50 protein-coding genes and 1 pseudogene (1 of these 51 cut by a window edge) are annotated in these 56971 nt (G+C 67.6%); 24 read left to right on the forward strand and 27 right to left on the reverse strand.

Annotation, left to right across the window (positions count from 1 at the left end; all coding sequences use genetic code 11):
* The coding region (locus MMF96_RS12360) for a sugar phosphate nucleotidyltransferase (protein WP_256883703.1) at positions 1-478 on the reverse strand (478 nt) is incomplete at its 3' end.
* A gap of 298 nt (positions 479-776) precedes the next feature.
* Between MMF96_RS12360 and sdhC the strand changes: the two genes are divergently transcribed.
* From sdhC to MMF96_RS12380, 4 genes are all read left to right on the forward strand, one after another.
* Positions 777-1157 carry a succinate dehydrogenase, cytochrome b556 subunit gene (gene sdhC / locus MMF96_RS12365; protein ID WP_176618274.1) on the forward strand — a complete coding sequence of 127 codons (381 nt, stop codon included), beginning with the start codon at positions 777-779 and terminating at the stop codon, positions 1155-1157.
* On the forward strand, positions 1158-1625 hold the full coding sequence (locus tag MMF96_RS12370; protein ID WP_256883704.1) for a succinate dehydrogenase hydrophobic membrane anchor subunit: 468 nt from the start codon (positions 1158-1160) through the stop codon (positions 1623-1625).
* A gap of 86 nt (positions 1626-1711) precedes the next feature.
* Complete coding sequence (gene sdhA / locus MMF96_RS12375) at positions 1712-3511, forward strand: succinate dehydrogenase flavoprotein subunit (RefSeq protein ID WP_256883705.1); 1800 nt, start codon at positions 1712-1714, stop codon at positions 3509-3511.
* The gene (locus MMF96_RS12380; RefSeq protein ID WP_176618272.1) at positions 3511-4308 is read left to right on the forward strand and encodes a succinate dehydrogenase iron-sulfur subunit; all 798 of its coding nucleotides are present in this window, start codon (positions 3511-3513) and stop codon (positions 4306-4308) included. Before sdhA ends, MMF96_RS12380 begins: the two co-directional genes overlap by 1 nt.
* A 175-nt stretch (positions 4309-4483) precedes the next feature.
* Here MMF96_RS12380 and MMF96_RS12385 read toward each other — a convergent pair whose 3' ends face one another.
* The 10 genes from MMF96_RS12385 to glyA form a co-directional block, all read right to left on the reverse strand.
* Positions 4484-5995, reverse strand: coding sequence for a S53 family peptidase (locus MMF96_RS12385; protein ID WP_256883706.1), 1512 nt, complete (start codon positions 5993-5995; stop codon positions 4484-4486).
* Between the two features lie 181 nt (positions 5996-6176).
* Positions 6177-6734: a 2'-5' RNA ligase family protein gene (locus MMF96_RS12390; protein WP_176618270.1), complete on the reverse strand. Its 558-nt coding sequence runs from the start codon at positions 6732-6734 to the stop codon at positions 6177-6179.
* Between the two features lie 2 nt (positions 6735-6736).
* Positions 6737-7765 carry a tryptophan--tRNA ligase gene (gene trpS / locus MMF96_RS12395; RefSeq protein WP_176618269.1) on the reverse strand — a complete coding sequence of 343 codons (1029 nt, stop codon included), beginning with the start codon at positions 7763-7765 and terminating at the stop codon, positions 6737-6739.
* 15 nt (positions 7766-7780) lie between these two features.
* Complete coding sequence (locus MMF96_RS12400; RefSeq protein WP_371131054.1) at positions 7781-8623, reverse strand: exodeoxyribonuclease III; 843 nt, start codon at positions 8621-8623, stop codon at positions 7781-7783.
* 45 nt (positions 8624-8668) lie between these two features.
* Positions 8669-9280, reverse strand: coding sequence for a hypothetical protein (locus MMF96_RS12405; RefSeq protein WP_176618267.1), 612 nt, complete (start codon positions 9278-9280; stop codon positions 8669-8671).
* A gap of 85 nt (positions 9281-9365) precedes the next feature.
* Positions 9366-9644, reverse strand: a complete 279-nt coding sequence (locus MMF96_RS12410) for an SHOCT domain-containing protein (protein WP_176618266.1) — start codon at positions 9642-9644, stop codon at positions 9366-9368.
* A gap of 168 nt (positions 9645-9812) precedes the next feature.
* Positions 9813-10478, reverse strand: a complete 666-nt coding sequence (locus tag MMF96_RS12415) for a response regulator transcription factor (protein ID WP_176618265.1) — start codon at positions 10476-10478, stop codon at positions 9813-9815.
* The gene (locus MMF96_RS12420; protein ID WP_256883707.1) at positions 10475-11647 is read right to left on the reverse strand and encodes a sensor histidine kinase; all 1173 of its coding nucleotides are present in this window, start codon (positions 11645-11647) and stop codon (positions 10475-10477) included. Before MMF96_RS12420 ends, MMF96_RS12415 begins: the two co-directional genes overlap by 4 nt.
* Before the next feature lie 141 nt (positions 11648-11788).
* Positions 11789-12685, reverse strand: a complete 897-nt coding sequence (locus tag MMF96_RS12425; protein WP_256883708.1) for a bifunctional methylenetetrahydrofolate dehydrogenase/methenyltetrahydrofolate cyclohydrolase — start codon at positions 12683-12685, stop codon at positions 11789-11791.
* Positions 12679-13965: a serine hydroxymethyltransferase gene (glyA, locus tag MMF96_RS12430; RefSeq protein ID WP_256883709.1), complete on the reverse strand. Its 1287-nt coding sequence runs from the start codon at positions 13963-13965 to the stop codon at positions 12679-12681. Before glyA ends, MMF96_RS12425 begins: the two co-directional genes overlap by 7 nt.
* Positions 13966-14236: 271 nt before the next feature.
* Here glyA and purU point away from each other — a divergent pair, with 271 nt between their 5' ends.
* From purU to MMF96_RS19895, 14 genes and pseudogenes are all read left to right on the forward strand, one after another.
* Entirely contained in the window at positions 14237-15112 is an 876-nt protein-coding gene (purU, locus tag MMF96_RS12435) for a formyltetrahydrofolate deformylase (RefSeq protein ID WP_256883710.1), read from the forward strand.
* Positions 15113-15237: 125 nt separating this feature from the next.
* Positions 15238-16008, forward strand: a complete 771-nt coding sequence (locus MMF96_RS12440; protein ID WP_176618260.1) for a LamB/YcsF family protein — start codon at positions 15238-15240, stop codon at positions 16006-16008.
* Positions 16005-17660: a carboxyltransferase domain-containing protein gene (locus tag MMF96_RS12445; RefSeq protein ID WP_306295873.1), complete on the forward strand. Its 1656-nt coding sequence runs from the start codon at positions 16005-16007 to the stop codon at positions 17658-17660. Before MMF96_RS12440 ends, MMF96_RS12445 begins: the two co-directional genes overlap by 4 nt.
* Positions 17657-19426: a biotin carboxylase N-terminal domain-containing protein gene (locus tag MMF96_RS12450; RefSeq protein ID WP_256883712.1), complete on the forward strand. Its 1770-nt coding sequence runs from the start codon at positions 17657-17659 to the stop codon at positions 19424-19426. Before MMF96_RS12445 ends, MMF96_RS12450 begins: the two co-directional genes overlap by 4 nt.
* 43 nt (positions 19427-19469) lie before the next feature.
* Positions 19470-20144: a GntR family transcriptional regulator gene (locus MMF96_RS12455; RefSeq protein ID WP_176618257.1), complete on the forward strand. Its 675-nt coding sequence runs from the start codon at positions 19470-19472 to the stop codon at positions 20142-20144.
* Positions 20145-20331: 187 nt separating this feature from the next.
* Positions 20332-21048 (forward strand): DUF969 domain-containing protein, encoded by a 717-nt coding sequence (locus tag MMF96_RS12460; protein ID WP_256883713.1) that lies wholly within the window; start codon positions 20332-20334, stop codon positions 21046-21048.
* Positions 21045-22022, forward strand: coding sequence for a DUF979 domain-containing protein (locus MMF96_RS12465; protein WP_256883714.1), 978 nt, complete (start codon positions 21045-21047; stop codon positions 22020-22022). The genes MMF96_RS12460 and MMF96_RS12465 overlap by 4 nt, the downstream gene beginning before the upstream one ends.
* Before the next feature lie 35 nt (positions 22023-22057).
* Positions 22058-23098, forward strand: a complete 1041-nt coding sequence (locus MMF96_RS12470; RefSeq protein WP_176618254.1) for a DUF2891 family protein — start codon at positions 22058-22060, stop codon at positions 23096-23098.
* A gap of 192 nt (positions 23099-23290) precedes the next feature.
* On the forward strand, positions 23291-23809 hold the full coding sequence (locus tag MMF96_RS12475; protein ID WP_176618253.1) for a gamma carbonic anhydrase family protein: 519 nt from the start codon (positions 23291-23293) through the stop codon (positions 23807-23809).
* 90 nt (positions 23810-23899) lie between these two features.
* Positions 23900-25105 carry an ROK family transcriptional regulator gene (locus MMF96_RS12480; RefSeq protein WP_256883715.1) on the forward strand — a complete coding sequence of 402 codons (1206 nt, stop codon included), beginning with the start codon at positions 23900-23902 and terminating at the stop codon, positions 25103-25105.
* 154 nt (positions 25106-25259) lie between these two features.
* The gene (gene mmsA, locus MMF96_RS12485; RefSeq protein WP_176618251.1) at positions 25260-26804 is read left to right on the forward strand and encodes a multiple monosaccharide ABC transporter ATP-binding protein; all 1545 of its coding nucleotides are present in this window, start codon (positions 25260-25262) and stop codon (positions 26802-26804) included.
* Positions 26805-26821: 17 nt separating this feature from the next.
* On the forward strand, positions 26822-28090 hold the full coding sequence (mmsB, locus tag MMF96_RS12490; RefSeq protein WP_256883716.1) for a multiple monosaccharide ABC transporter permease: 1269 nt from the start codon (positions 26822-26824) through the stop codon (positions 28088-28090).
* Positions 28091-28140: 50 nt separating this feature from the next.
* Positions 28141-29241 (forward strand): sugar-binding protein, encoded by a 1101-nt coding sequence (locus MMF96_RS12495; RefSeq protein WP_176618249.1) that lies wholly within the window; start codon positions 28141-28143, stop codon positions 29239-29241.
* 117 nt (positions 29242-29358) lie between these two features.
* Positions 29359-30186, forward strand: a pseudogene (locus MMF96_RS19895) (Gfo/Idh/MocA family protein); the annotation flags it as partial.
* A gap of 276 nt (positions 30187-30462) precedes the next feature.
* Here MMF96_RS19895 and MMF96_RS12505 read toward each other — a convergent pair.
* The 6 genes from MMF96_RS12505 to MMF96_RS12530 form a co-directional block, all read right to left on the reverse strand.
* On the reverse strand, positions 30463-31170 hold the full coding sequence (locus tag MMF96_RS12505) for an ABC transporter ATP-binding protein (RefSeq protein ID WP_371130882.1): 708 nt from the start codon (positions 31168-31170) through the stop codon (positions 30463-30465).
* Positions 31163-32050 (reverse strand): ABC transporter ATP-binding protein, encoded by an 888-nt coding sequence (locus MMF96_RS12510; RefSeq protein WP_176616130.1) that lies wholly within the window; start codon positions 32048-32050, stop codon positions 31163-31165. The genes MMF96_RS12505 and MMF96_RS12510 overlap by 8 nt, the downstream gene beginning before the upstream one ends.
* Positions 32047-33264, reverse strand: a complete 1218-nt coding sequence (locus MMF96_RS12515) for a branched-chain amino acid ABC transporter permease (protein ID WP_176616131.1) — start codon at positions 33262-33264, stop codon at positions 32047-32049. The genes MMF96_RS12510 and MMF96_RS12515 overlap by 4 nt, the downstream gene beginning before the upstream one ends.
* The gene (locus tag MMF96_RS12520; protein WP_176616132.1) at positions 33261-34277 is read right to left on the reverse strand and encodes a branched-chain amino acid ABC transporter permease; all 1017 of its coding nucleotides are present in this window, start codon (positions 34275-34277) and stop codon (positions 33261-33263) included. The genes MMF96_RS12515 and MMF96_RS12520 overlap by 4 nt, the downstream gene beginning before the upstream one ends.
* Positions 34278-34409: 132 nt before the next feature.
* A complete protein-coding gene (locus MMF96_RS12525; RefSeq protein ID WP_256883735.1) occupies positions 34410-35624 on the reverse strand; it encodes a branched-chain amino acid ABC transporter substrate-binding protein in 1215 nt (404 codons plus the stop codon).
* 339 nt (positions 35625-35963) lie between these two features.
* Positions 35964-38183: an NADP-dependent isocitrate dehydrogenase gene (locus tag MMF96_RS12530; RefSeq protein WP_256883717.1), complete on the reverse strand. Its 2220-nt coding sequence runs from the start codon at positions 38181-38183 to the stop codon at positions 35964-35966.
* Between the two features lie 169 nt (positions 38184-38352).
* Between MMF96_RS12530 and MMF96_RS12535 the strand changes: the two genes are divergently transcribed.
* Positions 38353-38859: a ferritin gene (locus MMF96_RS12535; RefSeq protein WP_176616135.1), complete on the forward strand. Its 507-nt coding sequence runs from the start codon at positions 38353-38355 to the stop codon at positions 38857-38859.
* Positions 38860-39310: 451 nt separating this feature from the next.
* Here the strand turns inward: MMF96_RS12535 and purH are convergent, their stop codons facing one another.
* Complete coding sequence (gene purH / locus MMF96_RS12540; protein WP_256883718.1) at positions 39311-40975, reverse strand: bifunctional phosphoribosylaminoimidazolecarboxamide formyltransferase/IMP cyclohydrolase; 1665 nt, start codon at positions 40973-40975, stop codon at positions 39311-39313.
* A gap of 76 nt (positions 40976-41051) precedes the next feature.
* On the opposite strand from purH, the gene MMF96_RS12545 reads away from it, so the two are divergent.
* A complete protein-coding gene (locus MMF96_RS12545; RefSeq protein ID WP_256883719.1) occupies positions 41052-42599 on the forward strand; it encodes a glycoside hydrolase family 3 N-terminal domain-containing protein in 1548 nt (515 codons plus the stop codon).
* 62 nt (positions 42600-42661) lie between these two features.
* On the opposite strand, the gene MMF96_RS12550 is transcribed toward MMF96_RS12545, so the two are convergent.
* Both MMF96_RS12550 and MMF96_RS12555 read right to left on the reverse strand, forming a co-directional pair.
* Positions 42662-43609 carry a DUF559 domain-containing protein gene (locus tag MMF96_RS12550; RefSeq protein WP_176616138.1) on the reverse strand — a complete coding sequence of 316 codons (948 nt, stop codon included), beginning with the start codon at positions 43607-43609 and terminating at the stop codon, positions 42662-42664.
* Between the two features lie 154 nt (positions 43610-43763).
* On the reverse strand, positions 43764-44642 hold the full coding sequence (locus tag MMF96_RS12555) for a MurR/RpiR family transcriptional regulator (protein ID WP_176616139.1): 879 nt from the start codon (positions 44640-44642) through the stop codon (positions 43764-43766).
* A gap of 130 nt (positions 44643-44772) precedes the next feature.
* Here MMF96_RS12555 and murQ point away from each other — a divergent pair, with 130 nt between their 5' ends.
* From murQ to MMF96_RS12575, 4 genes are all read left to right on the forward strand, one after another.
* Positions 44773-45762, forward strand: coding sequence for an N-acetylmuramic acid 6-phosphate etherase (gene murQ, locus MMF96_RS12560; RefSeq protein WP_256883720.1), 990 nt, complete (start codon positions 44773-44775; stop codon positions 45760-45762).
* Between the two features lie 22 nt (positions 45763-45784).
* Positions 45785-46861 (forward strand): serine hydrolase, encoded by a 1077-nt coding sequence (locus MMF96_RS12565; protein WP_176616140.1) that lies wholly within the window; start codon positions 45785-45787, stop codon positions 46859-46861.
* Positions 46862-46876: 15 nt separating this feature from the next.
* Positions 46877-48229 carry an MFS transporter gene (locus MMF96_RS12570; protein ID WP_256883721.1) on the forward strand — a complete coding sequence of 451 codons (1353 nt, stop codon included), beginning with the start codon at positions 46877-46879 and terminating at the stop codon, positions 48227-48229.
* Positions 48230-48379: 150 nt separating this feature from the next.
* A complete protein-coding gene (locus MMF96_RS12575; RefSeq protein WP_256883722.1) occupies positions 48380-48682 on the forward strand; it encodes a hypothetical protein in 303 nt (100 codons plus the stop codon).
* Between the two features lie 110 nt (positions 48683-48792).
* Here the strand turns inward: MMF96_RS12575 and purN are convergent, their stop codons facing one another.
* The 7 genes from purN to MMF96_RS12610 form a co-directional block, all read right to left on the reverse strand.
* Positions 48793-49356: a phosphoribosylglycinamide formyltransferase gene (gene purN / locus MMF96_RS12580; RefSeq protein WP_176616143.1), complete on the reverse strand. Its 564-nt coding sequence runs from the start codon at positions 49354-49356 to the stop codon at positions 48793-48795.
* Positions 49357-49400: 44 nt separating this feature from the next.
* The gene (locus MMF96_RS12585) at positions 49401-50711 is read right to left on the reverse strand and encodes a DUF6350 family protein (RefSeq protein ID WP_176616144.1); all 1311 of its coding nucleotides are present in this window, start codon (positions 50709-50711) and stop codon (positions 49401-49403) included.
* Positions 50712-50928: 217 nt separating this feature from the next.
* Positions 50929-51132, reverse strand: a complete 204-nt coding sequence (locus MMF96_RS12590) for a cold-shock protein (protein ID WP_113717014.1) — start codon at positions 51130-51132, stop codon at positions 50929-50931.
* Positions 51133-51571: 439 nt separating this feature from the next.
* Positions 51572-53236 (reverse strand): acyl-CoA dehydrogenase family protein, encoded by a 1665-nt coding sequence (locus tag MMF96_RS12595; RefSeq protein WP_256883723.1) that lies wholly within the window; start codon positions 53234-53236, stop codon positions 51572-51574.
* Positions 53237-53299: 63 nt separating this feature from the next.
* Positions 53300-54016: an alpha/beta fold hydrolase gene (locus MMF96_RS12600; RefSeq protein WP_256883724.1), complete on the reverse strand. Its 717-nt coding sequence runs from the start codon at positions 54014-54016 to the stop codon at positions 53300-53302.
* An 87-nt stretch (positions 54017-54103) separates the two neighbouring features.
* Positions 54104-54688, reverse strand: coding sequence for a hypothetical protein (locus MMF96_RS12605; protein ID WP_176616147.1), 585 nt, complete (start codon positions 54686-54688; stop codon positions 54104-54106).
* An 86-nt stretch (positions 54689-54774) separates the two neighbouring features.
* Positions 54775-56971: the 3' portion of an FdhF/YdeP family oxidoreductase gene (locus MMF96_RS12610; RefSeq protein WP_256883725.1), read on the reverse strand. It continues 119 nt past the right edge of the window; only the last 2197 of its 2316 coding nucleotides appear in the window; its start codon lies beyond the right edge, outside the window — the gene reads right to left on this strand; the stop codon is at positions 54775-54777.

Raw genomic sequence — 56971 nt, forward strand, 5'->3', positions numbered from 1 at the left:
TCCCGATCGTGACAATCTTCCCCGTCGCCGCCGTAAAAATCGCCTCCCGCACCGCATCCCGGAACGCCCCCTCCGGACTGATCACCTGATCCGCGGCAAAGGAACCCATGATGGTCTGCGGGTCCCGCAAAAACAAAATCGCCGCCGCCAACCCGATCGCCGCCCCGGAATCCTTCGGCTCCGTCTCCAACACCAGGTCATCATCGGCCAGCTCCGGCAACTGCCGGCACACCGCCTCCCGATGCGCCTCCCCGGTCACCAACAAAATCCGGTTCCCACTCAACGGCTGCAACCGGTCATACGTCGCCCGGATCAACGTACTCCCGCTCCCCGTCAAGTCATGCAAAAACTTCGGCGCCGCCGCCCGCGACAAAGGCCACAGCCTGGTCCCGACACCCCCGGCCGGAATAACGGCAAAAAATTTGTCGAGCGGGCTGGTCCCAGGCTGGACGGAGTCGTCCCGTGTTGGCGTATTCATCACTGCCCAGCCTAGGCGATGCACGCGCGAACGCCGTGATTTGGCGGAAAATCCCACCCTTTGCGTGCCGACGGGGCGCCCCGGCGTCGCCGCAGGGATGGGTCGAGGGCTGCACAAACGGGCATTACACCATCAATTTGTCCGCCCCCTGTGATCTTTGCCATGGGGCAAGGAGCGCCTAAGTTGAATATGCTGTAAGCGAAGCCTAAATTTAGGCAAAGTTATGAGTGCTCACGCCGTGTGCGTTTCCCCGCGTGGAACCACGCCAGCGCCACGGTGATGCAGGAAGGTTTATTCAGTGCCGACAAAACCAGCTGGCACTCTGTACCGCGGCCGTGAAGGCATGTGGTCATGGGTGGGACACCGGATTACCGGTGTAGTGATTTTCGTTTTCCTGTTGGTGCACGTCCTGGACACCTCTCTCGTGCGAGTGTCCCCGGAAGCGTACACAGCAGTCATCGGGGCGTACAAGAACCCCATTATGGGCCTGGGCGAAGCCGCCCTGGTCGCGGCGATCGTGTTCCACGCCTTCAACGGCCTGCGCATCATTGCGATCGACTTTTGGAAGAAGGGCCCCAAGTACCAGCGGCAGATGCTCTGGACCGTCTTGATCGTCTGGGTTGTGGTCATGATTCCGTTCCTGATCCGCCACCTCTCCATCGTCTTCGGGGGGCACTAAGTGAGTTCCAACGTTATTGCGTCACCGCGTTCCAACAGCGCACAGTCGCCCAAGTACAAGCGCAACAAGGGCTCGCACTCCAGCTTTGAGATGGTCGCATGGCTGTTCATGCGCATGTCCGGCGTGGTGCTGGTGGTGCTGATTTTCGGCCACCTGTTCGTGAACCTCATGCTCGGCGGCGGCATCCACCAGATCGACTTCGGCTTTGTGGCCGGCAAGTGGGCCAGCCCGTTCTGGCAGTGGTGGGACCTGGCCATGTTGTGGCTGGCCATGCTGCACGGGACCAACGGCGTGCGCACCATCATCAACGACTACGCCGACCGCAATGGCACGCGCATGACGCTCAAGGGCGTCCTCTACGCGGCCGCCGTCGTCATCGTTGTGCTGGGGACCCTGGTGATCTTCACCTTTGATCCCTGCCCGGCCGGTGCAGTCGTCGACCTTCCGTCCTTCTGCCCTGTCCCCTAGTTTTTGGGCACCCGGGCCGTGAGCGGCCCGGGGCAGAAGTGAACAGCAGCAATTTGAATGCAGTAAAGAGAGAAAGAGCATCCAGTATGCAGGTCCACAAATACGACGTCATCATCGTCGGGGCCGGTGGCGCAGGAATGCGTGCCGCCATTGAAGCCGGACAGAATGCCCGCACAGCCGTACTGACCAAGCTCTACCCCACCCGCTCGCACACCGGTGCGGCCCAGGGCGGCATGTGTGCCGCACTGGCCAACGTGGAGGAAGACAACTGGGAATGGCACACCTTTGACACCGTCAAGGGCGGCGACTACCTGGTCGACCAGGACGCGGCCGAGGTCATGGCGAAGGAAGCCATCGACGCGGTGATCGACCTGGAAAAGATGGGCCTGCCGTTCAACCGCACGCCCGAGGGGCGGATTGACCAGCGCCGCTTCGGCGGGCACACCCGCGACCACGGCAAGGCCCCGGTGCGCCGGTCCTGCTACGCCGCGGACCGCACGGGACACATGATCCTGCAGACGCTGTACCAAAACTGCGTCAAGCACAACGTTGAGTTCTACAACGAGTACTACGTCCTGGACCTGCTGACCGTCGAAGTGGACGCAACCCGCGCGGACGGTACGCCGTACAAGCAGAAGCGCATTGCCGGCGTCGTCTCCTACGACCTGGCCACGGGCGAGCTGCACGTCTTCCAGGCCAAGTCCGTCATCCTCGCCACCGGCGGCGCGGGCAAGGTCTTCAAGACCACCTCCAACGCCCACACCCTGACCGGCGACGGCATGGGCATCGCGTTCCGCCGGGGCATCCCCCTGGAGGACATGGAATTCTTCCAGTTCCACCCGACAGGCCTGGCCGGGCTGGGCATCCTGCTCTCCGAGGCCGCCCGCGGCGAGGGCGCCATCCTGCGCAACTCCGACGGCGAGCGGTTCATGGAACGCTACGCCCCGACCATCAAGGACCTGGCGCCGCGTGACATCGTGGCCCGCTCCATGGCCAACGAAGTCCGTGAAGGCCGCGGCTGCGGACCGAACAAGGACTACGTCCTGTTGGACCTGACGCACCTGGAGCCGGCGCACATCGACGCCAAGCTCCCGGACATCACCGAGTTCGCCCGCACCTACCTGGGCGTGGAACCGTACACCGAGCCCGTCCCGGTGTTCCCCACCGCCCACTACGCGATGGGCGGCGTGCCCACGAACATCGGTGCGGAGGTCCTCCAGGACAACGACACCATCATTCCCGGCCTGTACGCCGCCGGTGAGGTGGCCTGCGTGTCCGTGCACGGCTCCAACCGCCTGGGCACCAACTCGCTGCTGGACATCAACGTGTTTGGCAAGCGTGCCGGTGTGGCCGCTGCCCAGTATGCCAAGACGGCCGAGTTCGTGGACCTGCCGGAAAACCCGGAAGCTGCCACTGCCGCGCTGCTGGACCACGTCCGCACGTCCGACGGCGGCGAAAAGGTGGCCGCGATCCGCAAGGACCTGCAGGACACCATGGACGCCAACATGCAGGTGTTCCGCACGGCCGAGTCCATTGACCGGGTGCTGGCGGACATTGCCACGTTCGAGGAGCGCTACTCGCGCATCACCGTCCAGGACAAGGGCAAGCGCTTCAACCTTGACCTGCTCGAGGCCGTGGAACTGGGCTTCCTGCTGGAACTGGCCAAGGTCATGACGGTTGCGGCCCTGCACCGCCAGGAGTCCCGCGGCGGCCACTTCCGTGAGGATTTCCCGGACCGTGACGACGTGAACTTCATGAAGCACTCCATGGCGTACAAGGATTCCGGCGTGACGGCTGAAAGCTCCCAGGAGCACATTGCCGGCATCCGCCTGGAAACCAAGCCTGTTGTTGTCACGCGCTACGAGCCGATGGTGAGGAAGTACTAATGAGCCCCATTGAAACCGCCGAGACCGCTCCCGAGCCGGCGTCCAAAATTGAACTGCCCGCCCACATGGGCGGCGGTGGCGAAATCCCCACCTTTGACGTGACGCTGCGCGTGCGCCGGTACGACCCGGAGTTCTCCGAGGACTCGACCTGGGAAGACTTCACCATGACCATGTACGGCACGGACCGCGTGCTGGACGCCCTCCACAAGGTCAAGTGGGAGCAGGACGGTTCGCTGTCCTTCCGCCGCTCCTGTGCGCACGGCGTGTGTGGTTCCGATGCCATGCGCATCAACGGCCGCAACCGCCTGGCCTGCAAGACCCTCCTGAAGGACCTGGACACGTCCAAGCCCATCACGGTGGAGCCCATCAAGGGCCTGCCGGTGGAGAAGGACCTGATCGTGGACATGGAACCGTTCTTCCAGTCCTACCGCGAGATCATGCCCTTCCTGATCAACCGGGGCCACGAGCCGTCCAAGGAGCGCCTGCAGTCCGCCGAGGAGCGCGAGCGTTTTGACGACACCACCAAGTGCATCCTGTGTGCCGCGTGCACGTCGTCCTGCCCGGTGTTCTGGACCGACGGGCAGTACTTTGGCCCGGCCGCCATCGTCAACGCACACCGTTTCATCTTCGATTCCCGCGACGATGCCGGCGACATGCGCCTGGAGATCCTCAACGACAAGGAAGGCGTGTGGCGCTGCCGCACCACCTTCAACTGCACCGAGGCATGCCCCCGCGGCATCCAGGTCACGCAGGCCATCGCCGAGGTCAAGCAGGCCATCCTGGCCCGCCAGGTCTAGTTCCGGCCTGGTTTCGCCGATTGCAAAGGCGCCGCCCCCTTTCGAGGGGGCGGCGCCTTTGCGTTCCCGCCGCTGGTCGAGCCCGCGTCGCCGGTCGGGCTTGGGCCCAAGGGACCGGATTTCGACCAGCCCAATCAGCGACACGATTGACCGGCGGCCAGAATCTCCCTGGCGCTCAGCCCGCGCGCACCGCAGCGACCAGGTCGGGAAGCAGCGCCGCGGCATTCGGCGTGCCCAGCCCGGTGACAGGGTCCCATCCCGTCGACGCCGGGTAGCCCGGAACCGAGGGATCGAGGGTGTTGTTGCCGGTTGTCACGTCGTAGAAGTCGCTGGCGTACGCCGCCCCGGCTCCGAGCCTGTACAGCGCCGGGTTGATCGGGCCCAGGCCGCCCCCGTTCATCTGCGCGGCGATGGCCACCAGCCCGGCCCACTGCGGGCAGGCCAGCGACGTTCCGCCGATGTCATACCAGCCCGTGCTGCAGGGAGTGGTGCCGCAAGTGAGCCCGCCCAGCCCGTCCGGCGGCAGCGAGAGGTACACCAGGGCGCCCGTCGTGGCACTGGCCTGCAGCGCGATGTCGGGCACGCCGCGCATGGCCCCGATGGGCGTGCTGCCGGCCGGCAGCGCCGACTGGTAACTGGGGCGGGCAAAGACGTGGCTGAATCCGCCGCCCGAGGCGATCCAGCCCACCTCTGCGGCCCCGGGATGGGACTTGCAGGCCGTGGGCGGGATGGTGCTGTCCACGGTCCGCAGGGTGGTCGCCGTCGGATCGGTGCACAGGTAGGTCCCGCCGACGCCGGTGACCAGCGGGTCTGACGCGGGCCACTCAACGGTCGGGAACGGGAAGGGCGCGCCCGCGTTGGGGCCGGCCACGGGTGCCTTCGGCGGATTGGCCGAGCCGCCGTCGCCGGAGGAGCCCAGGACGGTGACGCCGTTCCGGGCCGCGGAGATGTAGGCGTGGCGCAGGTTCAGCAGCGACTGGGTGCCCGGGAAGGCATCCTCCGCGGTGGCGAAGCTCTGTGAGATGACCTGGGCCAGGTGGTGGTCCACCACGTACTGTTCAGCCGCCATCATCTGGGGCAGGCCCTGGACGCCGAGGGTTTCAGCGGTCGGCGTGGTGACCAGCAGGATGTTGGCTCCCGGGGCCATGGAATGGGCCGTTTCGACGTCAAGGGCCACTTCCAGCGCCCAGGCTGCCTTGTCCTCCTGTCCCGTGCCCTTGCTCGTGGACGGCGGGGCCTTGGTGGCCGGGGAGCCCTGCAGGTGCAGTTCGCTGAAGGTGGGCATGCCGGGTGTGCAGGTGACGGATTCTTCCCCGCACATGGCCGGCAGGTTGAAGGCCTGGTTGTACACGTGCAGGTCGTGGGCCATGGTGTCGCTGCCATAGGAATCGACGATCGCGATGGTCATGCCGGTCCCGTCGTTGCCGGCAGCGTAGAGCGGGCCCACGTTGTACGCTGCGCGCGTGGACTGCGGGGTGAAGCAGCGCCGTCCGACGGAAGCGCACTGGGCCTGCGTGGGTGGCGTGGCGGAACTGTTGATCTGGACGTAGTCACTCACCACGGGGTGGACGGCGGGCAGGGCCGCACCTGGCGGCGATGCGGTGGGGACGCCGGCCAAGCAGGCGGCCGCCACGAGTGCGGCGCCCCCTGCCAGTGAAAGGAAAGTGGTTCCGGTACGAGATCGCATGGTGGGCCTCCGTACAGCATTCGAAGCGGCCCTCACGGGCGGCGTCGTTGCCACCCTGGCCGTCCTCCGGACAGGCCGAAGGCCACATCCGGTTTACCGCTGCACGGACCCCGTGGTCAAGGGCTTTCGTCCTTTTGGACTGGGTCCAGCCACGGGCCAAGGCCGGCGGCCGCGGGCCGTCCTAGGCCGTGGTGTCTCCCCCGAGGGCGAGTTCCTCGTACAGTTCCCAGCGGCCCTGGGCATAGTCGTACAGGCCAATGCTGTTGACTTCCAGCTCCGCGGCAAAGTCGGCCATTTCCGCCTCGGCCCGGGCCATGGTGCCGGCGTCAAGGTCGTGCGCCACCGTCAGGTGCGGTTCAAACCCAAAGTCCAGCAGGTGCTCCACCGGGCCGGCCAGCAGCTCGTCGTGCAGTTTCCGGCACTCCCCCGCCCCGCGGTCCACGTTCAGGAAAACGACCGGGGAGACCGGCGCAAAGGTTCCGGTGCCGCGCAGCGAGACGGTGAAGGGGGAACCTTCCCGCGCCACCTTGCGCACGTGCTCGGCGGCCTCGTCCCAGGAATGGCGGGCGCGGCCGGACACCAGTGTGATGTGGGCGGGCACCGCGCCGTTGCCCGGTCCTGCGTAGGATTCCCGCCAGGCGTGGAGCTCGGCGGCCAGGGCGGGCGGCATCGAGATGACCACGCCCAGGCTTTCAGGGTGCGGGGCCGGGGACGCCCCGCTCTGGCCAATGCCCGGCATGGTTATGCAACCGTCCCGAGGGGTGGCAGGAAGCCCACCTTGTTGTAGACGTCCGCCAGCGTCACGGCGGCAATTTCGCGGGCCTTCGCGGCACCGTGGGCCAGCAGCCGGTCCAGTTCGGCGGGGTCGTCGAGCAGTTCCAGGGTGCGCGTGCGGATCGGCTCGATCCGGGCCACGACGGCGTCTGCAACATCCACCTTCAGGTGGCCGTACATCTTGCCTTCGTAGCCGGCCACCAGGGCCGCCACGGGCGTGTCCGTCAGCGTGGAGAGGATCTCCAGGAGGTTGGTCACGCCGGGTTTGTTCTCCCGGTCGTGGGCAATGACGGTGTCGGTATCGGTCACGGCGGACTTGATCCGCTTGGCCGTCACCTTGGGGTCGTCCAGCAGGTTGATCAGGCCGTTCGGCCCGGACGCGGACTTGGACATCTTCGCCGTCGGATTTTGCAGGTCGTAGATGCGTGCGCCCTCCTTCTGGATGAAGGCCTCCGGGACGGTGAACGTGTCGCCAAAGCGGTGGTTGAACCGTTTGGCGAGGTCCCGGGCCAGTTCCACGTGCTGGCGCTGGTCATCGCCAACGGGCACGCCCTGGGGCCGGTAGAGCAGGATGTCCGCGGCCATGAGCACGGGGTAGGTGAACAGGCCAACGCTGGCCATTTCCTGCCCGCCCTTGGCCGTCTTGTCCTTGAACTGCGTCATGCGAGAGGCCTCGCCGAAGCCGGTGATGCAGTTGAGCACCCAGGCGAGCTGGGCGTGTTCGGGCACATGCGACTGCACAAACAAGGTGGACTTTTCCACGTCGATGCCGCCTGCGATGTACTGCGCCGCCGTCTTGCGGGTCCGTTCGCGCAGCTCCGCCGGGTCCTGCGTGACGGTGATGGCGTGCATGTCCGGGATGAAGAACAGCGTCTGGTAGTCGTGCTGCGTCTTGACCCAGTTGACCAGGGCGCCCAGGTAGTTGCCCAGGTGCAGGGAATCCCCGGAGGGCTGCATGCCGGACAGGACGCGGGGACGGATTGCGGTTTCACTCATGGAAGGGAAAATCCTTTAGAACTTGTAGTCGACGACCAGTGCTGCATGGTCGGAAAAGCGGGTTTCATACGATTCGGCACGGTCCACCACGGCCTGCTGGGCCAGGGCCGCGAGCCCCGGCGTGGCCATGTGGTAGTCGATCCGCCAGCCGGTGTCGTTGGTGAAGGCCTGTCCGCGGTTGGACCACCACGTGTACGGGCCTTCCACGGGGCCGGCCAGTTCCCGGGCCACGTCCTTGAAGCCGATTTCCGCGCCGAAGAAGCGGTCAAAGTAGGCGCGTTCCTCGGGCAGGAAGCCGGCGCGCTTGACGTTGCCCTTCCAGTTCTTGATGTCCAGCTCGGTGTGGCCCACGTTCAGGTCGCCCACCACCAGGGCGTGGTCGCTCGCGGCGGCCAGCTGCGGCAGCCGGGCGATCATGGTGTCCAGGAAGCGGTACTTGTCAACCTGCTTGGGCGTGCCTGCCTCGCCGGAGTGCACGTAGGCGCTGACCACCGTCAGTGTGGTGTCCCGGCCGGCCGAATCCTGCAGGGTGTAGTCCGCCTCGACCCAGCGGCCCGTGGTGGCAAAGTAGTCGTCGCCGATGCCAACGCGCGTGGCGGTGGGTTCCAGCGAGTCCTTGCGCGAGGCGATCAGCACGCCGGCGCGGCCCTTGGCCTCGGCCTCGGCGTGCAGCAGGTGCCAGTCCTCCCCGAGGAAGCCCTGGACAATGGCGTCGGGTGCACGCACCTCCTGCAGGCACAGGATGTCCACGTCGCGTGCGGCCAGCCAGTCGGCCATGCCGTGCTTGTAGGCGGCACGGATGCCGTTGACGTTGACGCTTGCGATCCTCAAATGACCGTTTTGGGTTCCCTTGCTCACCTGATCCACCTTACCCGTTTCCCCCTGCCCGCCTTTCCAGTCCGGTCAGTCAAGCACGACGCCGGTCACCGGCTCGTCGTCGTCCGGCCCCTGGGTGCCCGGCTGGGTTTCGGCGGCGCGGGCGGCATTCTTTTTTTCCATGCCGGCGTCCATCTTTGCTTCCTGGGCTTCCCAGTCCGGGTTGACCATTCCGCGGCCGTTGCGGGCCGTGATGTCGATGGTTTCCAGGGCGCGGGCCACCATGGCGTCGTCCTTACCCAGGTACTCGTTGACCACGCCGATCTGGACGCTGATGATCTTGAAGGAATGCTCCAGCTTCAGCTCGCGTGCCTTGGCCGCCTGGCGGGAGCCGGCGTCGTCGGACACGAGCCGGGTGCCGGCGCCGGACGGGGCGTGGGCGCTGTTGCGCTGGGCCATTTCGGCCTGGGCGAGCTTGACCTGGCGGGCGCCGAACGCGGCTGCCTTGTGGACGCCGATGTAGACGAGGGTGGACAGCGCCAGCCAGCCAAAGGCGATGACCGCAATGACCCAGCCCAGCACGGTGCTGTTGTTGGCCGCGAAAACGATGGCCACCAGGAAGACGATGGCCAGCACAATGGTGCCGAGGCCGGTGAACTTGCCGGGTTTGGTCATTTTTCCAGGTCCAAGAGATGTCATGGTTCCATTCTCTCAAACCCGGGCGGGTGCCGGTGCCCGCTTCCACCACCGGCGAACTGCCCCGCCCGGCCATTGGGGGCTGGAACTACTGGGGCTGGCTGCGCAGCACCTCCAGCCGCTGGCGGTATTCGGTCTCGTCGATTTCGCCGCGGGCGAAGCGTTCGCGCAGGACCGACTCGGCGCCCTGGCTGTGGTGCCAGGCCCGGCTGCGGCGCAGGCGGCGCGGGATGAAGATGATGGCCAGGACGATCACCACCAGCCAGAACAACGGGAAGAGCAGGAACCACGGCCCTGCGCCCCACCCCCAGCCGTGGTTCATGGCGTGTGCGGCAAGTGCCGCCGGTGTGCTCAATGCTGCAATCATGGTGCGTCCTTATGGTTGTTGCCAGCCGTCCTTCGGCTGTGCTTCAACTCTTCCGCTTCGCCGGCCCGGCGGCGTCGGCCCCAGGGAGGCTCTTTGCCCCGCCCCTGTACTCCCCGGGGAGACCCGGGCCGTGCGCCCCGCTTGGCCTTTCGGGCCGGCCGGTGGGGACTAGACGTTCCAGCCGGGGCGGACCAGGCCGGACTCGTAGGCGATGACCACCAGCTGGACGCGGTCGCGTGCCGCCAGCTTGGTCATGATCCGGGACACGTGGGTCTTGGCGGTCAGGGGTGTGATGAACAGGCGGGCAGCGATCTCGGCGTTGTTCAGCCCCTCGCCCACCAGGGCCAGCACCTCCCGTTCCCGTCCCGTGATGTGGGCCAGTTCCGGCGGCGGGGCCACGTCCCGGGACACGTGCGCCATGGCGTCCATGAGGCGGCGGGTGACGGACGGGGAGAGGAGGGCGTCGCCGTCGTTCACCACACGGACGGCGCGGATCAGTTCGGCAGGTTCGGTGTCCTTGATCAGGAAGCCGGCGGCACCAATGCGCACGGCCTCCACAATGTATTCGTCGAGTTCGAAGGTGGTCAGGACCAGGATGTGCGTGCCGGCGAGGGCGGGGTCGGCCAGGATGGCGGCGCCGGCTTCCAGGCCGTCGCCGCCGGGCATGCGGATGTCCATGAGGATGACGTCCGGCTTCAGCTCGCGGGCCAGGGCCAGGGTGCCGCTGCCGGTGCCGGATTCTCCCACCACCTCCATGTCCGCCTCGGCGTCCAGGAGGGCACGGAAGCCGGCCCGGATCAGCGTTTGGTCGTCGGCGATGAGGATGCGGATCATGGCTGTTTCCCTGCCGGGCCGGCGCCGGGCGGCCCACCGTCCGGGCCCGGTTCGTCACCGAGCGGGAACCGGGCGTGCACGCCCAGTCCGGGCTTGAGCTCCACCAGTTCCACGGAACCGCCGATCCCGGCCAGCCGTTCGCGCATGCCGCGCAGCCCGTTGCCCTCGGGCGAGCCGTGCCGGCCCGTGCCGTCGTCGTCCACCGCAACCGTGAGCGCGTCCCCGGAAACGGGCCCGATGTGCACCGCGAGGTGCTTCGCCCCGGAGTGTCGCACCGCGTTGGTGACCGCTTCCTGCACCACCCGGTACACCACCGCCTCCCGCTCGGGGCCCAGCCTGGTGCGCAGGGCGGAGGGGTCGCCGTCGTACTCGATTCGGGCCGCCAGGCCGCCGTGCTGGGCGTCCGAGACGAGGCCGGGGATGTTGGCCAGGGTCAGGCCGGGCTGGCGCGGGGCGTCCTGGCGCAGCACGCCCAGCAGTTCGCGGACCTGCACCAGGGATTCCTTGCTGGCCGTCTTGATGGCCTCGAGGGCGGGGCGGAGCTGGTCCGGGTCGCGGTCGGCGAGGTGCAGCGCCACGGAGGCGCGGACATTGATCATGGACAGGGAATGGGCCACGACGTCGTGGATGTCACGGGCCAGTGCCAGCCGGTATTCGTCCTCGGCCCGCTGCCTGGCCTCATGCGCATGTGCACGCCGCTCGGCCATCCGCTCCAGCCGCAGGCGCACGCCCTCGCCGATGAGCACCAGGATCACGAGCCAGGCGGATGCCGCGCCGGCGCGGACCAGGTCCTGGTCTCCTCCGTGCACAATGGCCCAGGTGAACACGGCCGCAACGAGTGCGCCGGCCACGGACCAGGCGAACACCCGGCGGCGGGCGGCCGTGGCCAGAATGAGGGCAAGGGCCATCGAGAGCGGGAAGGGGCCCCACGGGTACCCGATGGCGAGGTACGCCGCCGTGGCCGCCACGGTGCCGCCCAGCATGACCTCCGGGGCGCGGCGGTGCAGGAGCAGGAGCGCCGGCCCGGCGAGCAACAGCAGGTAGCCGAACCCGTCCAGCGGGTGCGCGAGCGGCTGGCGCCCGGACGCCACGTGGGTGCCGGCCAGCTGGATCACGGCGGCCAGCACGGCCACCGCCACCACAGGCCGTCGACGGCGCGCACTCCTCATGGCACGAGCCTAGTCCGGCAGCCCGGCGGCGCACATCACCCCCGACGTGCAGGGCGGCGTACTCCGGTGGGAGTACGCCGCCCTGTGTCGCGAGGGCCCGGTCGCGAGGGCCGTCGTGCGCGGGCCCGCCGCCGCGGTGCGTCAGGCGCGCTCCGCGGCCTCCACCACGTTCGCCAGCAGCATGGCCCGGGTCATGGGGCCCACGCCGCCGGGGTTCGGTGAAATCCACGAGGCAACGCCGTGGGCGGCCGGCTCCACGTCCCCGGTGACAACCGCCTTGCCCGTGCCGTCGTCAACGCGGGAGACGCCGACGTCGAGCACAATGGCACCCGGCTTGAGGTCCGCCGCCTTGATCATGTGCGGCTGGCCTGCGGCGGCGATGACGACGTCGGCCAGGCGCAGTTCCGCGGCGAGGTCCGCCGTGCCCGTGTGGGCCAGGGTGACGGTCGCGTTGATGTCCCGGCGCGTGAGAAGCAGGCCCACGGGCCGGCCGATCGTCACGCCGCGGCCCACCACCAGGACCTTCTTGCCGTTCAGTTCGATCCCGTGGCGGCGCAGCAGTTCAACGCAGCCCTTGGGCGTGCAGGGCAGCGGCGAGGCCATGGGCCGGTTGACGTTGGCCACCAGGCGGCCCAGGTTCATCGGGTGCAGGCCGTCGGCATCCTTGGCCGGGTCGATGGCCTCAAGCACCACGTCCTGGTCGATGTGCGCCGGCAGCGGCAGCTGGACAATGTAGCCGGTGCAGGCGGGGTCCCCGTTGAGCCGGCGGACGGCGTCGAGCACCTCCTCCTGCGTGGCGGTTTCTGGCAGGTCGATGCGCAGGGAGTTGATGCCCACCTCGGCGCAGTCCCTGTGCTTGCCGGCCACGTACCACTTCGACCCGGGGTCGTCCCCGACCAGGATGGTGCCCAGGCCCGGGGTGGTGCCCCGGGCTGCGAGCGCCGCGACCCGCTCCTTCAGTTCGTCCTTGATGGCAGCCGCGGTGGCCTTGCCGTCGAGGATTTGCGCGGTCCTTGCCGCGGGCACGGAGGTTACCATTCTTCCTGGCCCGGGTAGAGGGGGAAATCCTCGGCGAGCTTCTTCACACGTGCGCTGAGGGCGTCGACGTCGGCGTTGCCCTTCAGTGCGGTGGCGATGATCTCGGCAACCTCGGTGAATTCCGCGGCCCCGAAGCCGCGGGTGGCCAGTGCCGGGGTGCCGATGCGCAGGCCGGAGGTGACCATCGGGGGGCGCGGGTCGAACGGGACGGCGTTGCGGTTGACCGTGATGCCGACGGTGTGCAGGAGGTCCTCGGCCTGCTTGCCGTCCAGCTGGGAGTTGCGCAGGTCCACGAGCACCAGGTGCACGTCGGTGCCGCCGGTCAGCACGGACACGCCGGCGTCCGCGACGTCGGCGGCGTTCAGGCGGTCCGCGATGATCTTGGCGCCCTCCAGGACGCGCTGCTGGCGCTCCTTGAACTCCTGGCCCGCGGCAACCTTGAAGGCCACCGCCTTGGCGGCAATGACGTGCATGAGCGGGCCGCCCTGCTGTCCGGGGAACACGGCGGAGTTGAGCTTCCTGGCCCATTCCTCCTTGGCCAGGATCACCCCGGAGCGGGGGCCTGCCAGGGTCTTGTGCACGGTGGAGGTGACGACGTCGGAGTACGGCACCGGGTTCGGGTGCAGGCCGGCGGCAACCAGGCCGGCAAAGTGGGCCATGTCGGTCCAGAGCAGTGCGCCCACCTCGTCGGCGATGGAGCGGAACGCCGCAAAATCGAGCTGTCGGGGGTAGGCGGACCAGCCGGCGATGATGACCTGGGGCTTCTCGGCAATGGCCTGCCCGCGCAGTTTGTCCATGTCGATGCGGAAGGTGTCCTCTTCGACCTGGTAGGCGGCGACCTGGTACAGCTTGCCGGAGAAGTTCAGCTTCATGCCGTGGGTCAGGTGCCCGCCGTGCGCCAGGGACAGGCCCAGGATCTTGTCGCCGGGGTTGATCATGGCAGCAAGCGCGGCGGCGTTGGCCTGGGCGCCGGAGTGCGGCTGGACGTTGGCGTACTCGGCGCCGAAGAGGTCCTTGACGCGCTGGATGGCGAGGTTCTCGGCAACGTCGACGTATTCGCAGCCGCCGTAGTAGCGGCGGCCCGGGTAGCCTTCGGCGTACTTGTTGGTCAGCACGGAGCCCTGGGCTTCCAGGACGGCGCGGGGGGCGAAGTTTTCGGAGGCGATCATTTCCAGCGTGTCACGCTGGCGGCCGAGCTCGTCCTTCAGGACGGCGGCAATTTCAGGGTCCAGCTCGGCGAGCGGGACATTGGTCACGGACTGTGTGGCGGTATTGGACATTCAGGACTCCTGGATGGACTACACGAAAAAACACTTCTTAGCCAGATTATCCGGTGGACGCGTGCACCTGCAGGCTGCTTCGCTGTGTGAAGCTGCGGGCACGGCATGGCCACCGCCAAACTACTTTTGCTGGCAGTCGCGACCCCTTGTCCCAGGCGTACGATCCCAGGGGTCCTCGCTCGTGCTGCTCCCCGGTGGTGGCCCACCTCATCGCCAGTCGCAACCCCTTAACTGTAGTACAGGGCCACGGCGGGACGGTAACGTTGGCGGGGTGACTGACTCGACCTCCCCCGCCCCGCATGCCGCCCGCGGCTATGTCCTGACGCTCTCCTGCGCCGACCAGCCCGGCATCGTCCACGCCGTGTCCGGTTCCCTGCTGGAAGCGGGCTGCAACATCACCGACTCCCAGCAGTACGGCAGCCCGGACACGGGCACTTTTTTCATGCGGGTTGCGGTGGAAACCACGACGTCGTTCAGCCGCCTCCGCGAGCACCTCGACGGCGTCGCCGGTCAGTTCAGCCTCAACTGGCAGCTGCACCGTGCCGGCGCGCCCGTGCGGACGCTGATCCTGGCATCCAAGGCCGCGCACTGCATCAACGACCTGTTGTTCCTGCAGCGTTCGGGCACCCTGCCCATTGAGATCCCGGCCATTGTCTCCAACCACCGGGACCTGGAGCCGCTTGCCAGGTTTTATGGCATCCCGTTTTACTACATCCCCGTCACGCCGGACACCAAGGCCGAGGCGGAAGCGGCCCTGTTGGAGCTGGTGGCCGAGCACGAGGTGGAGCTGGTGGTGCTGGCCCGCTACATGCAGGTGCTCTCCGACGGCCTGTGCCGCCACCTCGCGGGCCGGGCCATCAACATCCACCACTCCTTCCTGCCCTCCTTCAAGGGTGCCAGGCCGTACCACCAGGCCCACGCCAGGGGCGTGAAGATCATCGGGGCCACCGCGCACTATGTGACGGCCACCCTGGATGAGGGTCCCATCATCGAGCAGGAAGTGATCCGCGTGTCCCACGGGCACTCGGTGGAGAAGTTTGTTGCCGTGGGCCGTGCCGTGGAGGCACGCACCCTGGCCCAGGCCGTCCAGTGGCACGCCGAACACCGCGTCCTCCTCGACGGGACGCGCACGGTCGTCTTCGACTGACACCCCGACACCCCGACACCCCGGCCCGCCCACCGGCCCCGCCAGCACTCACAGCACCAAATTGTTGAACAATCTGGAAAATTAAGGCATTCTTAGAGAACCACATCACGAGACGGGGATCACAAATGCCTTTCATTGACCTCAATTCCGACGTCGGAGAGTCCTTCGGCAACTGGACCATGGGTGACGACGCCGCCATCTTCACCTCCGTCTCCAGCGCCAACGTCGCCTGCGGCTTCCACGCCGGGGACCCGAGCACCATCGCCCAAACGTGCCGCGACGCCGTGGCCGCGGACGTCACCATCGGCGCGCACGTGGGGTACCGGGACCTGGCAGGGTTCGGCCGCCGCTTCCTGGACTGCTCCCCCACCGAGCTGGCCGACGACGTCCTCTACCAGCTCGGCGCCCTGTCCGCCCTGGCCGGGGCCGCCGGCGCCGCCATCAAGTACGTCAAGCCCCACGGCGCGCTGTACAACACGATCGTCCACCACGAAAAGCACGCGCAGGCCGTGGTCGACGCCGTCAAGGCCTTTGGCACGGACCTCCCCCTCCTGCTCCTGCCGGGCTCCGTCGCCCTGGCCAGGGCCGAGGCCGCCGGGCTCCGCGCCGTGGCCGAGGCCTTTGCCGACCGCAACTACACACCGGAGGGGACGCTTGTCTCCCGCCGCGAGCCCAACGCCGTGATCCACGATCCCGCCCGGGTCGCCGCCAACATGGTGCGCCTGGCCACCGAGGGCACCGTGACGGCCGTGGACGGCAGCGTCATCCCCATGCCGGCCGAGAGCATCTGCGTCCACGGCGACACCGCCGGGGCCGTGGCCATGGCCGCCGCCGTGCGTGCCGGGCTGGAAAACGCCGGCGTGCAGATCCGAAGCTTCATGTGGGCAAGGCCATGACGACCGTGAGCACCCCCGCCGCGCACCGCCTCACGGCCATCCACCCGGCCGGCACCCGCGCCCTGCTCGTTGAGCTGCCGAACCTGCCGGCCGTGCTGGCCCTGGCGGCCCGGCTGGCCGAATCCCCCCTGCCCGGCCAGCTGGACGCGCTGTCCGCGGCCGCCACCGTGCTGGTCAAGTTCGACTCGCCCAACGCGGCCCGCGCAGCCACCCCGGTCCTCGCCAACCTCGACCTCGGCACGGCCCCGGAGGAGACGGGCAAGCTCGTGGAGATCGCCGTGCACTACGACGGCGCCGACCTCGCCGAGGTCGCCACGCTCACCGGCCTGAGCCCCGAGGCCGTCGTCGCCGCACACACCGGCCAGACCTGGCGGGCGGCATTCGGCGGTTTCGCCCCGGGCTTCGCCTACCTGTTGGGGGAAAATCCGGCCCTGCAGGTGCCGCGCCGCAGCACCCCGCGCACGTCCGTCCCCGCCGGCGCCGTCGCCCTTGCCGGGGACTACTCCGCCGTCTACCCGCGCCAGTCCCCGGGCGGCTGGCAGCTGATCGGCCGCACAGACGCGGTGCTGTGGTCCCTGGACCGCAGCGATCCCGCGCTCATCCGCCCCCAGGACCGCGTCCGCTTTGTCCCGGCCCGCCCATCCCTGGACCTTCACCCCGCCACAGCCGAGCGCGACGCCGGCACCGCCCCGGGCGCGCCCGCCACCCCCACGGAAACCGGCGGCCTGCTGGTGGTCCACGCGGGCCTGCAGTCGCTCATCCAGGACCTGGGCCGCCCCGGCCTGGGCGAGCTGGGCGTGTCCGCGGCCGGCGCCGTCGACCCTTCCGCGGCGCGGCAGGCCAACCGGCTGGTCGGCAACCAGGCCGGGGACGCCGTCATCGAAAACCTCATGGGCTCCCTGGCACTGACGGCCGAATCCGACCAGGTCCTGGCCGTCACCGGCGCCCGGACCACGCTGCACATCACGCCGTCGGACCCGGACCGCAGCGAACGCAGCCCCGCCCAGGACGCGCCGTTCGCGCTGCTGGTCGGCGAAACGCTCACGCTGGGACCCGCCACGGAGGGGCTGCGCTGCTACCTCGGCGTGCGCGGGGGCATCGCGGCGGAGCCCGTCATGGGCAGCCGCTCCACCGACCTGATGTCCGGAATCGGCCCGGATCCGCTGGCCGCCGGCCTCCGCATCCCGGTGGGCCCGGCCCGGGGCGCCCACGTGGTGGGCGCCCCGGAACCGGCCACCCTGCGCCCGGCCCCTGCCTCGGGCGTCGCCACCCTGCGGATCACCCCCGGCCCCCGCGACGACTGGTTTGGCCCGGCCGGCATGGACGTCCTGACGGGGCAAAACTGGCGGGTGGGCGCTGCGTCCAACCGGATCGGCGTCCGCCTGGAACTGGACGACGGCGGAACGCCCGTGCCGCGGATCCGCGACGGCGAACTGGCCAGCGAAGGCGTGGTCTGGGGCGCCCTGCAGGTGCCGCCGTCGGGGCTGCCCGTGCTGTTCCTGGCCGACCACCCCGTCACCGGCGGCTACCCGGTCATCGCTGCCGTCGTCCCCGAGGACCTGGGCGCCGCCGCCCAGCTCCCGCCCGGCACCCGCGTGCGCTTTGCCCTGATCGACTCCCCCACCTCGACTCCCCAAGGAACCCGTTCATGAAGAAAGTACTCATCGCCAACCGCGGCGAAATCGCCGTGCGCGTAGCCCGCGCCTGCTCCGACGCCGGGCTGGAGTCCGTCGCCGTGTATTCCGACCCCGACGCCGACGCACTGCACGTGCGCCGGGCCGGGGAGGCCTACGCACTGGGCGGGCGTTCCGGCGCGGAGACGTACCTGAACATCGAGAAGATCATCGACGTCGCCCGCCGGTCCGGGGCCGACGCCGTCCACCCCGGCTACGGCTTCCTGTCCGAAAACGCGGACTTTGCCCAGGCCGTCGTCGACGCCGGGCTGACGTGGATCGGGCCGCCGCCGCAGGCCATCCGGGACCTGGGCAACAAGGTCACGGCCCGCGAAATCGCCGTCCGGGCCGGCGCCCCGCTGGTGCCCGGCAGTGACGGCCCCGTGGCATCCGGCGCCGAGGTGCGCGCCTTCGCCGAAGAATTCGGCCTGCCCGTCGCCATCAAGGCGGCGTTTGGCGGCGGCGGGCGCGGGCTGAAGATCGCCCGGACCATGGAGGACATCGACGACGCCTTTGAATCCGCCGTCCGCGAGGCCACCACCGCCTTTGGCCGCGGGGAGTGCTTTGTGGAGCGGTTCCTGGACCGCCCCCGCCATGTGGAGGCCCAGGTGCTCGCGGACCGGCATGGCAACGTGGTGGTGGTCGGCACCCGCGACTGCTCCCTGCAGCGGCGCCACCAAAAACTCGTCGAGGAGGCACCGGCACCGTTCCTGGGCGACGCCCAGCGGGCCAGCATCCACGCCTCGGCGAAGGCCATCTGCCGGGAAGCCGGCTACGAGGGCGCCGGCACGGTGGAGTACCTCGTGGCCGACGACGGCACGGTCTCCTTCCTGGAGGTCAACACCCGCCTGCAGGTGGAGCACCCCATCACGGAGGAAACCACGGGCGTGGACCTCGTGGCCGAGCAGTTCCGCATCGCCGACGGCGAGCCCCTGCGCTTCACCGAGGACCCCCGGCCGGTGGGCCACGCCTTCGAGTTCCGCCTCAACGCCGAAGACCCCGCCCGCGGCTTCCTGCCGGGCCCGGGCACCATCACCGCCTTTGAGGCACCCACCGGCTCCGGCATCCGCGTCGATTCCGGCGTCCGCAGCGGCTCCACGGTGCCCGGCGACTACGACTCGCTGCTGGCCAAGCTCATCGTCCACGGCGCGGACCGCGCCCAGGCCCTGCGCCGCGCCCGGACGGCCCTTGAAGAAATGACGATCGCCGGGCTCCCCACCGTCCTGCCCTTCCACCGCGCGGTGGTCCGCGACCCCGCCTTCACCGCGGACGGCCACTTCGGCGTGCACACGACGTGGATTGAAACCGAATTCGCCGCCACGCTGGCCGCCTCGGACGAGATCGCCCGGGCCGAGCCGGACGGCCGCCGCGAGGAACTGACCATTGACGTGGACGGCAAGGCGCTGCAGATCGGCCTGCCCGCCGAACTCCTGGATGCGTTGCGCAGCGGCAGCCGGGGGAATCCGGGGACCGCCACGGACGGCGGCGGTTCTTCCGGCACGCGCACCGACGGCGGTGGCGAGGGAGCCGACGCCGGCGTGCTGGCGGCCCCCATGAACGGCAAGCTCGTCAAGTGGCTGGCCGGCGACGGCGGGCAAGTTGCCAAGGGCGATCCCGTCGCCGTCCTGGAGGCCATGAAGATGGAATCCACCGTCACGGCCCACCGCGCCGGCACCGTGGTGCGCGGCCCGCGGGAACCCGGTGACGCAGTGGTGCGCGGGGAAGCCGTGTGCCGGATTGACTGACCTGCGTGCACGGCCGGCCCGCCGCATTGGATAGATTGGAGCCATGCCCATGAATACAGCCCTCGGCGATTTGCCGCCCTCTGCAGCCCACGCCCACACCGGCGCCTGGGTGGCCTCAGTGCTGCGCAGCCGGATTGCCGAGGGCCGGCTGGTGCCCGGCACCAAGCTCTCCGAACAGTCCCTCTCGGAGACACTGGGGATCTCCCGGAACACGCTGCGCGAGGCCTTCACGGTGCTCGACGGCGAACTGATCATCACCCGCATCCCGAACCGGGGCGTTTTTGTCGCCTCCCCCGGGCCGGATGAAATACGGGAAATCTACAATGTGCGCAGGATCCTGGAGCCGGCGGCCGCCCTGTGGGGGCCGGGGCCGGACCTCGATGAGCTGCGCTCCGTGGTGGCGGACGCCCGCGACGCCCTGGCCCGCGGCTCCGTGCCGGAGATGGCCGCCGCCAACCAGCGCTTCCATGAGGCGCTGATCCTGGGCACCGGCAGCACGGGGCTGCTGGAGACCATGCAGCGGGTGCTGGCGCAGATGCGCCTGGTCTTCCACGCCATGAGCAACGCCCCCGACTTCCACAGCCACTACGTGGAACTCAACGCGGAACTGCTGGAGCTGCTCGCCGCCGGAAAACGGGCCGAGGCCGCCGAGCGGATGCGCGGCTACCTGGACAAGGCCGAGGCGGAACTGCTGGCACAATTCACCGCCGCCCACTGATTTCCACCCTCCCCAAAGATTGTTGAACAAACACTTGCAGGATTGTTGAACAAAAGCATATGATGTAGTTCACAGTGATCGACGCCACCGTTGGCGGCCTTCCTGACCGGTTCGGGGCAGCAGCCCGGTTTCGGACAACTACGACCGTATCTGCGGCCCCGCCTGGCCGCGGCAGGAACGGATATCCATGCTTGTACTCATCGGGGTCTTGTTGGTGATTGTTGGCTTCGCCATCCGACTCAACCCACTTCTTGTAGTCACCATCTCCGGCATCGTCACGGCGCTTCTTGGCGGCATGTCCCCGCTGGAGATCCTCAACGCGTTTGGCTCTGGATTTTCCAGCAGCCGCTCCGTCACCATCTTCGTGGTGGTGCTTCCGGTCATCGGCCTGATCGAACGTTTCGGGCTGCAGGAACAAGCCAAGACCCTCATTGCCAAGCTGGCCAAGCTGACCGCCGGCCGGGTCCTCCTGGGGTACCTGGTGATCCGCCAGATCACCGCGGCCCTGGGACTGACAAGCATTGGCGGGCATGCCCAAACCGTCCGCCCGCTCGTCTTCCCCATGGCCGAAGGCGCTGCACTGCGCCGCTACGGCTCGGTGCCGGACAAGGTCCGGGAAAAGATCAAGGGCCACTCGGCCGCTGCGGACAACGTGGGCGTGTTCTTTGGCGAGGACGTCTTCGTCGCCGTCGGCTCCATCCTGCTGATCACCACCTTTGTCGACACCACCTACGGGCTCCACCTGGAGCCCCTGCAACTGGCCATCTGGGCCATCCCCACCGCAGTCTGCGCCTTCCTGATCCACGGCTTCCGCCTGCTGCGCCTCGACCGCCAGCTGGACAAGGCCGTCCAGGAAGCCCGCATCGAGGACGCCGCCGCAACACCCGCTGGAGGACAGGCATGATCAACGTCGAATCCATCTACTGGCTCATTGGCCTGCTGTTCGTCGCCTGGGCCTTCCTGATAGCCCGCGACGCCAACCACCCGCGGCGGTGGGGCAGTTCCTCCTTCTGGGGCCTGCTGGGCCTGTGCTTCTTTTACGGCACCGCCGTCGAGGCCAAGACCGCACCCGCCTGGATCCTGGGCATCGCCGTCCTGGCCCTGGTCGCCCTGGCCAGCACCGGGCTGCTGGGCGACGGCCGCTCCAAGACCGCCAGCGAGGAACAACGGACGGCCTCCGCGGCCAAGTTCGGCAACAAGCTCTTCATTCCGGCGCTGGCCCTGCCGGTGGTGACCGTCATCGTCGTGTTGCTGGCACCCGTGCTCAAAATTGGCTCCAAGCCGCTCATCGACCCCACCCACACCACGCTGGTGGCCCTGGGCATCGGCGCCATCGTGGCGGCCCTTGTCGGCGTCGCGATCCTGCGCCCGCAGAACAAGCTGTCCCCCGTCCTGGAGGGCCGGCGCATCATTGAGACCATCGGGTGGGCCGCACTGCTGCCCCAGATGCTCTCCACGCTGGGCATCCTGTTCACCCAGGCAGGCGTGGGCACCGCCGTCGGCACACTGGCCAAGGGCGTGCTGCCCAACGGTTCCCTCCTTGCCGCCGTGGTGGTCTACTGCGTGGGCATGTTCATCTTCACGGTCCTGATGGGCAACGGCTTTGCCGCCTTCCCGATCATGACGGCGGCCATCGGCTGGCCGGTGCTGGTGCAGGGCTTCCACGGCCAGCCCGCCATCGTGTTTGCCATCGGCATGCTCGCCGGATTCTGCGGCACGCTGTGCACGCCCATGGCGGCCAACTTCAACCTGGTGCCGTCCGCGCTGCTGGAAATGAAGAACAAGTACGGCGTCATCACGGCCCAGATTGCCACCGGCGTGCCGCTCCTGTTCGCCAACATCGCCCTGATGTACTTCCTCGCCTTCCGCCACGCCTAGCCGCCCCGGCTCAAGACAACCACGCAAGGAACGCCATGAACGCACCAACCCCCGACCCCGCCGCCCGCATGGACGCGCTGGCCAACCACTACGCCGGGATCGTCCTGGACAACCTGTCCCGGCCCTACCCCTTCGCCTCCCACCATGTGGAAACGTCCCCCGCGGACCGGCCCAGCCCCCGGGAGCTCCACCCGGCGTTTTACACCTCCTTTGACTGGCACTCCTGCGTGCACATGACCTGGCTGGGCGTGACGCTGATTGAATACGGGATCGACGCCGGACTGGACGCCCGCCTGCGCGCCGTCCTCGCCGCAAACCTGACCTCGGAAAACCTGGCCGTTGAAGGGGCCTACCTGCTGGCAAACCGCAGCTGGGAGCGCCCCTACGGGTGGGCCTGGCTGGTGCGGCTGGCCGCGACCGCCGCTGCCTCGGAGGACGGCCAGCTCGGCAAGTGGGGCGCCGCGCTGGATCCCCTCGTGGACATGGTGGCCGGGCTCGCGGCCGACTGGACGGACAAGGCCGAATATCCCGTCCGCCACGGGCTGCACACCAACGCGGCCTTCGGCCTGGGCCTCATGCTCGACGCCTTCCGCACCTTGGGCCGGGACCAGGCAGCGGCGGTGTGCGAGCTCGCTGCGCTGCGCTGGTTCAGGCGCGACACCGGCTGGCCGGGCGGGTGGGAAATGAGCGGCCAGGACTTCCTCTCCCCCGGGCTGAGCGAGGCCGACCTCATGGCGCGCGTGCTCGGCCCCGACTCCTTTACGTCATGGTTCGACGCGTTCCTGCCGGGGCTCACCCCCGACGCGCGGATCCTTGCGCCGTATACGGTCACCGACGAGTCCGACGGCTACCTCGCCCACCTGAACGGGCTGAACCTGACCCGCGCTGGCCAGCTCCTCCGGATCAGCCGGGCGCTGCGCCGCACGTCAGACGGCGGCGCCACCGCGGCCGTGCTCGAGAACGCGCTGCCGCCCCTGCTCGAAGCCGGGCTGGACGCAGTGATGACCGACGAGTTCATGTCCAGCCACTGGCTGGCCAGCTTCGCCTGGGACGCGCTCGCCTCCGCCCGCCGCTGACCGCCCAGCCGGCCCCCGGGCCCAGCCGGGGGCCGGCCTGCGTCTTCCACCGGCCGGCCGGCTTAGTCGGCGGGCCGTGCCCGCCACAACTGGCGAAACGTGGGATGGCTTACCCGCGGCCCCCGGCCCTGGTTCGGTAGCATCGGCAGTACTGGCGATTTTCGCGCCGCACTGCAACGACTTGGAGCCCCCATGAACCAGTTGGTCCCCTTTGACGGCCACACGCCGTCCGTCCACGAATCCGCCTTTGTGGCGCCCTCCGCCACGATCATCGGCGACGCCTCGCTCGGCGCCGATTCAAGCGCCTTCTACGGCGTGGTGGTCCGCGGCGACACCGCTACCATCACCGTCGGCAACGGCTCCAACCTGCAGGACAATGTGGTGCTGCACGCCGACGAGGGCTTCCCCACGACCATCGGCGACGGCGTCAGCGTGGGCCATGGCGCCGTGGTCCACGGCTGCACGGTGGAGGACAACTGCCTGATCGGCATGGGCGCCACGGTCATGAACGGCGCCGTGGTGGGCGCCGGATCGCTCGTGGCCGGCGGCGCGGTGGTGCTCGAAGGCGCCGTCATTCCGCCCGGGTCCCTGGCGGCCGGCGTCCCCGCGAAGGTCCGCCGCGCGTTGACCGCCGAGGAGCTGGAGCACGTGAAGGGCAATGCCTTGCACTACGTGGAGCTGGCCCGCAAGCACAAGGCCATCCACGCCTAGCGGCAGGATAACGTCAACCACTTAACACAAACCATTTCGATAGCGTTAAATTCTTGACTTCAACATATGACGTGGGGCATGCTGCCAGTTATGTCAGATGACGAAAGCAGCACCGTCCGCAGCGCCGGCGGCCCATCCAAGCCGGGATCGCAGTCGGCCTTGCGGATTCGCAACCAGCTCCGGCTCACCGAGCAGCTGCTGCGCGGTGGTCCGGCCACCCAGGCCGAGCTGGCGCGGTTGACGGGCCTGTCCACTGCAACGGTGTCCAACATCGTCAAGAGCATGCACCAGGCCGGCCTGGTCACCCTGACGGCCACCACCAGTTCCGGACGCCGCGCGCATTCGGTGCGGTACATCGGGGACAGCTCCATTGCCGCCGGGATTGACTTTGGCCGCAGCCACGTCCGGGTGGTGCTGGCCAACAGGTCCTACGAGGTGGTGGCCGAGCGCCAGATCCCCTTGCCGCCCGGGCACAACGCCACCGTCGGCATTGCCGCCGCGGCCAAGCTGCTGGACGAGCTGCTCGCCGAAAAGGCCATTGCCAGGTCATCACTGATGGGCGCCGGCGCCGGCATTCCCGGCCCCATCGACCGGCGGACGGGCAAGGTCATCCAGGGTGCCATCCTGCCGGAATGGGTGGGCATCAACCTCCACGAGCGGCTCAAGTCCGCCCTGGACCTGCCCGTCTACATTGAAAACGACGCCAACCTCGGGGCCCTGGCGCAGATCACCTGGGGGGCCCACACCGCCGTCCCCAACCTGGTCTTCGTCAAGATCGGCACCGGGATCGGAGCGGGCCTGATCCTCAACGGCTCGCTCTACTCGGGCAGCATCGGCGTGACCGGGGAAATCGGCCACCTGACCATCAACGAATCCGGGCGGATCTGCCGCTGCGGCAACCGCGGCTGCCTGGAAACCGTTGCCTCGACCGCCACCATGATCGAGCTCCTCAGCCGCGACAGGAACCATCCGGTCGATGTCGAGGACATTGTCCGCCAGGCCAAGTCGGGTGATTCCACGACGCTGCGCGTCCTCGAGGACGCGGGGACCGCCGTCGGCCGGGCACTGGCCACCATCTCCAACCTCATGAGCCCGGACGTCATCGTCATCGGCGGCCCGCTGGCCACCCTGGGCGAGCTCCTGCTGGCACCCATCCGGCGGGGCCTGCTGCGCCACGCAGTGCCGGTGGTCGGGGAGAACACCACGTTGGCGACCTCATCCCTGGGGCCCCGCTCGGAGGGGCTCGGCGCGGTCTCACTCGTGTTCCAGCATGACGCGGACCGCCACAACACATAGAACCGTTACCATCCCGTTGCGTTAAAAGGTTGACGACAAGACGCCAACCGGGTTGAATCTCCTAAGTAACAATTTTTGCTCTACCTCTTCACGCTCGGCACACAGCGGGTGTGGCGTACCGACAAAGACGTCTGTCTTGGAAAGCGAAACGCACATGCCGTCCGCAAACCCCATCATTCTTCAGATGCGATCCATCACCAAGGAATTTCCCGGCGTCAAGGCCCTGTCCGATGTTTCCATTGCTGTCCGTGCCGGCGAGATCCATTCCATTTGTGGTGAGAACGGCGCCGGCAAGTCCACGCTCATGAAGGTCCTCTCCGGCGTTTACCCCTTCGGCAGCTACGGCGGGGAGATCGTCTTCCAAAACGAAGTGTGCGAATTCAAGGACATCCGCGCCAGCGAAAACGCCGGAATCGCGATCATCCACCAGGAACTGGCCTTGATCCCCGAGCTGTCCGTCATGGAGAACATCTTCCTGGGGAACGAGCCCACCCGGTTCGGCGTGATCAACTGGGCCGAGGCCCGGCTGCGTTCCGTGGAGCTGATGGCCCGGGTGGGGCTGGACGAGGATCCCGACACCCCCGTGAAGGAGATTGGCGTCGGCAAGCAGCAGCTGGTGGAAATCGCCAAGGCCCTGAACAAATCGGTCAAGCTGCTCATCCTTGACGAGCCCACCGCGGCCCTGAACGAATCCGACTCCCAGCACCTCCTGGACCTGATCCGGGGGCTGAAGGGCAAGGGCATCAGCTGCATCATGATCTCCCACAAACTCAACGAGATCGAGCAGGTCTCCGATTCGATCACCATCATCCGCGACGGCAAGACGATTGAAACCCTGGATGTCAAGGCCGACGGTGTCGACGAGGACCGCATCATCAAGGGCATGGTGGGCAGGACCCTGGAATCCCGGTTCCCGGACCACACGCCCCAGATCGGCGAGGTGTTCTTCGAGGTCAGGAACTGGACCGTGGCCCACCCGCAGATTGCCGACCGCCTGGTCTGCAAGAACTCCAGCTTCAACGTCCGCCGCGGCGAGATCGTCGGATTTGCCGGCCTCATGGGTGCCGGGCGCACCGAACTGGCCCGCTCCCTCTTCGGCCGCTCCTACGGCAACTACGTCTCCGGGCAGATCATCAAGGACGGGAAGGAAATCACGCTCCGCAACGTCCCCGAGGCCATCAGGCACGGCCTGGGCTACGTCACCGAAGACCGCAAGACCCTCGGGCTGAACCTGCTTGACGACATCAAGACCACCACCGTCGCCGCCAACCTCCCCGCCATCTCCAAGCACACCGTCGTCGACCTTGACAAGGAATACGCGGTGGCCGAGCAGTACCGCAGGCAGCTGCGCACCAAGACGCCCAGCGTGGACGAGGGCGTGGCCAAGCTTTCGGGCGGGAACCAGCAAAAGGTGGTCCTGGCCAAGTGGATGTTCACCGACCCGGACCTGCTCATCCTCGACGAACCCACCCGCGGGATCGACGTCGGCGCCAAGTATGAGATCTACGGAATCATCCAGGCCCTGGCCAGCCAAGGCAAGGGCGTCATTGTCATCTCCTCCGAGCTGCCGGAACTGCTGGGCATCTCGGACCGCATCTACACCATTTTCGAGGGCGCCATCACCGGCGTGCTGAACAAAGACCAGGCCAGCCAGGAATCGCTGATGAAGCGCATGACCGCTGTCAAGAAATCTGCCTAGACCCAGGGAAGAAAACCATGAACGCCATCAAACAACTCTTCGGCGGCAACACCCGCCAATTCGGGATGATCTTCGCCCTCGTCGCCCTGGTCCTGTTCTTCCAGTGGCAAACCGGCGGTGTGATCCTCACCCCGGACAACGTCATCAACCTGGTCAACGGCTATTCCTACATCCTCATCCTCGCCATCGGCATGGTGCTGGTCATCATCGCCGGCCACATTGACCTTTCGGTCGGTTCCGTCGCCGCGTTCGTCGGCATCGTGGTGGCGCTGACCATGCAGGACTGGGGCCTGCCCTGGTACATGGGCATCGTCGTCGGGCTGGTCCTGGGTGCCGTCATCGGCGCCTGGCAGGGCTTCTTCGTCGCGTACGTCGGCATCCCCGCCTTCATCGTCACCCTGGCTGGCATGCTGCTCTTCCGCGGCGCCAACCAGTACTTCGGCAAGTCACTGACCATCCCCGTCTCCGCCGACTTCCAGTACATCGGTGCCGGCTACCTGAAGGAAATCGGGCCCGACACCGGCTACAACAACCTGACGCTGCTCCTGGGCTTCATCGCCGTCGCCGCCCTCATCTGGGGCGAACTGCGCAGCCGCCGCAAGGCCGTGGCACTCGGCGCAGATGTCAAGCCGCTCTGGGTGAGCATCACCCGGCTCGTCATCCTGTGCGCCGTGGTCCTCTATGTCACCTACCTCTTTGCCACTGGCCGCCCCGGCACGTCCTTCCCGGTCCCGGGCATCATCCTCGGCGTCCTGGTCCTGGCCTACGGCTTCATCTCGGCCCGCACCACCATCGGCCGCCACATCTACGCCGTCGGCGGCAACCGCCACGCAGCCGCCCTCTCCGGCGTCAAGAGCAAGCGCACCGACTTCCTCGTCATCCTCAACATGTCCGTGCTCGCGGGCCTGGCCGGCATGATCTTCGTGGCCCGCTCCAACGCCTCCGGCCCGTCCGACGGCGTCGGCTGGGAACTGGACGCCATCGCCGCCGTCTTCATCGGCGGTGCAGCCGTCACCGGCGGTGTCGGCACGGTGGTCGGCTCCATGATCGGCGGCCTGGTCATGGCCGTCCTCAACAACGGACTCCAGCTCATGGGCGTCGGCTCGGACATGACCCAGATCATCAAGGGCCTGGTCCTGCTCGCCGCCGTGGTCTTCGACGTCTACAACAAATCCCAGGGCAAGCCCTCCTTCATCGGACACATGATGAAGCGCCTGGGCGGCCGGGACAATCCGGACCTTGCGGTGGCAGAGCCCCTCAAGGACGCCGTCAGGGTCGAATCCTAAAAACTTCCTGTCAAGTCATCACTTCACGAACCCAACAGAAAGCGAACCCCATGTTCAAGCTCAACAAGGCTGCCAAATCCATGGCAGTGGTCCTGGCGGTCTCCGCCCTGGCACTGACGGGCTGCGGCCGCGCGGCAACCCCGGCAGCCTCCTCCAGCGGCGGTGCTGCCGGCTTCGCGGCCGGTTCGCTGATTGGCGTGGCCCTGCCCCAGAAGACCAGTGAAAACTGGGTGCTGGCGGAAAAGCTGTTCAACGACGGGCTCAGCCAGGCCGGCTTCAAGGGCGACGTCCAGTTTGCCAACGGTGGCGTGTCGGAACAGCAGAACCAGATCAGCTCCATGGTCACCAAGGGTGCCAAGGTCATCATTGTCGGCGCCATCGACGGCGCCCAGCTGGGCACCCAGCTCAAGCAGGCCAAGGATGCCGGCGCCACCGTCATCGCCTACGACCGCCTCCTGCTGAACACCCCCAACGTGGACTACTACGTCGCCTACGACAACTTCAAGGTCGGCGAACTGCAGGGCCAGGCCCTGCTGGACGGCATGAAGGCCAAGAAGCCCAACGGCCCGTACAACATTGAGCTCTTTGCCGGCTCCCCCGATGATGCCAACTCCAAGGTCTTCTTTGACGGCGCCATGAAGGTCCTCCAACCCAAGATCGACGACGGCACCCTGAAGGTGGTCTCCGGCCAGAAGACGTTCCCGCAGGCCGTGACCCAGGGATGGAAGGCTGAAAACGCGCAGAAGCGCATGGACTCCCTTCTGGTCGGCAGCTACAGCAGCGCTTCCCTGGACGGGGTCCTCTCCCCGAACGACACCCTGGCCCGGGCCATCATCACGTCCGTGAAGGCTGCCGGCAAGCCCATCCCGACCGTCACCGGCCAGGATTCCGAGGTTCAGTCCGTCAAGTCCATCATGGCCGGGGAGCAGTACTCCACGATCAACAAGGACACCACGGCCCTGGTCAACCACGCCATCGACATGGTCAAGGGCCTGCAGAAGGGCACCAAGCCGGAGATCAACGACCCGACCTCCTACAACAACGGAGTCAAGGTTGTCCCGGCATACCTGCTGGTTCCCAAGATTGTCACCAAGGCCAACGCCGCCGAGCAGTACGCCAATGACAAGGTCCTGGGCCCGCTGACCAAGTAGCCCGGCACCCAAGGCACCAACGCCGCAAGGGCCCCGTCCGCCGTCGTCCATCACGACGCGCCGGACGGGGCCCTTGCCGTGTTCCCCCACGCCCGCGGCAACTGGCAGAATGGCGCCATGACCATTCCCCGCTTTGTTGCCCGCCCCGACTGGTACACCTCGGCCAACCCGGAAACACTCGCCGCGACGGGAACCCCGCTGCGCTGGGGCGTGGTGGCCACCGGCAACATTGCCACCACCGTCACGGGGGACCTGGCCCTGCTTGAGGACGCCGTGCTGCAGGCCGTGAGCTCGCGCCGGGAGGCGGGTGCGGCGGCCTTTGCCGAAAAGTTCGGCTTTGCCACCCACTATTTCGACGGCGGCCACGACGGACCGGGTGCCCCGGGCCACCTCCAGCTGGTGCAGGACCCGGACGTGGACGTGGTGTACATCGCGACCCCGCATGCCCAGCACTACGACATCGCCCGCGCCGCCCTGGAACATGGCAAGCACGTCTTGTGCGAAAAGTCCCTCACCATCACGGCGGCCGAAGCCCGCTCCCTGGTTGAACTGGCCCGTTCCCGGCAGCTGTTCCTCATGGAAGCCGTGTGGGCGCGGTTTGTCCCGGGATTCCAGCGGGCGCTGGAGATTGTGGCCGCCGGCGAGATCGGCGAGGTGAAGTGGGTCCGGGCGGACCTGGGATTCCCGGCCCCCGTGGATGACACCGCCCGCATCTGGGCCCCGTCAGCCGGCGGCGGCGCACTGCTGGACATCACCGTCTACCCGCTGTTGTGGGCCTGGGCGACGCTGGGGAAGCCTGCCGCCGTGTCCGCCACGGGCGAGCTGACGGCGCTGGGCGTGGACGCACAAAACTCCCTGTCACTGGGCTATCACAATGGCGCCCAGGCCCAGCTGATGAGCTACCTCGGCGCCCACGGACCCCGGGTGGCAACCGTGGCCGGCACCAAGGGCTTCGTGGAAACCGTGGGCTCGGTCAACAACCCCAAGGCCCTGCGCATTTCCGTGGGTTGGGGCAGCGAACGCACCGAGACGTTTGAACACCCCGGCCGCGGCTACACCTACCAGCTGCGCGAGGTGACCCGCTGCATCCAGGCGGGCCTGACCGAAAGTGCCACCATGCCGCTCGCTGACAGCGTGGCCGTCATGGAACTCTTCGACGAGGCCCGCCGCCAGCTTGGCGTCAGCTTCGCACGCCCTCGAAGGTTAACTTCCGTCAGCGGGTCAGCCGACGCCCAGGTAGGCCTCCTTGATGGCCGGGTTTGCCAGCAGTTCCTTGCCCGTGCCGCTGTGCGTGATCTCCCCGGTCTCCAGCACAAAGGCCCGGTGTGCCCGGGCCAGGGCCTGGTTGGCGTTCTGCTCCACGAGCAGCACCGTGGTGCCCTGGGTGTTGATCTCGGTGATGATCTTGAAGATCTGCCGGATGAACTGCGGGGCCAGCCCCATGGAGGGCTCGTCAAGCAGCAGCAGCTTGGGCCGGGACATCAGCGCGCGGCCGATGGCGAGCATTTGCTGCTCGCCGCCGCTCATGGTGCCGCCGAACTGCTTTTGGCGTTCCTTCAGGCGCGGGAACAGCGTGAACACGCGGTCCAGGTCCTCCCCGACGCCGCTGCGGTCCTTGCGGCCGAATGTCCCCATGTCAAGGTTCTCCAGGACCGTCATGGCCGGGAAGATCCCGCGGCCTTCCGGTGCCTGGGAGATCCCCTGCACCACCCGGATGTGGGCCTTCATCTTCGTGATGTCCTCCCCCATGAAGGAGATGGATCCGCCGGAGGGGTTCAACAGCCCGGAGATGGTCTTCATGGTGGTGGTCTTGCCTGCGCCGTTGGCACCGATCAGGGAGACGATCTCCCCTTCGTCCACCGTGAAGGACATCTCCTTGATGGCCTGGATCCGCCCGTAGTGGACGGAAATGTTTTTCAGCTCAAGCAAAGTCATCTTCGGGCTCCCCTAGATAGGCGGAAATGACCTTGGGGTCTTCCCTGATCACGGTTGGGACGTCGTCGGCAATTTTCTTCCCGAACTCCAGCACCACAATCCTGTCGGTCACCCCCATGACCAGCTTCATGTCGTGCTCAATCAGCAGGACCGTGTAGCCGTCGTCCCGGATGGTGCGGATGAGCTGCATGAGCTCTTCCTTTTCCGCCGGGTTGAAGCCGGCGGCCGGCTCGTCGAGGCACAGCACCTTGGGGTCCGTGGCGAGGGCCCTGGCGATCTCCAGGCGGCGCTGGCTGCCGTACGGCAGGTGCCGGGACAGCGTGGCGGCCTGGTCGGCGATCCCCACAAATTCCAGCAGGGCCATGCCCCGCTCGATCGCCGTCTTCTCCTCCTGGACGTGGCGGGGCAGCCGCAGCAGGGCGCCGATCACGGAGGTCTTGTGCCGCGCGTCGAGCCCCACCACCACATTTTCCAGGGCGGTCATCTCGCCGAACAGCCGGATGTTTTGGAAGGTGCGGGCCAGCCCGGCCCGGGTGATCTTGTGCTGCTTCATGCCGTTGAGCAGCCTACCCTCGAGCAGCACCTGGCCGCCGGTGGGCTTGTACACGCCGGTCATGGCGTTGAAGCAGGTGGTCTTGCCGGCGCCGTTGGGCCCGATCAGCCCCAGGATCTCCCCCCGCTTGATGGTGAAGCTGATGTTGTCCAGCGCCAGCAGGCCGCCAAACTTCATGGTCAGGTTCTTCACCTCGACGAGGTCGTCCCCGACACTGACGGCAATTTCGCGTTCCGGCGCGGCGGCCTCGGCCACCTCCGCCTCGACGCCGGCAACCTCGGTGTCCGCATGCCGGCCGGTTGCTTCCGTTGACTCGCTCATGAGGAGGCCTCCTTCCCCGGCCCGGGCTTGGCCTTGGCGGCCTTGGCATCGGCGGACGCCCGCACCGCGGCATAGGCATTGCGGCCATAGGCCAGCAGCTGTTGCCGGGCGGCCAGCAGCCCGTGCGAACGGTAGATCATGATCAGGACGAGGGCCAGGCCAAAGATCAGGTACTTGTAGTCGGCGATCGCCGTAAAACGCAGCGGAATGTAGGCCACAAGGGCCCCACCGAGGATGGCGCCGACCTTGTTGCCCGCCCCGCCCAGCACCACGGCGGCCACGAACAGCACGGAGGTGACGACGTCGAACTTCTGGTTGTTCACGAAGCCGACCTGCCCGGACATGAGGGCACCGGACAGTCCGCCCACGCCGGCGCCGATGGCAAACGCCCATACCTTGTACTTGAAGGTGGGGACGCCCATGGTCTCGGCAGCGTCCTCGTCCTCGCGGATGGCGATCCAGTTGCGGCCCACCCTGCTGCGTTCCAGGTTGCCGGCAAGCAGCAGCACAATGATCAGGATGGTCAGGGTGAGCCAGTACCAGGGCGTGCCGTTGGAGTTGGCAAAGATGGGCACGCCGCTGGCATCCGTTCCCGGCGGGTGGCCGACGTTTTGGAAGCCGACCTGGCCCTTCATGGCCGGGATGATCGTGGCCAGGATGCGGACAATTTCACCGAATCCCAGCGTGACGATGGCCAGGTAGTCCCCGCGCAGGCGCAGCGTCGGAACGCCGAGCAGCACGCCGAAGAACATGGTCACCGCCATGGCCACCGGAAGGGTCCACAGGTAGGGGATCTTCAGGAAGGTGGAGTCGGAACTGGTCAGCATGGCCGTCACGTATGAGCCGACGGCAAAGAAGGCAATGTAGCCCAAGTCCAGGAGCCCCGCATAGCCGATCACGATGTTCAGCCCCACGGCCACGAGCGCCCAGACGGCCATGGTCTGGCAGGCCAGTGCAAAGTCGTTGCCCGGTTCGGTGGAAATCAACGGCGGGTTGATGACCGGCAGCAGGTACGCCAGGATCACCACCAGGATCAGGAACGCCCACTGTTTTTGCCGTGGCAGCGCCTGCCACTTGTCGCCGAGGCCGCTGAACCAGCCCCTGCGGCGGGCTGCCGCGCTGGAGCCGGGCGGGAGCCCCACGGCCTCACGGTTTTCGGCCGCCTGGTCTCCTTTGGCGGTGTGAAGGGGTGTCGGCCCGTCTACCATGCTCATGCCTTGCTCCTTCCCAGCGAGGTGCCCAGGATGCCCTCGGGCCGCAGCAGCAGCACGAGCACCAGGACCACGAATGCAACAACGTCGGTCCACTGCGAGTTGCCCAGCAGGATCTGTCCGTAGTTGCCGATGAGCCCGAGGAGCAGGCCGCCGAGCAGCGCCCCCCGGACGTTGCCGATGCCGCCCAGGACAGCCGCGGCGAACGCCTTGATGCCCAGGATGAATCCGCCGTTGTACTGGACCCCGGAGGGGATCTTCATGACGTAGAACAATGCGGCCGCGCCGGCGAGGATGCCGCCGATCACGAACGTGGTGATGATGATCTTTTCCTTGTTCACGCCCATGAGCGTGGCGGTGTCCGGGTCCTGGGCCACGGCACGGATGCCGCGCCCGGTGCGGGACTTGCTGATGAAGCGTTCGGTGATGACCATCATGATCACGGCCGCGATGACAATGATCAGCTGCTGGTCGTAGATGAAGGTCCCGAAAACCTCAAAGATCGGCCGCGACCTGAACATGGTCAGGGCCGGTTCGGGGTTGGGTCCGCGGACCAGGAAGATCGTGTACTGGATGGTGAACGAGGCGCCGATGGCCGTGATCAAAAAGACCAGGCGCGGCGCGTTGCGTTTGCGCAGCGGTTTATAGGCCAGCCGCTCAAGCAGGAACGCCGTAAGCGCCGAGGCGCATATGGCCACGACAAGCGCCAACAGCAGGTTGACGATGATCGAGCCGATGGACAGGTTGGGTGCGGAGGGGCCGAAGCCGAGGAAGCTGAGCGTGAAAAACACGCCGTAGCAGCCCATGATGAACACTTCGGAGTGCGCGAAGTTGATCAGGTTGAGCACGCCGTAAACGAGGGTGTACCCGAGGGCCACCAGGGCGTAGATGGAGCCAAACGTCAGCCCGTCAAAGGTGGCGGACCAAAAGTTCTGCAACAGCGAGGGAATATCAAAGGTGATCCACGAACTGTCGGAGGCGGATGCGGGGAGCATTGTTAGGAGGGTGGGAATCATTCGGACATCCTGATCTTGGCAGCGCCCATGGCTTCGGATGGGCCGGCCGCTGCCGGTAGAGCGAACGGGATAGGGTGGCACGCAAAGGCTGTGGGCCGGAGGTCCCCCGTCCCACAGCCTTGTGCGCCTGAATTACTCGCCGATGGCGCCGATCGGGACGATCTTGCCGTTTTCAACCTTGTAGCCGTAGACGGTCGGGGCCTGGAGCTCGCCCTTGTCATTCCACTTGTAGTGCTTGCTCAGCCCGTCCTTGTCGTAGGACTTGACCCAGCTCAGCAGCTTGGCGCGGTCCTGGTTGCCGGCGTCGATCCCTGCCAGCAGCACGGTGGCAGCGTCGTAGCCCTCGATCGAGTACGTGCCCGGTTCCATGTTGTTTGCTGCCTTGTAGGCAGATTCGAAGGTCGGGATCAACTCGCCCGGGATGCAGGGGCAGGTGAAGAACGCGTTGGCCGAGGCGTCGCCGGCCTGCTTGATGAACTGGTCATCCTTCAGGCCGTCCGGGCCGATGAACGTGCCGGTGAAGCCCTTGGCCACGAGCTGCTGGTCAAACGGGGCGCCTTCGGCGTAGTAGCCCGAGTAGAAGACCGCGTCGGCCTTGGCGTTCATGATCTTGGAGATCGTGGCCGAGAAGTCCTTCTGGCCGGTGGTGACCTTGTCGGTGCCGATCAGGGCCGAACCGAGTCCGTCCGAGGTGGTCTTGCCGAGGCCGATTCCGTAGTCGGAGTCGTCCTGGACCAGGTAGACCTTCTTGGCGCCGAGCTTGCCGGTGATGAACTTCGCAGCTGCCGGGCCCTGGACGGCGTCGTTGCCCAGGCCGCGGAAGAACGTGGTCCAGCCGTTCTGGGTCAGCGTCGGGTTCGTGGCGGCGGGGGTGATGTGGACCAGCTTCTGCTGCTCGAAGATGTTGCCGGTGGCCTTGGACTCGCCGGAGAACGGCAGGCCCACGACGCCGATGATGTCGGCTTCCTTGGTGGCCTGGGTGACGGGGCCGGTCGCCTTGTTCGGGTCGCCTTCGGTGTCAAACTTCTTGAACTGGACCTGGCAGTTGGCGTTGGCCTTGTTGTGCTGGGAGACGGCCAGCTGGACGCCGTTGAAAATGTTGATGCCCAGCTGGGCGTTGGCCCCCGTTTCGGCGCCAATGTAGGCCAGCGTGGTGGTGGCCGGGCAGGTGGCCTTGCCATTGCCCGCGGGCAGGACGGCGTCCTTCGGGGTTTGGATGGAAGTCAACGCGGGAATGTTGACGGTGGTGGAGCCTCCACCGGCGCTTCCGCTGCTCTGGGGTGCGGCCTGATTCGCACACCCTGCCATGAGCATGCCAAGGGTGGCGGCTGCTGCGAGGGTGGTCATCACTTGCTTACGGTACATAGATTCGCCTTCCGGACTATGTCGCAGAGTCCCGGTGGACGTCCTCGTCCCCCAGGTTTCCCTGCTCTTCACGAGATCTGACATTACCCGCAAGTATGTGGTCCGGGACACATTTAGCGTAAAGATCTGATAACGGACGGGAGAATTTTGCGGTGAACAGGGCGACGGCGGCGCTCGGGGACAATAAAAGCCCGCCTCCGGTGGGAGGCGGGCTTTTATCTTGCCTGCGGACGGTGCTTGGGCGGGGCGGTTTCAAGGTCCCGGCGGGCTCGACCGCCGGGGTTTGTGCCGGCTCGACCGGCGGGGTCCCGACCGGCGGATTTAGGCCAGGGTTTCGATGGCCTTGTTCAGCTTGGCGGACGGGCGCATGATGGCGGCAACCTTGGCTGCGTCCGTGCGGTAGTAGCCGCCCAGGTCGACCGGGGAGCCCTGCACCGCGAGCAGTTCGGCAACGATGGTTTCCTCGTTGTCCGTCAGGTCGGCGGCGACGGCGGCGAAGGCTGCGGCCAGTTCGGCGTCAACGGTCTGGGCGGCCAGTTCCTGGGCCCAGAACTTGGCCAGGTGGAAGTGGCTGCCGCGGTTGTCGATCTCGCCGACCTTGCGCTTAGGGGACTTGTTCTGCAGCAGGAAGGTGCCGGTGGCGCGGTCCAGGGTGTCGGCCAGGATCTGTGCCCGGGCGTTGCCCTTGGAGACGGCCAGGTGCTCAAAGCTGACGGCCAGTGCCAGGAATTCGCCCAGGCTGTCCCAGCGCAGGTGGTTTTCCTTGATCAGCTGCTGCACGTGCTTCGGTGCGGAGCCGCCGGCGCCGGTCTCGAAGAGCCCGCCGCCCGCAATGAGCGGGACGATGGAGAGCATCTTGGCGCTGGTGCCCAGCTCCAGGATCGGGAACAGGTCGGTCAGGTAGTCGCGCAGCACGTTGCCGGTGACGGAGATGGTGTCCTCGCCGCGGCGGATGCGCTCCAGCGTGAAGGCAGTGGCCTTCTCCGGGGAGAGGATGCGGATGTCCAGGCCCTCGGTGTCGTGCTCCTTCAGGTATTCCTTGACCCTGGTGATGAGGTTGGCGTCGTGGGCGCGGGTCTCATCCAGCCAGAACACGGCCGGGGTGGCCGAGGCGCGGGCACGGGTGACGGCAAGCTTGACCCAGTCACGGACCGGGATGTCCTTGACCTGGCAGGCGCGCCAGATGTCCCCGGGGGCAACTTCGTGCGAGATGAGCACGTCGCCGGCGGTGTTGGTGATCTGCACGGTGCCGGCCTCGTCGAGGACGAACGTCTTGTCATGGCTGCCGTATTCCTCGGCGGCCTGGGCCATGAGGCCCACGTTGGGGACGGTGCCCATGGTGGTCGGGTCGAAGGCGCCGTGGGCGCGGCAGTCGTCGATGGTCACCTGGTAGACGCCGGCGTAGCTGCTGTCCGGCAGGACGGCGAGGGTGTCGTGTTCCTTGCCGTCGGCGCCCCACATGTGGCCGGAGGTGCGGATCATGGCCGGCATGGAGGCGTCCACAATCACGTCGGAGGGCACGTGCAGGTTGGTGATCCCCTTGTCGGAATCGACCATGGCCAGGGCGGGGCCCTCGTCGTACCCCTTCTGGATGGCGGCTTCGACGCCGGCGCGGACATCGGCGGGCAGGGCGTCCAGGCCGTTGAGGATGGAGGCCAGGCCGTTGGCGGGGCTGAGGCCGGCCTTGGCCAGGGCGTCGCCGTAGTTGGCGAACAGGTCCGGGAAGTAGGCCTTCACGACGTGGCCGAAGATGACCGGGTCCGAAACCTTCATCATGGTGGCCTTCAGGTGTGCCGAGAGCAGGACGCCGTCTTTCTTGGCGCGGGCCACCTGGGCCTTGAGGAACTCGTCCAGGGCTGCAGCGTTCATGACCGTGCCGTCAACGATCTCGTCGGCGAGCACCGGGAATGAGTCCTTGAGCACGGTGACGGTGCCGTCGGTGGCGACGAACTGGATCTTGATTTTGTCGTCGGCCGGGATCACCACGGACTTCTCGTTGTGGCGGAAGTCGCCGGCGGACATGGTAGCCACGTTCGTCTTGGAATCCGCGGACCAGGCGCCCATGCTGTGCGGGTTGGCCTTGGCGTAGTTCTTGACGGAGAGGGGTGCGCGGCGGTCCGAGTTGCCCTCTCGCAGCACCGGGTTCACGGCACTGCCCTTGATCTTGTCGTAGCGGGCGCGGACGTCCTTTTCCTCATCCGTGGAGGGGTCGTCCGGGTAGTCCGGCAGTGCGTAGCCCTGGCCCTGGAGTTCGGCGATGGCGGCCTTCAACTGCGGGATGGACGCGCTGATGTTCGGCAGCTTGATGATGTTGGCATCGGGGTCCTTGGCCAGGGCACCCAGTTCAGCCAGCGCATCCTCGATCCGCTGGTCCTCGGCGAGGTAGTCGCCGAAGACGGCGATGATGCGGCCGGAGAGTGAGATGTCGCGGGTCTCGATCTCGACGCCTGCGGTCGAGGCGAACGCCTGGACAATGGGCAGGAGCGAATAGGTCGCCAGCATGGGCGCTTCGTCGGTGTGGGTGTAGATAATCTTGGCCATGGGTGAGGCGTCTCCTACAAAATTACAACGGTGGAATGCGAAAATGATTTCGTTTTCTTCCCCTCCAACTTACCCGAATGGGCCCCTCTGCCGTGTATCGGCGGGGAGGGGGCCTGCTTTGTGACCCGAACACCTGACAAGTCACCGCGCAGTAAGTAGCGTGGATCACATGGAACTCAAAGGGAAATTCGCAGACGCAGTCAACGACCAGGTCACCATGGAGCTCAAGGCCGCCATGGTGTACCGCCAGCTGTCCATCGAAATGGACTTCAGGAACCTGCCCGGCATGGCCAGCTGGTTCCTGATCCAATCCGGCGAGGAGCTAGGCCACGCGCAGAGGTTCACCGACCACATGGTTGACCGCGAGGCTTGCCCCAGGATTGAAGCCATCACGGCCCCCAATCTCACCATCAAGTCGCCACTGGATGCCTTCAAGGCCGCCCTGGACAACGAGCAGCAGGTCTCCGATTCCATTCGCAACCTGTACCGGATGTCCCAGGAAACGGGCGACATCGACTCGATCCCGCTGCTGAACTGGTTCATCAACGAACAGCTCGAAGAGGAGTCCTCCGTCAGTGAAATCATTGGCCGGATCAACCTGATTGGCGACGACGGCGACGGCCTCCTGCGCCTCGATGCCGAGCTCGGCACGCGCACGCCCGATCCGGACAAGTGAGCCGGGTTCCTTAAAGTACGACGGCGGCCGGGCGTTGACCTGCTGGTTCACGCGTTGCTGCACGGCCTGCTGGTGGGCACCATGGTGCACGTCCACTCCGGCATCCGGCCCGGATTCAGGCGCTGCCGCCGGATCCGACGGCCTTCCGCGCAGCCGGCGCACGACCAGCGCCGCCAGCAATGCCACCACAATGGGCGCAAGGACGCCCACCGCCACGACCACCCAAACTGACATCGTTCCCACTCCCCCGGTGGATTGCCGTCTTGATGTTGCTTTCCACACAGCATGCCATCCCCGACAGACATTCCCGGCATTGTGGCACTTAAAGGGCGCCACCGAATTTGATGGTGCACATAATGTGCGTCAGGCGCCCGACAGGTCACCGAAGCTGCACCACCGAATTTGATGCTTGCATTCGGTGGTGCAGCGGAAGCGCCCTGGGGCGATCAACTCAGTGGAAGAAGTGCCGGGAACCGGTGAAGTACATGGTGACGCCGGCCGCGTTGGCGGCCGCGATGACTTCCTCGTCGCGGATGGATCCGCCGGGCTGGACCACGGCGCGCACGCCGGCGTCGAGCAGGATCTGCAGGCCGTCGGCGAACGGGAAGAACGCGTCCGAGGCGGCAACGGAACCGACCGCGCGCCTTTCGGAGACGCCTTCGGCACCCGCTGCGCCGCCGGCGGCGTCAACGGTGGATTCCACCTGGACACCGAGCGTGTTGGCACGCTCCACGGCCAGCCTGCAGGAGTCAACGCGGTTGACCTGGCCCATGCCGATGCCGACGGTGGCGCCGTCCTTGGCGAGCAGGATCGCGTTTGACTTGGCGGCCCGGACGGCGGTCCAGGCGAATTTGAGCTCGGCCAGCGTGGATTCGTCGGCGGCGGGGCCTGCGGCGAGCGTCCAGTTGGCGGGGTTGTCGCCGTCGGCGTCGATCCGGTCGCTCACCTGCACCAGCATGCCGCCGGAAACCTGGCGGACCTCTGCCGGGTAGCGGCCGTAGCCGTCGGGCAGGGCCAGCAGGCGGACGTTCTTCTTCTTGGACAGGATTTCCACGGCTTCGGGTGCAAAGTCCGGGGCGATGACAACTTCGGTGAAGATGTCCTTCACGGTCCGGGCCATGCCGGCGGTGACGGTGCGGTTGGCGGCGATGACGCCGCCGTAGGCGGAGACGGGGTCGCAGGCGTGGGCCTTGCGGTGGGCGTCGGCGATGGGGTCGTCGGCATCCGCGGAGGCCACGGCCACGCCGCAGGGGTTCGCGTGCTTGACCACGGCCACGGCGGGGCCGTCGAAGTCGAACGCTGCGCGCAGGGCGGCGTCGGCGTCGACAAAGTTGTTGTAGCTCATGGCCTTGCCGTGCAGCTGGTCCGCCTGCGCAATGCCGGCCGGGGCGGCCTGGTCCACGTAGAGTGCGGCCTGCTGGTGGGGGTTTTCACCGTAGCGCAGCACCTCGGAGCGTTCCAGCGAGTAGCCGGCGTACGCGGGCCACTCGACCACGCCGTCGCCGTCCTCGTCCAGGAACTGGGAGGCCGTCCAGGACGCCACGGCGTTGTCATACGCCGCCGTGTGGGCAAAGGCGGCGGCAGCCAGGCGCTGGCGGGCGGCCAGCGTGAAGCCGCCTTCGGCCGCGGCAAGCACCACGTCGGCGTACTTGGCGGGGTCCACGACGACGGCCACGGACGGGTGGTTCTTGGCCGCGGCGCGCACCATGGAAGGGCCGCCGATGTCGATCTGCTCCACCACGGCGTCCTGCTCCGCGCCGGACTTCACGGTGTCCACGAACGGGTAGAGGTTCACCACCACCAGGTCAAACGGCTCCACGTGCAGCTCTTCAAGCTGGCGGACGTGGTCGGGCAGGCGGCGGTCGGCCAGGATGCCGGCGTGGACCATGGGGTGGAGGGTCTTGACGCGGCCGTCCAGGCACTCCGGGAAGCCGGTCAGCTCCGACACTTCGGTGACCGGGACGCCCGCGGCGGCAATCCTGGCCGCGGTGGAGCCGGTGGAAACGATGGCAACACCGGCGGCGTGCAGCCCCGTGGCCAACTCCTCCAGCCCGGTTTTGTCGTAGACCGAAATCAGGGCCCGGCGGATTGGAACACGGTTAAGTACGCTGGTCACAGAATTTTCTCCAGGGGTTGGTCGATGATGGCGACAGCTTGAGTTTATGCCACTACCACCGGGTAGGCTGTCAGCCATGGCCCTCCGTGACCCGCACCACTGCCCCGCAGCCGGCCTCAGCCGCCTGGTCAACGCCGTCATCTGGCCCGGTTTTGTGGGCGCCACGGTCCCCGGGTGGCTGGACCGGGCGTTGCGCGACGGGCTGGCCGGGGTGGTCTACTTCAGCCACAACATCGACCCCGACGTCCCCGGACAGCTCCCGGCACTCTCTGCCGCCATCCGGGCAGCCAACCCGTCCGCCGTCGTCGGCGTGGACGAGGAAGGCGGGAACGTGACCCGGCTCCAGTCACGTGGGGGCTCCGCCATTCCCGGCGCGGCGGTGCTGGGCGCCCTGGACGATGTGGAGGTGACGGCTGCGGCGGGGCGGGCGATCGGCGGCCTGTGCCGCGCCGCCGGGGTGAACCTGGCCATTGCGCCCGTGGCCGACGTCAACACAAACCCGCTGAATCCGGTGATCGGCGTGCGTGCCTTCGGTTCCTCCGCGGCGCTGGTCAGTGCGCACACTGCCGCCGCGGTGGCCGGGATCCAGGCGGCGGGCGTCGGAGCCTGCGCCAAGCACTTTCCCGGGCACGGTGACACCGTGGCGGATTCCCACCTGGACGTGGCGCGCGTGGAACTGACCCTGGCGCAGCTGCGCGAGCACCACCTGCCGCCATTCCAGGCCGCGTTCGACGCCGGCGTGGCCGCCGTGATGGGCGCCCACATCGTCGTGCCCGGGCTGGGCGACGCGCCGGCAACGTTGAACCCGCGGGCCGGGGCCCTGCTGCGCGACCTTGGCTTCGGGGGCCTGCTGGTGACCGACGCCCTGGACATGGCCGCGGTGCGGGTTACCGTCGGCCCGGGCGAGGGCGCCGTCCTGGCGTTGCTGGCCGGCGCCGACCTGCTCTGTGTCGGCAACCCGCTGAACGCCTACACCACCGGGCGCGACGACGAGGCCTGCTACACCGAGGTTTTTGACGCCGTGTACAGCGCCGTATCCTCCGGCCGCCTGCCCGTCGAGGTTTTGCAGGCGGCGGCCGGGCGCGTGGCGGCCTTTGTGCAGTGGTCGCAGGAGGCTTCCCGGTGCGGTGAAGGCGGTGCGTGCGAGGACGGAGAAGTCGATTGGGTGGACGTGGCGGCCCGGGCCTGCCGCGTGGACCCTGGGGCGGGGGCCGTGGCGTTGGCCGGTCCGGACGCCGTCGTCACGCTCGTTGACGCCCGCACCGCGCCGAACATGGCGGCCGGGGCCACGGACAACTTTCTCGCCACGGCGCTGCTGGAGGGTTACGAGGTCTGCGTCCCCGACGTGTCGCTGCTGAGCGCGGAGGATCTCTCCGACCTGGTCTCCGCCGCCGCCTCGCAGGGCGAGCCGGTGCTGGTGCTGGTCGATGCCCTGTCCTCGCCGATGCAGCAGGCCACCCTGGCCGCGGTGGCCGCCGTCGCACCCCGCGCCCTGTGCATCAACGCCGGACTGCCCCCCGAACCCGGCACCGCCACCGGCACCGCCCTGTCCACCGTCCACTGCCACGGCTTCAGCCGCGTCAGCGCCGAGGCCGTGGTCCGCCTCCTCACCCCTGCCCGCTGAGCAACTGGGTCGCACTTGTTACCGTTTCGCGGGGGAAAATCGACGATTTTCGGTAAGTAGTGCTACCCAGTTGGGCCGGGCTTGGGGCGCCAGCCGCGGCTTTGCAACGCCCGGCGGATTTTGCGCACCGCGGCCTTGGCGTCGTCCTTCATGTGTTCCTTGCCGATGCGGACCTCGATCCACCCTGCGGCCTCGTAGTCTTCCTGGCGGCGGATGTCGCGGACCTGCTGGTCGGTCCCGGCGTGGGTGCCGCCGTCGTATTCCACGGCAACCCGATAGCGGGGGAAGGAAGCGTCCGGGGTGCGCGAGCGGCCGCCCGCCAGCTCAACCCTGACGTTGATGTCCGGCTCCGGCAGGCCGGCGAACCCCATGGCCAGGCGGAGGTGCGTCTCCTGGGCCGAGTCCGAGCCAACGCGGGCCAGGTTGAGGGCGGCACGGGCCTTGCGGATGCCGGGGGTGCCCTTGTGGCGGTCCAGCAGGAGTTCAAGGTCCTTGCGCGTTGCATACGGTGCACTGCGTCCCTCGAACTCCGGGCGCGGAACACGGATCAGGTGGTCCGCCACCACCACCAGTTCCGCCACGCCCATTCGGCGCGCACAGTCCAGCCAGGTGCGGGCCCTTGTGGTAATCCACAGCCCGTTGAGGCATTCCACCTCGTCGTCGCGGAATTCGGTCCGGTGGCCGGTGACGCCGGTCCTGCGGGGAATGGCGTGCGGTTTTTGCCGCGCTATGTGAATCTTTTCCGGATGTGCCACCGGCAGGAACCCGGGGAATGCCCAGATGGCGAAGGCCGTGGCGTGCGAGGCCGCCGAGTACCCGGTGACGAACGTGTACGGCCGGGTCAGCAGGGCCAGGGGCAGGTCTTCGTCGCTGAAGGACTTGATGCCACGGCTCAGCCCGGCCACGTCGGCATGACGCAGGCGGCTGTAATTGACGCCGAGCTCGGCGGCCTGGCGGGTGGTGAAGGGCCCCGTCAACAACGCCGGCGGGACCACTGGCTGCTGGAACATCCTTCCATCATGGCAATTAGCGCGGGGCCGCGCAGAAAGTTATCCACAGGTGCCCCCGGTCCCACCATGTAGGTCGCAATAGTTGCAGGATTTGCCGGAAAAACGCCGCGAAATCGGTAATAAGTGCGACCCAGTTGGGGCCGGGGACCCGGGCTCAGGCGCGCGAGCCGCCGGTGTCGGTGCCCACGACCGCCTGGTGCGTGGCAGCAAGGGCGGCCACGGAGCGGTCGTAGCGGCGCTGGGCCACGGCAACGAACAGGCAGTCGACCACGGCCAGCTGGGACATCCGCGAGGCCATGGCCCCAGACCGGAAGGCCGTCTCGCGGACCATGGTGGCCAGGCACACGGACGCCTCGGCGCCGGCCGGGGATGCCGGCGCATTGGTCACCAGCAGTGCCGGAGCGCCCGACGCCCGCGCCAGCCGGAGGAATTCGACCACCGACGCCGTCTTCCCGCCGTGGGAAAACGCCACCGCGACGTCCCCGGCCGTCATGAGCGAGGCGCCCATCAGGGCATTGTCCGCGTTGCCGAAGGCGGACACGTTCAGCCCGATCCGGAACAGCTTGTAGCGCAGGTCCTCAGCCACCACGGCGCCGGCCCCCACGCCGTAAACATTGATCCGGCCGGCGGCAGCAACCAGCTTCACGGCCCGTTCCAGTGCCGCGAGGTCCAGGTTCCTTGTGGTTTCCTCCAGCCCCATGACCTCGGAGAAGCGGATCCGCTCCACCATGTCCGCAAGGGAGGTGCCGGGGCTGATGTCGTCGCCGAACGCGGGATCGCGCACCTCCGCGGCGGCTGCGCTTTCACGTCCCAGCTCGGCGGCCATTTCCAGGCGCAGCTGCGCATAACCGGCCAGCCCCACGGCCCGGCAGAACCGCACCACCGTCGGATCCGAGGTGGAGCACATCTGTGCCAATTCCGTCACCGTGTGAGACAGGACCACGGAGGGGTCGGCCAGGATGACGTCCGCAACCCGCGCGGCCGCGGGAGTCAGCGACGACCGTTTCGCGTAAATGACAGATTGAATGCTCAATGGGTCCTCCCGGCCGTGGTTCCCTCATTGTAGGGGCCTTCTGCCGCACAGTTGGTAAATAATTTACAATCGTTACAGAAGGCCGTAATCCGAACTACGGCCCACCCTATTGCTGCAGGGAAGGCGCGCCTTGACCACTTCCAGGACCACCCCGGGCCCCGTGCCGAACGCCGCCCCCGCCCCGGCAGGCCACCCCCAAGCCCCCGGGGACATCCGCGCCGAGTTGCGCACCCTCGTCACCGAGCAGCCCAACCCCGCCCACCCCGACCTGGCCGCCCTCAGCACCGCCGAACTTGCCGCGGCCATGAACGCCGAAGACGCCCTGGTCCCGGCAGCGGTGCAGCGCCACGTCCCCGCCATCGCAGCGGTCATCGATGAAATTTCCCACCGGATGTCCGACGGCGGCCGCCTCATCTACGTGGGTGCCGGCACCCCCGGCCGGCTCGGGGTCCTGGACGCCAGCGAGTGCCCGCCCACCTTCGGCACCGACCCGGCGCAAGTGGTGGGCGTCATTGCCGGTGGCGGCGCGGCCGTACGGCAGGCCGTGGAAAATGCCGAGGACAGCGCGGAAGCGGCGCAGCAGGCCATGGCTGCCCTGCAACTGGCCAAGAATGATTCGGTGGTCGGCATCGCGGCGTCCGGCCGCACCCCGTACGTCGTCGCCGCCGTCGCTGCCGCACGCCGCCGGGGCGCCTATACGGTGGGCTTTTCCTGCAACGAAAACTCCCCCCTTGGCGCTGCCGCGGACGCCGCCCTGGAGATCGAGGTGGGCCCGGAAGTGCTCACCGGCTCCACGCGGCTGAAGGCCGGCACCTGCCAAAAACTGGTGCTGAACATGCTCAGCACCATCACCATGGTCCGCCTGGGCAAGACCTACAAAAATTACATGGTGGACCTGCGCGCCACGAATGAAAAGCTCCGCGCCCGCAGCGCACAAACCCTGATGCAGGCCACCGGATGCGACTCCGCCACCGCCGCGGCGGCCCTCGAAGCCGCCGGCGGCCACGTCAAGGCCGCCATCCTCGCGGTCCTGACCGGCCTCCCCGCGGCCGAATCCGCCGCCCTGCTCGAACGCAGCGGCGGCTTCCTGCCGGCTGCCCTCGCCGCCGGGACCCCCTGAACCACGACGCCGGAGCCCACCCATGCCTGCACCTTACGAACGCCTGACCACGGAAATACGGCACCTCCTTGGCCGGGCAGTTGCGGACGGCGTGGCACCGGCGGCGGGCTGCGCCGTCGTGATTGCCGGGGAAACGCTGCCTGCCGTCACGGCCGGGACCGCCGCACCGGGCACCTTTTTTGACCTCGCCTCGGTGACCAAGCTGTTCAGCACCGTCACCATGCTGTCCCTGGTGGACGGCGGCCTGCTGGAGCTTGACACCCCGGTCGGGGAACGGCTGCCGGCCTACGCGCAGGGCGGGAAGGCCGGTGTCACGCTGCGCCACCTGCTCACGCACACCTCGGGCCTGCCCTCGGAATGGCGCGGCTGGGAAAGGACGCTGGCCCGGGGCCGGTCCTTTGAGCGCATCCTGCTCATCGACGACCTCCTCGGCACCGCGCTGGAGGCCGCGCCGGGAACACGCTTTGCGTATTCGTGCGCCGGCTTCAACACCGCAATGGCGCTGGCCGAACACGTTACGGCGATGCCGTGGGCACGGCTCGTCGAGGACCGGGTGCTGGCCAGGCTCGGCACGGACGGCATCACGGGCGCCCCGGATCCGCAGCGTTGCGCCCCCACCGAGTACCAGCCGGAACTGGGCCGCGGGCTGGTCCGCGGCATTGTGCACGACGAGGCGGCGTGGTCGCTCGGCGGTCTCAGCGGCAACGCCGGCATGTTCGCCACGGCCCCCGCGCTGGCCGTGTTCGGCGAGGCCCTCCGCACCGGCCTGGCCGGCATCCTCTCCGCCGGCCTGGCCGACGAGATGTGGCGCAGCCAGCTCCCGGAGGTGCTGGGCAGCCATTTCAACCCGGCCGACCCCGGCTTCGGCCACGGCCTGGGACTGCGCATCAACCAGCAGCCGTGGATGGGATCGGCCGGGCGCGACGCCCGCGGGCACGGCGGGTTCACCGGCACCTCCCTGCTGGTGGACAAGGAAAACGGAATCACGATTGCGCTCCTGAGCAACCGGGTGAGCCCCCGCCGGGACGGCGATGACGCGACGGGCCTGCGCCAGGCGGTGTCCGACGTCGTCTATTCTGGTAGAAGTGACTTTAACTAACCGGGGGTAAGTGCCATGGGCACAAACACGGCAACAGCCACCGGCGATGCGGTGGTCCAGGAACTGCCGTGGCGCTGGCGCGTGCAGGGCAGCATCTTCATCATCGGCGGGCTCGGCTTCATGTTCGACGCCTGGGACGTGGCGCTCAACGGCTTCCTGATCCCGCTGCTGTCCAAGGAATGGGGGCTGGTTCCGGGGCAGGCCGCGTGGATCGGCGCGGCGAACCTGATCGGCATGGCCGTGGGTGCCTTTGTCTGGGGCTCCATTGCGGACGTGATCGGGCGCAAGACGGCGTTCACCCTGACCCTGCTGGTCTTTTCGGTGTTTACCGTGCTGGGCGCCGTCTCCAACGACATCGTGCTGTTTTGCGCATTCCGTTTCCTGGCCGGGTTCGGGCTGGGCGGGTGCATCCCGGTCGACTACGCCCTGGTGGGCGAGTTTACGCCCCGCAAACACCGCGGCCGGGTGCTGACGGCCATGGACGCGTGGTGGCCGGTGGGCGCGTCGCTGTGCGGCGTCGTCTCGGCCGTGCTCATGGCCTCCTTCGACAACTGGCGCCTCCTGATGCTGGTTTTGGTGCTGCCGGCGCTGCTGGTGTTCTGGGTGCGCCGGCACGTGCCCGAATCGCCCCTGTTTTTGGTCCGTGCGGGACGGCCCGCCGAGGCGGAGGCCGTCATTGGGCGGCTGATTGAGCGCACTGGCGTACAGGTGGGGCCGTGGCGGCTGCCGGATCCGGCCGACGTGCCACGGCTGTCGATGGGCAGCGTCACCGGGCAGCTGGCCGGGTTGTGGCGCTTCAACTGGCGGATCACCGGCATTGCCTGGTCGCTGTTCCTGACTGTCCTGCTGGTTTATTACGGTGCCCTGACCTGGATGCCGTCCATCCTGGTCGCCACCGGCTATGCGGAGAACAAGGCCTTCATCGCCACGGCGTCGATGACGGCCATCGGCTTCCTGGGCGTGGTGGCCGCGGCGCTGCTGGTGGAGCGCGTGGGCCGCAAATGGATCCTGGCCGTCACGGGCCCCGGCGCCGCGCTCTCGCTGGTGGTCTTCGCCCTGGTGCTGAAAGCCCCCGCTGCCGCACAGCTGTGGCTGCTGGTGTTCGGCTTTGTGGTCCAGGTGGCCATCCCGGTGCTGTACACCTACGTCTCGGAGCTGTATCCGACCCACCTGCGGGCCACCGGCTTTGGCTGGGCGTCCACCATGTCCCGTGTGGGCGCCGGGCTGGTCCCCCTTATCTTCGGCTCGCTGCTGTGGCCGGTGCTGGGCCTGCCGCTGACGTTTGCGCTGACCGGTGCGCTGGTGCTGCTGGCCGTCCTTTGGATGGCCTTCGCCGCCCCGGAAACCAAGGGCGCGCCCCTGCACTGATACGCAGGGTACGGCCCGGGCACCGCCCTTGCATGGGCCGGATCAGCCCGGCCGGCGAAGTCCGGGACACTGTCAGCCTGCCGCTCAGGCTTCATCCATTTTCAGCCGGTAGTGTTGGCTGCAAATCCAACTCTTGTCTTGAGGAGAATCATGGGCGCCCTGCTTCCCACCGTTTTCACCACTGCCGGCCTGATCGGCGGCTTCCAGACCGCCCGCTCCACCAAGAACCGCCAGCTGGGCGGCGCCGTCCTGGCCGCTGCCGGTGCGGCTGCGTTCCTTGGCTGGAAGAAGAACGCCGGTGCCGGCACCGCGGCCGCCCTCACGGCCACGTACCTGGCCGCCTTCGGCGCGTCGCACCCGCTGGCCAAGAAGATGGGCGCCTGGCCTGCCGTCTACACGGTCACGGGTGCCACGGCCCTGGCCTCGCTGCTCCTGGGCCGCAAGCGCAAGTAGGCCCTCCGCCCCGCACGCGGTCAATCTGTGTTGCAGGACTTCGACGAAAAACCCCGTTTTTCGGGCAAATCCGTCCAACAAGTGCAACACAGACCGGAAGAACGGCGGAGTCAGGCGCGGGCGAGGTCTCCCAGGACCTTGACGAGCAGTTCGCGTTCGGCCACCTTGATGCGTTCGTGGAGGGTTTCCTCGGTGTCGCCGTCCAGCACCGCCACGGGGGTCTGGGCGATGATGGGGCCGGTGTCCACGCCGGCGTCGGCAAAGTGGACGGTGCAGCCGGTGACCTTCACGCCGTAGGCGAGGGCATCGCGGACCCCGTGGGCGCCGGGGAACGCGGGCAGCAGGGCCGGGTGCGTGTTGACGTAGCGGCCCGCGAACGCGTCGATGAAGCCCGGCGCCACGATGCGCATGAAGCCGCTGGAAAGCACGTAGTCGGGCTTGTAGGCGGCGACGGCATCCAGCAGCGCGGCATCCCAGTCCGCGCGGGCCGCAAAGTCCTTGAAATTGACCACAAAGGTCTCCAGGCCGGCGGCGGCGGACCGCTCAATGCCGAAGGTGCCGGGGCGGTCGGCCCCCACCGCGGCGATTTCCATGGGCAGTTCCCCCGCGGCGACGGCGTCGATCACCGCCTGCAGGTTGGAGCCGGTCCCGGAAACCAAAACAACTATGCGCATGGGTCAATGTTAGGCGCACGCGGCGGGCCGGCCCTATTCGAGGGCTAGGTGCGGTGCGAGAGTTGCGGCGCGGCCGCCTTGCCGGCTTCCAGCCACGGCCCCAGCAGTGAGCCCAGTACGACGCCGGCCCCCACCTCCGCGCCCAGCCAGGCTGCCGCCGCCAAGGGGCTGGGCCCCACCTCGGTGAGCCGGCCAAGTCCCACGGAGCCGCCCGACAGCCAAAACACGATGCAGCCCAGCACGGCCGCCACCAGGCCCACGGCCACGCCCAGGACCAGCGTGGAACCCGGCAGGGAAAGCCACCGCTGGCGGACCTTCATCGACAGCCATTCGTCAAAGTGGTTTTCGCCCGTCCGCACGAACCACCAGCCGGCCAGCATGCCTGCCGCCACGGGAACGGCAAGGGCCGCGAACCCCCAGGTGAGCGCGCCGGTGGGCAGTGCGGCCAGCACCGGCAGGGGCGGGACGGGCGCCACCGAGGTGCCCAGCGGCGAGACGGTGGAGCCCGCGCCAAGATTGAAGCCCGCGCCGGTGGACCAGGCCAGCGACCAAACGGCCAGGTTCGGCATGAAGCTGAGCTGTCCCAGTGTCAGTGCTGCACCGCCCGTGCCCCCGGCGCGCATGCCCTGGTAGACGGTGGCCATGTCCGTCCAGCGGGCCATGAGGTTGATGGCCAGCAGCAGCGATGCGGCAGCCAGGGCGGCCGCCAATGCCACAAAGCCCGAACGCGCCGCAGCCCAGGCGTAGGACCCGGCCCAGCGTTGGTCCTGGCTGGTCTTGGCGATCCAGTCCGCCGCGTTGACGCCGATCAGGCGCCCCCACGAACCGGCTTCGCGCCTGGCACCGATCACCAGGCCCAGTCCGGCGGGGATGAGGGGAACCAGCATGCTGGCCAACAGCGACGCATCGGCGTCGGGGGTGTTGCAGACAAATGCGGTGGCCAGGCCGGCCGCGGCGTAAACCGTCAGGGCGCCCAGCAACGGCTGCCAGAGCTGGTCCGTGTAGGAGGCGCGGGCGAGCCGCCGGCCGGCGCGCCAGGAGAGGAAGAACGGGACCAGGACCAGGCCCAGGGGCAGCAGGTCGAAGGTGCCGTTTTCCACGGAGGCGGAACTGGGGCCGTTGGTGACGCTCAGTGACAGGGGCACGCCGTGCATGACCAGCCAGAATTTCCCCGCCAGCCGCGCGACGACGGACATGTCCTGTTCCGCGAAGCCGCCGGTAAACCATACTGCCGCCAGTGGAACAACCAAGACGAGGGCCGAGATAACAAAGACCTGGGCCGCCTCGAAGGCCCCCTGCAGCCCCAGCGGCATGGGAAGCCCGTCTCGTTGGCCGCGGGCAGCATTCGTATTCATCGTCTTCCATGGTGCCACACGGAACCGGCAACATCCCTGAGAAGCGCCGCGGAACGGTCAGCGCAGGGATGCTCCGGCGTCATATAAGGGTCCGGACGGGACTGCGGTCCGCACGGGGACGTTAAAGACGAATAGGGCCCGGATAAACCGAACCCTATTCGCACCAGCCTCGAAGACTAAAGTAATTGCACGGTTGCCCGCGCGGTTACCTTAGAAATTAGAGGGCCTGGATGTTGACTGCCTGGGGACCCTTGGGACCCTGCTCAACATCGAAGGAAACCTTCTGGTTCTCTTCGAGGGAGCGGTAGCCCGAGGAGTTGATTGCGGAGTAGTGCGCGAAAACATCCTGGCTCTGGTCATCGGGGGAGATGAAGCCGAAGCCCTTTTCAGCGTTGAACCACTTGACGGTACCTGTTGCCATTATTTCTATTTCCTTCTGAAGTTGGAGATTCCGCCCGACCTTCGGGCCTCCTGTTTACGGTTGAAGTCCGCTTCTCCAGAAAAGCGACGTCGTCCCGAAGGATGGCGTCGCTTCAACTACAAAAAACGCAACACTACAACTACGTCCAAGTATACATACCTCTTTCTGAAACGCCAGTAATTAATGAGAGGTGCGTCACTGTTTGCCTGCCGTTCATCAACCGCCCCGGGGAAAGGCGCCGGATCCAGCGATATTTGGGCGCCGGCGGCGTGACGCGTCACTCAGCGCGACTTTTAAGTTCACTTGGATTTAACGCCACGCCACCGGGCCCGTCCGGGCCTTTTCCGCCGAAAGTACAGAAGTGGCGGCCACGCCCCGACCCGACCCGCCAGAGCCGTACACCCACCGGCGGATCCAAGGTCCCGGGCCCGTAATGCGCTCACGTCCGCGCCAAAATCCCCGGAACGTCGCACGACGCCGGGAGGTTGCCGTAGTTGAAACACCTGTCCGGTCCCAGCCGGGAGTGGACGAACGCGTCCGCCACCGCGGGCGGCGCGTACCTGACCAGCAGCGACGCCTGAAGCGCCAGGGCCATCTTCTCCACCAGGGTCCGTGCCTGGCCGGCAAATTCCGCCGGCGCCGCCCGGACCGGAACCACGGCCTCCCGCAATCCGGCCGCGAAGCCGTCAAACACGGCGTGGGAACCGGAAGCCGCCCGGAGCTCGGCAAAGAAGGCGTCGACCGACTCCGGTTCGGCGGCCATGGCCCGCAGCACGTCCAGCGCAATGACGTTGCCCGTGCCCTCCCAGATCGCCATGACCGGCTGCTCCCGGTAGCGCATGGCCAACGGGAAGTCCTCAATGTAGCCGTTGCCGCCCAGGCATTCCATGGCCTCGTAGGCATGGTTGGGTCCGCGCTTGCACACCCAGTACTTGGCCACGGCTGTTGCGAGGCGCCGGAAGGCACGCTCGGCGGGGCCGGCGTCGTCGTCAAAGGCACGCGAGAGGCGCATGCCCACGGCGGCCGCCGCCTCGGCTTCCAGGGCCAGGTCCGCCAGCACATTGGCCATGGCCGGCTGGTCCACGAGCCGGGCCCCGAACGCGCGGCGGTGGCGGGCGTGCCACGCGGCCTCGGCCACGGCCTGGCGCATGCCGGCGGCCGTGCCGAGCACGCAGTCCAGCCGCGTCTGCGCCACCATGCCCATGATGGCGCGCACGCCGTGGCCCGGCTCGCCGATCCGCCAGCCGTGCGTGCTGGCAAATTCCACCTCCGACGACGCATTCGACCGGTTGCCCGCCTTGTCCTTGAGCCGCTGGACCAGGAACGTGTTGCGCTCTCCGTCCGGCAGCACGCGCGGGACCAGGAAGCAGCCGGGTCCGGCGTCGTCCCGGGCCAGGACCAGGAACGCGTCGGACATCGGCGCGGAACAAAACCACTTGTGCCCCGTGAGCAGGTGGTGGTCCGCCCACGGAACGGCACGCGTGGTGTTGGCCCGCACGTCCGAGCCGCCCTGCTTCTCCGTCATCGCCATCCCGAACAAGGCACCGCGCTTGCCCGCAGCCAGCTCCGGCGAATACTCGCGCGAATAGAGCCGCGGCAGCCACTCCCCCGCCAGCTCCTGGCTCAGCCGGAGCGGCTCCACCGCGGCATGGCTCATCGAGATGGGGCAGGCGTGGCCCGGCTCCACCTGCGCAAACAGCATGAACACCGCGGACCGCAGGGCATTCGCGCCCGCCCCCGGATCCGCCCATGCCGAGGTGTGGGCGCCCGCCGCCACCGCCTGCCCCATGATCCGGTGGTAGGAGGGGTGGTATTCCACCTCGTCGATCCGCTGCCCGTACTTGCTGTGGGTGTGCAGGACGGGCGGGTACGTGTGGACCAGCCGGGCGTCGTCCTGGAACTGCGCCGAGCCGACGACGGCGCCCACCCGTTCCAGCTCCCCCGTTGCCCGTGCGCCTGCCCTGCCGATTGTGGCGAGGTAGTCCCCCAGCGGTAGGTTCGTGCTGAATTCGTTGATGTCCACGCGCGGCGGCGGCTGGTTGAACACCTGGTGGGTGGGACAGGTGGCGGGTGCGGCTGCGGCGCCGGCGTCATCGACGGTCATGGCTTCAGGCTACGCCGCCCCGGCCCTGTGCCGGCACCTGCTGTCCTGCCCAGGCCGCCTGGCTCAACCGCCAGGCGGCAGGCTGCCACAGGCCTTGTCCAGAAACGCGGCCACCTCGCGCGGGCGTGTCAGGAGCGGCGCGTGGCTGGAGTCGATTTCCGTCACGTCGGCGCCCATCCGCGCGGCCATTTCCCGCTGCAGTGCCGGCGGCACGGCACGGTCGTCCGTGGTGAGCAGGTAGTGGCACGGCAGGTCCAGCCAGGCCGGCCGCCCCACCGCCACCCGGTCCAGGCCGATGCGCGTCAGTTTTTGCACCGCAGCCCCGACGGCGGCGCTTTCCGCGGGGAGTTCGTGCGCGATCACCTCGCCGAAGTGCGCCCGGTCAATATAGGTGTAGGCGCCCGCGACCACCACGTGCCGCGGGATCAGGCTGCCCGGATGCCGCCGGGATAACCCGTCCACCGACTCGCCCTCGGCCGGCGCAAATCCCGCAACATAGGCCAGCGCCCCGACCTTGCCGAGCGCAGCGCTGCCGGTCTCCCGGCCAATCTCCCGGGCGGCTTCCCCGATGACCACGCCACCGTACGACCACCCGGCCAGCAGCACGGGACCCTCCACGGTGGCGAGGGTCCGGCGCACGCTGGCCACGTCGTCGTCGAACGTTTCCAGGCCCAGCTGGGCCGCCACGGGGTTGTGGCCCAGCGCGCACAGCTCGGCAATGACGCGCAGCCAGCTGGACCCGTCGGACCACAGTCCGTGCACCAGTACTATCCCTGCCAATGGCAACCCTCTTTCGCTTGGTTCATCTCTTGGGGCCCGGGTCTCGACAGGCCCGGGCCCCGGCGGCAGGCCCGGCCACCGACCCGCTTACAGCGGCAGCTTCATACCGAGGGAGAAGTTCAGCCCGGTGGCGAAGGTCAGGTACATCAGCCACAGCCCGGTGACCAGGTGCCACAGGCCCAGTGAGCGTTCGCCCCAGGCCTGCCCGATGCTGTGGAAGAAGTCGCTGATGTAGATCAACGTCAGCCCCACGAACAGCAGGCCCACCGGCCAGTCCCCGGCGATGAAGAACACCACAATGCCCAGCACCGAGAGGATGGTGTACGCCACTGACATGCCGGCATTGGTGCGCGGATCCACACCCTGCCAGCGGTTGTAGCCCAGCGCGAACCAGTGGATGCCATAGGCCGAGAACGCCAGGGCTGCCATGTACAGCGGCGCGTCCTTGAACACCTGGAACCATGTCATGCCGACGAAGAGGATGATGCCGGTGACGAGCTGGCAGAACCCGGGAAGCCAGATGCCCCACACGCCCGTCGACTTGTCCACGGATTCATTCCGCTTGGGCCAGTGGAACAGTTCCTCCGGCCCGTAAATCAAATACCCTGTCCCCAGACCAAAGAAACCCAGCGCCAGCGGTGCGAACGCCGACGAAGCAAAGATCAAGTTCATTGCCTTACTCCTATGCTTTGACGAAAAACGAGTGTCATCCAGGCAGTTTCATAGGCAAGCACTTCCTTATTCCCCCATGAAGGTCCTTACGGTACTGCGGCGTAGGCCGGCGCGGCAGCCTTTTCCAGGCGTACGACGACGGACTTGGACACCGGGGTGTTGGACCCTTCCGCCGTGGCATCGAGGGAAACAAGCACGTTCGCTTCGGGGAAGTACGCGGCCACACAGCCGCGTGCGGTGGGATAGCTGATGATGCGCTGCTGGCGCAGGACCCGGTCCACGCCGTCGGCCGATTCACTGTGGATGTCCACATAGCTGCCGTCGGCAATGCCCAGCACGGCCAGGTCGGACGGATTCACGAACAGCACGTGCCGGCCCTTCTTCACCCCCCGGTACCTGTCGTTGAGGGAGTACATGGTGGTGTTGAACTGGTCGTGCGCGCGGACGGTCTGCAGCAGCAGCCTGCCTTCGGGGACCTCCACGGTCTCCAGCTCGCTGACCGTGAAGATCGCCTTGCCGGACGGTGTGGGGAAGGTGCGGCTGTCGCGCGGCGGGTGCGGCAGGACAAAGCCGCCGGGGCGCCGGACCTTGGTGTTGTAGTCCTCGCAGCCCTTGCAGACGTGGGCGATGTGCTCGCGGATGGTGTTGTAGTCGGCTTCGAAGCCGGCCCAGTCAATGGGGTGGTCGCTGCCCAGCACCGCCCTGGCCAGCCGGCTGACAATGGCCATTTCGGAGAGCAGGTTCGGCCCCACCGGCTCCACCTTCCCGGATGAGGCGTGCACGGCGCACACGGTGTCCTCGACCGTGACAAATTGCTCGCCGGACGCCTGCCGGTCAATCTCGGTCCGGCCCATGGTGGGCAGGATCAGGGCCTGCTCCCCCACAAACGCGTGCGAGCGGTTCAGTTTCGTGGACACCTGGACCGTGAGCTTCAGTTTTTGCAGGGCGGCCTCGGCAACGGCGGTGTCGGAAATGGCACCCACCAGGTTCCCGCCCAGGGCGAAGAGCACCTTGAGCTTGCCGTCCCGCATGGCACGGATGCTCTGCACCGCATCGACGCCGTTCTCCCGCGGCGGCTCAAAGTTGAACTCCTTGCCCAGGGCGTCGAGGAAGGCCGGGGGCATCTTCTCCCAGATGCCCATGGTGCGGTCGCCCTGGACGTTGCTGTGGCCGCGGATCGGCGAGGGGCCTGCCCCAGGCTTGCCGATGTTCCCGCGCAGCAGGAGCAGGTTGATGATTTCCTTGATGGTGGGCACGGCCCGCTTGTGCTGGGTCAGGCCCATGGCCCAGGTGACAATGACCTTGTCCGCCTTGAGGTAGCGGGCCGCAAGCTCGTCGATTTCCGCGGTCCGCAGGCCGGTGGCGGCCAGCACGGCCGCGTCGTCCACCTGTTCAATGTGTGCCCGGTATTCTTCCAGGCCCTGGCAGTGTTCCTCCAGGAAGGCGTGGTCCAGCACGGCACCCGGCGCTGCATCCTCGGCCCGGAAGACCCGCTTGGCCACTGCCTGCATGAGCGCCATGTCGCCGGCCAGCCGGATTTGCAGGAACTGGTCCGCCAGGTCCGTGCCCTTGCCCACGAGGCCGCGCGGCTTTTGCGGGTTCCGGAAGTTGATCAGCCCGGCTTCCGGCAGCGGGTTCACGGCCACGATTTCCGCCCCGGCCAGCTTGGCCTCCTCCAGCGCCGTGAGCATGCGGGGGTGGCAGGTGCCGGGGTTCTGGCCCATGATGATGATCAGGTCTGACTTGGCAAAGTCCTCGTAGGAGATGGCGCACTTGCCCACACCGATGGTCTCCCCCATGGCCAGGCCGGTGGATTCGTGGCACATGTTGGAGCAGTCCGGGAGGTTGTTGGTGCCGAAGGCGCGGGCGAACAGCTGGTACTGGAACGCCGTCTCGTTGCTGGTGCGTCCGCTGGTGTAAAACGTGGCCTCGTTGGGGGAGTCGAGGTCGTTGAGCTCGCGGGCCACGAGCCGGAAGGCGTTGTCCCAGCTGATGGGCTGGTAGTGGTCCGAGCCCGCCGGCTTGTAGACGGGGTCCACCAGGCGCCCCTGCTGGCCCAGCCAGTATTCGGTGCGTTCGCGCAGCGAGGACACCGAATTTTCTTCCCAGAATTCCCGGGGCACCGTCAGCAGCCCGGCTTCCCAGGTGACGGCCTTGGCGCCGTTCTCACAGAACTCGGCGGTCTTGCGGTCCGGCGGATCCGGCCAGGCGCAGCTCATGCAGTCAAAGCCGTCCTTTTGGTTCATCGCCAACAGGGTTTTCAGGGACCGGACCGGCCCCATG

The organism is Arthrobacter sp. STN4, assembly GCF_024539665.1.
In the GTDB taxonomy this organism is placed as follows: Bacteria; Actinomycetota; Actinomycetes; order Actinomycetales; family Micrococcaceae; genus Specibacter.

What these genes read in the sequence shown, in the direction of transcription:
- sdhA (WP_256883705.1), top strand. Translation starts at nt 1,712, where the DNA reads ATGCAGGTCCACAAATACGACGTCATCATCGTCGGGGCCGGTGGCGCA.
- MMF96_RS12380 (WP_176618272.1), top strand. Translation starts at nt 3,511, where the DNA reads ATGAGCCCCATTGAAACCGCCGAGACCGCTCCCGAGCCGGCGTCCAAA.
- MMF96_RS12385 (WP_256883706.1), bottom strand. Translation starts at nt 5,995, where the DNA reads ATGCGATCTCGTACCGGAACCACTTTCCTTTCACTGGCAGGGGGCGCC.
- MMF96_RS12390 (WP_176618270.1), bottom strand. Translation starts at nt 6,734, where the DNA reads ATGCCGGGCATTGGCCAGAGCGGGGCGTCCCCGGCCCCGCACCCTGAA.
- trpS (WP_176618269.1), bottom strand. Translation starts at nt 7,765, where the DNA reads ATGAGTGAAACCGCAATCCGTCCCCGCGTCCTGTCCGGCATGCAGCCC.
- MMF96_RS12405 (WP_176618267.1), bottom strand. Translation starts at nt 9,280, where the DNA reads ATGACATCTCTTGGACCTGGAAAAATGACCAAACCCGGCAAGTTCACC.
- MMF96_RS12410 (WP_176618266.1), bottom strand. Translation starts at nt 9,644, where the DNA reads ATGATTGCAGCATTGAGCACACCGGCGGCACTTGCCGCACACGCCATG.
- MMF96_RS12415 (WP_176618265.1), bottom strand. Translation starts at nt 10,478, where the DNA reads ATGATCCGCATCCTCATCGCCGACGACCAAACGCTGATCCGGGCCGGC.
- MMF96_RS12420 (WP_256883707.1), bottom strand. Translation starts at nt 11,647, where the DNA reads ATGAGGAGTGCGCGCCGTCGACGGCCTGTGGTGGCGGTGGCCGTGCTG.
- MMF96_RS12425 (WP_256883708.1), bottom strand. Translation starts at nt 12,685, where the DNA reads ATGGTAACCTCCGTGCCCGCGGCAAGGACCGCGCAAATCCTCGACGGC.
- glyA (WP_256883709.1), bottom strand. Translation starts at nt 13,965, where the DNA reads ATGTCCAATACCGCCACACAGTCCGTGACCAATGTCCCGCTCGCCGAG.
- MMF96_RS12440 (WP_176618260.1), top strand. Translation starts at nt 15,238, where the DNA reads ATGCCTTTCATTGACCTCAATTCCGACGTCGGAGAGTCCTTCGGCAAC.
- MMF96_RS12445 (WP_306295873.1), top strand. Translation starts at nt 16,005, where the DNA reads ATGACGACCGTGAGCACCCCCGCCGCGCACCGCCTCACGGCCATCCAC.
- MMF96_RS12450 (WP_256883712.1), top strand. Translation starts at nt 17,657, where the DNA reads ATGAAGAAAGTACTCATCGCCAACCGCGGCGAAATCGCCGTGCGCGTA.
- MMF96_RS12455 (WP_176618257.1), top strand. Translation starts at nt 19,470, where the DNA reads ATGCCCATGAATACAGCCCTCGGCGATTTGCCGCCCTCTGCAGCCCAC.
- MMF96_RS12460 (WP_256883713.1), top strand. Translation starts at nt 20,332, where the DNA reads ATGCTTGTACTCATCGGGGTCTTGTTGGTGATTGTTGGCTTCGCCATC.
- MMF96_RS12465 (WP_256883714.1), top strand. Translation starts at nt 21,045, where the DNA reads ATGATCAACGTCGAATCCATCTACTGGCTCATTGGCCTGCTGTTCGTC.
- MMF96_RS12470 (WP_176618254.1), top strand. Translation starts at nt 22,058, where the DNA reads ATGAACGCACCAACCCCCGACCCCGCCGCCCGCATGGACGCGCTGGCC.
- MMF96_RS12475 (WP_176618253.1), top strand. Translation starts at nt 23,291, where the DNA reads ATGAACCAGTTGGTCCCCTTTGACGGCCACACGCCGTCCGTCCACGAA.
- MMF96_RS12480 (WP_256883715.1), top strand. Translation starts at nt 23,900, where the DNA reads ATGTCAGATGACGAAAGCAGCACCGTCCGCAGCGCCGGCGGCCCATCC.
- mmsA (WP_176618251.1), top strand. Translation starts at nt 25,260, where the DNA reads ATGCCGTCCGCAAACCCCATCATTCTTCAGATGCGATCCATCACCAAG.
- mmsB (WP_256883716.1), top strand. Translation starts at nt 26,822, where the DNA reads ATGAACGCCATCAAACAACTCTTCGGCGGCAACACCCGCCAATTCGGG.
- MMF96_RS12495 (WP_176618249.1), top strand. Translation starts at nt 28,141, where the DNA reads ATGTTCAAGCTCAACAAGGCTGCCAAATCCATGGCAGTGGTCCTGGCG.
- MMF96_RS12510 (WP_176616130.1), bottom strand. Translation starts at nt 32,050, where the DNA reads ATGAGCGAGTCAACGGAAGCAACCGGCCGGCATGCGGACACCGAGGTT.
- MMF96_RS12515 (WP_176616131.1), bottom strand. Translation starts at nt 33,264, where the DNA reads ATGAGCATGGTAGACGGGCCGACACCCCTTCACACCGCCAAAGGAGAC.
- MMF96_RS12520 (WP_176616132.1), bottom strand. Translation starts at nt 34,277, where the DNA reads ATGATTCCCACCCTCCTAACAATGCTCCCCGCATCCGCCTCCGACAGT.
- MMF96_RS12525 (WP_256883735.1), bottom strand. Translation starts at nt 35,624, where the DNA reads ATGACCACCCTCGCAGCAGCCGCCACCCTTGGCATGCTCATGGCAGGG.
- MMF96_RS12530 (WP_256883717.1), bottom strand. Translation starts at nt 38,183, where the DNA reads ATGGCCAAGATTATCTACACCCACACCGACGAAGCGCCCATGCTGGCG.
- MMF96_RS12535 (WP_176616135.1), top strand. Translation starts at nt 38,353, where the DNA reads ATGGAACTCAAAGGGAAATTCGCAGACGCAGTCAACGACCAGGTCACC.
- MMF96_RS12545 (WP_256883719.1), top strand. Translation starts at nt 41,052, where the DNA reads ATGGCCCTCCGTGACCCGCACCACTGCCCCGCAGCCGGCCTCAGCCGC.
- MMF96_RS12550 (WP_176616138.1), bottom strand. Translation starts at nt 43,609, where the DNA reads ATGTTCCAGCAGCCAGTGGTCCCGCCGGCGTTGTTGACGGGGCCCTTC.
- MMF96_RS12565 (WP_176616140.1), top strand. Translation starts at nt 45,785, where the DNA reads ATGCCTGCACCTTACGAACGCCTGACCACGGAAATACGGCACCTCCTT.
- MMF96_RS12570 (WP_256883721.1), top strand. Translation starts at nt 46,877, where the DNA reads ATGGGCACAAACACGGCAACAGCCACCGGCGATGCGGTGGTCCAGGAA.
- MMF96_RS12575 (WP_256883722.1), top strand. Translation starts at nt 48,380, where the DNA reads ATGGGCGCCCTGCTTCCCACCGTTTTCACCACTGCCGGCCTGATCGGC.
- purN (WP_176616143.1), bottom strand. Translation starts at nt 49,356, where the DNA reads ATGCGCATAGTTGTTTTGGTTTCCGGGACCGGCTCCAACCTGCAGGCG.
- MMF96_RS12585 (WP_176616144.1), bottom strand. Translation starts at nt 50,711, where the DNA reads ATGAATACGAATGCTGCCCGCGGCCAACGAGACGGGCTTCCCATGCCG.
- MMF96_RS12590 (WP_113717014.1), bottom strand. Translation starts at nt 51,132, where the DNA reads ATGGCAACAGGTACCGTCAAGTGGTTCAACGCTGAAAAGGGCTTCGGC.
- MMF96_RS12595 (WP_256883723.1), bottom strand. Translation starts at nt 53,236, where the DNA reads ATGACCGTCGATGACGCCGGCGCCGCAGCCGCACCCGCCACCTGTCCC.
- MMF96_RS12605 (WP_176616147.1), bottom strand. Translation starts at nt 54,688, where the DNA reads ATGAACTTGATCTTTGCTTCGTCGGCGTTCGCACCGCTGGCGCTGGGT.